The organism is Bremerella sp. P1, from assembly GCF_028748185.1.
Lineage (GTDB): Bacteria > Planctomycetota > Planctomycetia > Pirellulales > Pirellulaceae > Bremerella.
This window is the reverse complement of sequence record NZ_CP118164.1, coordinates 4611736-4669406: the sequence shown is the minus strand read 5'-3', so window position 1 is coordinate 4669406 and position 57671 is coordinate 4611736. Positions and strand designations below refer to the sequence as shown.

49 protein-coding genes and 2 tRNA genes (2 of these 51 only partly in view) are annotated in these 57671 nt (G+C 54.7%); 34 read left to right on the top strand and 17 right to left on the bottom strand.

Translation table 11 applies throughout. The features are described 5' to 3' along the window. A protein-coding gene (gene groL / locus PSR63_RS19570) for a chaperonin GroEL (protein ID WP_274327366.1) crosses the window boundary here: on the top strand, positions 1 to 127 show its end. 1487 nt of this gene lie to the left of the window's left edge; 127 of the gene's 1614 nt are visible here — the last part of the coding sequence; its start codon lies beyond the left edge, outside the window; it ends in the stop codon at positions 125 to 127. Positions 128 to 227: 100 nt separating this feature from the next. Here groL and ppk2 read toward each other — a convergent pair whose 3' ends face one another. Both ppk2 and PSR63_RS19560 read right to left on the bottom strand, forming a co-directional pair. Then, entirely contained in the window at positions 228 to 1142 is a 915-nt protein-coding gene (ppk2, locus tag PSR63_RS19565) for a polyphosphate kinase 2 (protein ID WP_274327365.1), read from the bottom strand. A gap of 95 nt (positions 1143 to 1237) precedes the next feature. Continuing rightward, on the bottom strand, positions 1238 to 2269 hold the full coding sequence (locus tag PSR63_RS19560) for a LysR family transcriptional regulator (RefSeq protein ID WP_274327364.1): 1032 nt from the start codon (positions 2267 to 2269) through the stop codon (positions 1238 to 1240). A gap of 350 nt (positions 2270 to 2619) precedes the next feature. Between PSR63_RS19560 and PSR63_RS19555 the strand changes: the two genes are divergently transcribed. After that, a complete protein-coding gene (locus PSR63_RS19555) occupies positions 2620 to 3414 on the top strand; it encodes a universal stress protein (protein WP_274327363.1) in 795 nt (264 codons plus the stop codon). Positions 3415 to 3566: 152 nt separating this feature from the next. Here PSR63_RS19555 and PSR63_RS19550 read toward each other — a convergent pair whose 3' ends face one another. Beyond that, on the bottom strand, positions 3567 to 6587 hold the full coding sequence (locus tag PSR63_RS19550; protein WP_274327362.1) for a hypothetical protein: 3021 nt from the start codon (positions 6585 to 6587) through the stop codon (positions 3567 to 3569). Positions 6588 to 6721: 134 nt separating this feature from the next. On the opposite strand from PSR63_RS19550, the gene PSR63_RS19545 reads away from it, so the two are divergent. From PSR63_RS19545 to PSR63_RS19525, 5 genes are all read left to right on the top strand, one after another. Next, a complete protein-coding gene (locus tag PSR63_RS19545; protein WP_274327361.1) occupies positions 6722 to 8473 on the top strand; it encodes an arylsulfatase in 1752 nt (583 codons plus the stop codon). A gap of 20 nt (positions 8474 to 8493) precedes the next feature. Continuing rightward, the gene (locus PSR63_RS19540; RefSeq protein ID WP_274327360.1) at positions 8494 to 8859 is read left to right on the top strand and encodes a hypothetical protein; all 366 of its coding nucleotides are present in this window, start codon (positions 8494 to 8496) and stop codon (positions 8857 to 8859) included. Positions 8860 to 8915: 56 nt separating this feature from the next. Then, complete coding sequence (locus PSR63_RS19535; RefSeq protein ID WP_274327359.1) at positions 8916 to 10586, top strand: FAD-dependent oxidoreductase; 1671 nt, start codon at positions 8916 to 8918, stop codon at positions 10584 to 10586. A 99-nt stretch (positions 10587 to 10685) separates the two neighbouring features. Next, positions 10686 to 11492 (top strand): transglutaminase-like domain-containing protein, encoded by an 807-nt coding sequence (locus PSR63_RS19530; protein ID WP_274327358.1) that lies wholly within the window; start codon positions 10686 to 10688, stop codon positions 11490 to 11492. Positions 11493 to 11592: 100 nt separating this feature from the next. After that, entirely contained in the window at positions 11593 to 12573 is a 981-nt protein-coding gene (locus tag PSR63_RS19525; RefSeq protein ID WP_274327357.1) for a sialate O-acetylesterase, read from the top strand. A 32-nt stretch (positions 12574 to 12605) separates the two neighbouring features. Here PSR63_RS19525 and PSR63_RS19520 read toward each other — a convergent pair whose 3' ends face one another. Next, positions 12606 to 13427 (bottom strand): SHOCT domain-containing protein, encoded by an 822-nt coding sequence (locus PSR63_RS19520; RefSeq protein ID WP_274327356.1) that lies wholly within the window; start codon positions 13425 to 13427, stop codon positions 12606 to 12608. Between the two features lie 158 nt (positions 13428 to 13585). On the opposite strand from PSR63_RS19520, the gene PSR63_RS19515 reads away from it, so the two are divergent. Continuing rightward, positions 13586 to 14215 carry a hypothetical protein gene (locus PSR63_RS19515; protein ID WP_274327355.1) on the top strand — a complete coding sequence of 210 codons (630 nt, stop codon included), beginning with the start codon at positions 13586 to 13588 and terminating at the stop codon, positions 14213 to 14215. Here PSR63_RS19515 and PSR63_RS19510 read toward each other — a convergent pair. After that, complete coding sequence (locus PSR63_RS19510) at positions 14187 to 15446, bottom strand: HEAT repeat domain-containing protein (RefSeq protein WP_274327354.1); 1260 nt, start codon at positions 15444 to 15446, stop codon at positions 14187 to 14189. The genes PSR63_RS19515 and PSR63_RS19510 overlap by 29 nt on opposite strands. A gap of 183 nt (positions 15447 to 15629) precedes the next feature. On the opposite strand from PSR63_RS19510, the gene PSR63_RS28250 reads away from it, so the two are divergent. From PSR63_RS28250 to PSR63_RS19490, 5 genes are all read left to right on the top strand, one after another. Then, positions 15630 to 15857 (top strand): FeoA family protein, encoded by a 228-nt coding sequence (locus tag PSR63_RS28250; protein ID WP_105359195.1) that lies wholly within the window; start codon positions 15630 to 15632, stop codon positions 15855 to 15857. Positions 15858 to 15862: 5 nt separating this feature from the next. After that, positions 15863 to 16087: a FeoA family protein gene (locus PSR63_RS19505; RefSeq protein WP_274327353.1), complete on the top strand. Its 225-nt coding sequence runs from the start codon at positions 15863 to 15865 to the stop codon at positions 16085 to 16087. Between the two features lie 92 nt (positions 16088 to 16179). After that, positions 16180 to 18396 carry a ferrous iron transport protein B gene (gene feoB / locus PSR63_RS19500; RefSeq protein WP_274327352.1) on the top strand — a complete coding sequence of 739 codons (2217 nt, stop codon included), beginning with the start codon at positions 16180 to 16182 and terminating at the stop codon, positions 18394 to 18396. 52 nt (positions 18397 to 18448) lie between these two features. Then, a complete protein-coding gene (locus PSR63_RS19495; protein WP_274327351.1) occupies positions 18449 to 18682 on the top strand; it encodes a FeoB-associated Cys-rich membrane protein in 234 nt (77 codons plus the stop codon). Positions 18683 to 18727: 45 nt separating this feature from the next. Continuing rightward, a complete protein-coding gene (locus PSR63_RS19490; RefSeq protein WP_274327350.1) occupies positions 18728 to 19639 on the top strand; it encodes an aminotransferase class IV in 912 nt (303 codons plus the stop codon). Between the two features lie 6 nt (positions 19640 to 19645). On the opposite strand, the gene PSR63_RS19485 is transcribed toward PSR63_RS19490, so the two are convergent. From PSR63_RS19485 to PSR63_RS19475, 3 genes are all read right to left on the bottom strand, one after another. Next, a complete protein-coding gene (locus tag PSR63_RS19485) occupies positions 19646 to 20875 on the bottom strand; it encodes a HEAT repeat domain-containing protein (protein WP_274327349.1) in 1230 nt (409 codons plus the stop codon). 139 nt (positions 20876 to 21014) lie between these two features. Continuing rightward, positions 21015 to 21443 (bottom strand): acyl-CoA thioesterase, encoded by a 429-nt coding sequence (locus PSR63_RS19480; RefSeq protein ID WP_274327348.1) that lies wholly within the window; start codon positions 21441 to 21443, stop codon positions 21015 to 21017. A gap of 15 nt (positions 21444 to 21458) precedes the next feature. Further along, complete coding sequence (locus PSR63_RS19475; RefSeq protein WP_274327347.1) at positions 21459 to 22049, bottom strand: HAD family hydrolase; 591 nt, start codon at positions 22047 to 22049, stop codon at positions 21459 to 21461. A 179-nt stretch (positions 22050 to 22228) separates the two neighbouring features. Here PSR63_RS19475 and PSR63_RS19470 point away from each other — a divergent pair, with 179 nt between their 5' ends. After that, positions 22229 to 23485 (top strand): outer membrane protein assembly factor BamB family protein, encoded by a 1257-nt coding sequence (locus PSR63_RS19470; protein ID WP_274327346.1) that lies wholly within the window; start codon positions 22229 to 22231, stop codon positions 23483 to 23485. A 53-nt stretch (positions 23486 to 23538) separates the two neighbouring features. Then, positions 23539 to 24885: a Trx7/PDZ domain-containing (seleno)protein gene (locus tag PSR63_RS19465; RefSeq protein WP_274327345.1), complete on the top strand. Its 1347-nt coding sequence runs from the start codon at positions 23539 to 23541 to the stop codon at positions 24883 to 24885. An 83-nt stretch (positions 24886 to 24968) separates the two neighbouring features. Here PSR63_RS19465 and PSR63_RS19460 read toward each other — a convergent pair whose 3' ends face one another. The 4 genes from PSR63_RS19460 to PSR63_RS19445 all read right to left on the bottom strand — a co-directional run bounded on the left by PSR63_RS19460 (position 24969) and on the right by PSR63_RS19445 (position 29468). Further along, on the bottom strand, positions 24969 to 26162 hold the full coding sequence (locus PSR63_RS19460; RefSeq protein WP_274327344.1) for a hypothetical protein: 1194 nt from the start codon (positions 26160 to 26162) through the stop codon (positions 24969 to 24971). A 376-nt stretch (positions 26163 to 26538) separates the two neighbouring features. After that, positions 26539 to 27189 carry a 3-keto-disaccharide hydrolase gene (locus PSR63_RS19455; RefSeq protein WP_274327343.1) on the bottom strand — a complete coding sequence of 217 codons (651 nt, stop codon included), beginning with the start codon at positions 27187 to 27189 and terminating at the stop codon, positions 26539 to 26541. A 230-nt stretch (positions 27190 to 27419) separates the two neighbouring features. Further along, entirely contained in the window at positions 27420 to 28502 is a 1083-nt protein-coding gene (locus PSR63_RS19450) for a PA0069 family radical SAM protein (RefSeq protein WP_274327342.1), read from the bottom strand. A gap of 78 nt (positions 28503 to 28580) precedes the next feature. Beyond that, positions 28581 to 29468, bottom strand: a complete 888-nt coding sequence (locus PSR63_RS19445) for an SMP-30/gluconolactonase/LRE family protein (RefSeq protein ID WP_274327341.1) — start codon at positions 29466 to 29468, stop codon at positions 28581 to 28583. Positions 29469 to 29619: 151 nt separating this feature from the next. Between PSR63_RS19445 and PSR63_RS19440 the strand changes: the two genes are divergently transcribed. Beyond that, complete coding sequence (locus tag PSR63_RS19440) at positions 29620 to 30606, top strand: 3'(2'),5'-bisphosphate nucleotidase (RefSeq protein WP_274327340.1); 987 nt, start codon at positions 29620 to 29622, stop codon at positions 30604 to 30606. A 21-nt stretch (positions 30607 to 30627) separates the two neighbouring features. Here PSR63_RS19440 and PSR63_RS19435 read toward each other — a convergent pair whose 3' ends face one another. The 3 genes from PSR63_RS19435 to PSR63_RS19425 form a co-directional block, all read right to left on the bottom strand. Further along, on the bottom strand, positions 30628 to 30969 hold the full coding sequence (locus PSR63_RS19435) for a Rieske (2Fe-2S) protein (protein ID WP_274327339.1): 342 nt from the start codon (positions 30967 to 30969) through the stop codon (positions 30628 to 30630). 14 nt (positions 30970 to 30983) lie between these two features. Then, positions 30984 to 32042, bottom strand: coding sequence for a 3-deoxy-7-phosphoheptulonate synthase (locus PSR63_RS19430; RefSeq protein ID WP_274327338.1), 1059 nt, complete (start codon positions 32040 to 32042; stop codon positions 30984 to 30986). A gap of 148 nt (positions 32043 to 32190) precedes the next feature. Beyond that, positions 32191 to 32682, bottom strand: coding sequence for a hypothetical protein (locus PSR63_RS19425; RefSeq protein ID WP_274327337.1), 492 nt, complete (start codon positions 32680 to 32682; stop codon positions 32191 to 32193). A gap of 80 nt (positions 32683 to 32762) precedes the next feature. On the opposite strand from PSR63_RS19425, the gene PSR63_RS19420 reads away from it, so the two are divergent. From PSR63_RS19420 to PSR63_RS19355, 14 genes are all read left to right on the top strand, one after another. Then, positions 32763 to 34148 (top strand): ATP-binding protein, encoded by a 1386-nt coding sequence (locus PSR63_RS19420; RefSeq protein WP_274327336.1) that lies wholly within the window; start codon positions 32763 to 32765, stop codon positions 34146 to 34148. A gap of 97 nt (positions 34149 to 34245) precedes the next feature. After that, positions 34246 to 34779: a response regulator transcription factor gene (locus PSR63_RS19415; protein WP_274327335.1), complete on the top strand. Its 534-nt coding sequence runs from the start codon at positions 34246 to 34248 to the stop codon at positions 34777 to 34779. 307 nt (positions 34780 to 35086) lie between these two features. Further along, positions 35087 to 35746, top strand: a complete 660-nt coding sequence (locus tag PSR63_RS19410) for a cytochrome c3 family protein (RefSeq protein WP_274334212.1) — start codon at positions 35087 to 35089, stop codon at positions 35744 to 35746. After that, the gene (locus PSR63_RS19405) at positions 35734 to 38919 is read left to right on the top strand and encodes a TAT-variant-translocated molybdopterin oxidoreductase (protein ID WP_274327334.1); all 3186 of its coding nucleotides are present in this window, start codon (positions 35734 to 35736) and stop codon (positions 38917 to 38919) included. The genes PSR63_RS19410 and PSR63_RS19405 overlap by 13 nt, the downstream gene beginning before the upstream one ends. A 66-nt stretch (positions 38920 to 38985) precedes the next feature. Continuing rightward, positions 38986 to 40422: an NrfD/PsrC family molybdoenzyme membrane anchor subunit gene (nrfD, locus tag PSR63_RS19400; protein WP_274327333.1), complete on the top strand. Its 1437-nt coding sequence runs from the start codon at positions 38986 to 38988 to the stop codon at positions 40420 to 40422. A 47-nt stretch (positions 40423 to 40469) separates the two neighbouring features. Beyond that, positions 40470 to 41957 (top strand): quinol:electron acceptor oxidoreductase subunit ActD, encoded by a 1488-nt coding sequence (locus PSR63_RS19395; RefSeq protein ID WP_274327332.1) that lies wholly within the window; start codon positions 40470 to 40472, stop codon positions 41955 to 41957. A 3-nt stretch (positions 41958 to 41960) separates the two neighbouring features. Continuing rightward, positions 41961 to 43214: a quinol:cytochrome C oxidoreductase gene (locus PSR63_RS19390; RefSeq protein WP_274327331.1), complete on the top strand. Its 1254-nt coding sequence runs from the start codon at positions 41961 to 41963 to the stop codon at positions 43212 to 43214. Between the two features lie 12 nt (positions 43215 to 43226). Continuing rightward, the gene (locus tag PSR63_RS19385) at positions 43227 to 43610 is read left to right on the top strand and encodes a hypothetical protein (protein WP_274327330.1); all 384 of its coding nucleotides are present in this window, start codon (positions 43227 to 43229) and stop codon (positions 43608 to 43610) included. A 27-nt stretch (positions 43611 to 43637) separates the two neighbouring features. Beyond that, complete coding sequence (locus PSR63_RS19380) at positions 43638 to 44510, top strand: SCO family protein (RefSeq protein WP_274327329.1); 873 nt, start codon at positions 43638 to 43640, stop codon at positions 44508 to 44510. Positions 44511 to 44557: 47 nt separating this feature from the next. Next, a complete protein-coding gene (gene coxB / locus PSR63_RS19375) occupies positions 44558 to 45559 on the top strand; it encodes a cytochrome c oxidase subunit II (RefSeq protein WP_274327328.1) in 1002 nt (333 codons plus the stop codon). A 24-nt stretch (positions 45560 to 45583) separates the two neighbouring features. Next, positions 45584 to 47287: a cytochrome c oxidase subunit I gene (locus tag PSR63_RS19370; protein ID WP_274327327.1), complete on the top strand. Its 1704-nt coding sequence runs from the start codon at positions 45584 to 45586 to the stop codon at positions 47285 to 47287. A gap of 60 nt (positions 47288 to 47347) precedes the next feature. After that, entirely contained in the window at positions 47348 to 48256 is a 909-nt protein-coding gene (locus PSR63_RS19365; protein WP_274327326.1) for a cytochrome c oxidase subunit 3 family protein, read from the top strand. Between the two features lie 21 nt (positions 48257 to 48277). After that, on the top strand, positions 48278 to 48673 hold the full coding sequence (locus PSR63_RS19360) for a cytochrome C oxidase subunit IV family protein (RefSeq protein WP_274327325.1): 396 nt from the start codon (positions 48278 to 48280) through the stop codon (positions 48671 to 48673). Positions 48674 to 48735: 62 nt separating this feature from the next. Further along, positions 48736 to 49305 carry a cytochrome c oxidase subunit 3 gene (locus PSR63_RS19355; RefSeq protein ID WP_274327324.1) on the top strand — a complete coding sequence of 190 codons (570 nt, stop codon included), beginning with the start codon at positions 48736 to 48738 and terminating at the stop codon, positions 49303 to 49305. On the opposite strand, the gene PSR63_RS19350 is transcribed toward PSR63_RS19355, so the two are convergent. After that, on the bottom strand, positions 49302 to 51284 hold the full coding sequence (locus PSR63_RS19350; RefSeq protein WP_274327323.1) for an ATP-binding cassette domain-containing protein: 1983 nt from the start codon (positions 51282 to 51284) through the stop codon (positions 49302 to 49304). The genes PSR63_RS19355 and PSR63_RS19350 overlap by 4 nt on opposite strands. 120 nt (positions 51285 to 51404) lie before the next feature. Here PSR63_RS19350 and PSR63_RS19345 point away from each other — a divergent pair. The 4 genes from PSR63_RS19345 (at position 51405) to PSR63_RS19330 (ending at position 54681) form a co-directional block, all read left to right on the top strand. Then, positions 51405 to 51476 (top strand) — tRNA-Cys (locus PSR63_RS19345). Positions 51477 to 51583: 107 nt separating this feature from the next. Beyond that, positions 51584 to 51654 (top strand) — tRNA-His (locus PSR63_RS19340). Positions 51655 to 52122: 468 nt separating this feature from the next. Then, the gene (locus PSR63_RS19335) at positions 52123 to 53226 is read left to right on the top strand and encodes a slipin family protein (protein WP_274327322.1); all 1104 of its coding nucleotides are present in this window, start codon (positions 52123 to 52125) and stop codon (positions 53224 to 53226) included. A gap of 606 nt (positions 53227 to 53832) precedes the next feature. Further along, positions 53833 to 54681: a TIGR01457 family HAD-type hydrolase gene (locus tag PSR63_RS19330; protein ID WP_274327321.1), complete on the top strand. Its 849-nt coding sequence runs from the start codon at positions 53833 to 53835 to the stop codon at positions 54679 to 54681. 211 nt (positions 54682 to 54892) lie between these two features. Here PSR63_RS19330 and PSR63_RS19325 read toward each other — a convergent pair whose 3' ends face one another. Next, positions 54893 to 57671: the 3' portion of a CheR family methyltransferase gene (locus PSR63_RS19325; protein ID WP_274327320.1), read on the bottom strand. It continues 1664 nt past the right edge of the window; 2779 of the gene's 4443 nt are visible here — the last part of the coding sequence; its start codon lies beyond the right edge, outside the window — the gene reads right to left on this strand; its stop codon occupies positions 54893 to 54895.

The following is a 57671-nucleotide window of genomic DNA, read 5'->3' as shown; positions in this document are numbered from 1 at the left end:
GGTCACCAAGACCGCCCTGGCAAACGCCGCTTCGGTCGCTACCTTGCTGCTGACCAGCGACGCTCTGATCGCTGAAAAGCCAAAGGCTGACAAGAAGGGTGGCCACAGCCACGACGACATGTACTAAACCGAGTTTAGTACTTAAAAAATAGAGAAGCCCGCCGAGTGACCGCTCGGTGGGCTTTTTTCGTTTCTTGAAATTGCGAGAGCTAAGCAAACGGTGTCGTTCAATAAACTGAAGGCACAATCACATCTTCCGGCAGTGGTTGCCGCTTGTACCCTTCCTCGTGTTCACGGGGCGGAAGCGAGACTGGTTCCTGCGGTACCTCGGTGTAGGGAAGTTGCTGTAGGAAGTGGTGGATGCAGTTAAGTCGGGCGCGCTTCTTGTCGTCGGCTTCGACGACCCACCAGGGGGCTTCTGAGAAGTTCGTGCGGGCAAACATCTCTTCTTTCGCAACGGTGTATTGTTCCCAGCGGCGACGTGATTCGAGATCCATCGGGCTGAGCTTCCACTGCTTCAGTGGATCGTCGATGCGGCATTGAAAACGGAATTGCTGCTCCTGGTCACTGATCGAGAACCAGTACTTGATCAGATACATGCCTGATTGGACCAGCATGCGTTCAAACTCCGGCACGGTGCGGAAGAACTCTTCCAGCTGCTGCTCGTTGCAGAAGCCCATCACACGTTCGACACCGGCGCGGTTGTACCAGCTACGATCGAACAGCACGATCTCTCCGCCAGCAGGCAGATGCTGTACATAGCGTTGAAAGTACCACTGCGTCTGCTCGCGCTGGCTTGGGGCCGATAAGGCCACCACGCGGCAAACACGAGGATTCAACCGCTGCGTGATGCGTTTGATGGCTCCCCCCTTGCCTGCTGCATCGCGACCCTCAAACACGACCGCGACTTTCGCCTTGTGCTCGACCACCCAACTTTGCAGCTTGATCAGCTCGCGTTGCAGGCGCAACAGCTCGCGAAAGTAGACTCTCCGCGGCAATCGTCCCGGCTCGCTTGTTTCATCACGCTCGCCGACGCGATCCATCATCGCGTCTTCCAGTTCGGCCTCGAATTCTTCGTCCAACGAATCGAGGATTTCTTCGTGCAAACGCTCTTGGTCTCGGGTGGGATCGATTTCGCTCATACTACATTTCCATGGTGAACCAACGTGAGGTGAGCACGCAGCGGGTGCCTAACCCCATGGAGTCTAACAGAAACGAAGCCGCAAGAATTGTTAATTTACTGCGAGTCGGATCCCTCGGACTGCTCACTTTGAGCGTCGTGCTCGTATGAGAGATTCGTGCGATTGCGAATATCGAAGAGGACCTTCGGGGCTTCTTCCGAGATCGCCATCACGACCGGATGTAAGAGTTTCCGCTGAGCGGTGATGGCGAAGAAGTGGCTTCTTACTTCTTCCAGCGTTCCGACTAGTTCCACATCGTATTGCCGACGTACCTGATCCAGCACGGCCTCTGGCGTGGGGAATACGCCTGCCCCGCCACGGCCAAACTCTTTCAGCATTGCGCTATCATCGAACTGGGCCACGATCTTCGGACAGATGTCGTTCTCATCGAACCACCGATCGAGGCTCCTCCGCAATTCCGTGTACGGGGATGGCAGCAACAACGGGGCTCGCTGCAACGACTGGGGGAAGTCGGCCCGCAATTGTTCGGCCATCGGTTTCACGGCACAAAACGCAATCGCACAGTCACCTAGTGGGTGATTGAAACATCGCTTGTGTCCATCGGTCGAGATCGAACGGTCCGAGATGATCACGTCGTGCCGATGCCGAGAAAGGTCAGCGACCAGTTGTTCCATCGGGGCTTCGTGGTAATCAATCTGCACCGGTTCAGGATACCGGAGGACGGCTTCCAGCAGCCGGTAGGTGATCAGCTTGGGCACGTACATCGGAACACCCACGCTCAGTCGAAGTGATCGTTGCGATGGCATGCCGCGCAGGCTACCAAGCATTTCGCGTCCGGCCGAGAAGATTTCGTCAGCGTACTCGAAGACGGTTGATCCCACATCGGTCAGACGAAGCTCGCGGCCGCTTCGATCGAGGAGTTCATGATTGAGCGACTTTTCGAGCTTCTTGATCTGCGAACTTACGGTCGGCTGCGAAAGATGCAAATGATCGCAGGCGGCGGTGATGCTTCCCTGACGTACGGCAACCCAAAAGTAGAACAAGTGCAGGAAGTTCAGATCCTGGAGACGCTCGATCATCAGTTCATGTTTCCAATATTCCCGAGATTGCCGGTGGGGTAGCGACATCTTGGGGTTTCTTATGCAGCAGTAGCTCGTAGGGGGGTGCTTGCTAATTCTAGCTATCAGCATTCATTTGTACGCTGCTGCCGGGTGAATTGATCAAGAAAAGGGGACAGTTTTCATCCATTAAACTGCTTGCATAGAAATTTTAAATACCTGACCAAGATAGACGCCTTCATAGAAATTTTGAATGTAAAGCAACGAAAGAAAGTAGGGGCTTTTCACGCCCGTTTGTCCGTATAACTCTAAATGGCGGGAACATCAGTTGGATCGCCGATGCGGAAATCGGCTTTCAAGATCGCAAGTTTCTTTTGGACGTAAGAGGCTACGCCGTGCTAAAGCGAGTGCTACTTCACTTGAGCGGCTCCTTTGGAGCGGATCAGGTAATTGAACTCGGAGCGATGATCTCGCATCGCACTTCCGCGAGACTACGAGGCCTGTCCATCCTCGACACCAGCGGTCTGCAAAAAGACGGACATTTGGTTTCCGCCGCCTACACCGTTTCCGAGTCACGTCGGATCGCGCACGCCGAGCGACGGCAGATGATTTCGCATCAGCAGATGATCCAGGTCGGACAGCAATATCAGCTCGAGTTCGACACGCTGGGAATCGAGGGCGATCCTATCCAAAGCCTGGTCCGCGAAGCTCAGTACTATGACTTGTTGATCACTCGGTCTGCCGAACGTGCTCGCCGACTGCCCGGCGAATTGAATGCCTCCGAATTGATCAACCTTGTTCTAAAGAGTCGACAACCGGTTTACATCTCGCGCGGAACGAATACGAATCCTCGCCGTGTCTTACTGGTATACGACGGGAGCGAATCGTCAGCTCGGGCGATTCGCTCCTTCTTGACCCAGAAGCCGATCAAGCACGCACATTGCCGTCTTTTGGGAATTGGCGCCGCAGCTGAACCCAACGCAAAGCTCCTACGATCGATGCGTGACTATTGCGAGGCCCGGCAATCCGATCTCGAGGTCGGTTGTCTTGCCGGCTCGCTTCGAAAGGTACTCATTCCCTACGCCCAGAAGTGGGCTCCCGACGTTGTTGCCATGGGTGTGCCAAGCGCCACCGGCCTTTGGAGCAGAATCCGAGGACATGTCTCCTTAGATTTCCTCAACCGCACGCAGTTCGACTTGTACTTGATGGGGTAACCTCGGCAGCAACTCCCACCGCAACGATTCAACGGAAGAAGGAAAAGCAGGAATATGATTTGAGACAGTTTTTGAACCGAAGTATTCAGGCTTAACGGCGTACCACAAATACATCGGTGCTGCTCCCTTCGCCTACCTAATCAAAGGAGATATTACTGGGTCGCTTCGCGTGGCTGTTGATACAAGACCAACACCGGTTCCTCGGAGACCTCAATTGAAACCAATGCCCGGTTCGCGTCGATGCGTTTCCTCAACCCATCGATGCGGATCACGTCGACCTTGGCGTCCGCCGCGACGTCAAGGTCGACAACTTTTTTACGCTCGTCGTTCCACACGACCTTCAAGCACGCCCCCTGATCGTCAGTGAACAGGAACTCCTGCGTTCCGTCAGGATGCTGCTTCTCTTCCTGGAACTTCTTCACACCCAGGCTGTTGATCATGTTGTAGTACGTCACGGCATCGAGCCGCGGATTGTAGTTATTGAACTTGCAATCGAAGACGCAGTGAGCATCGCCGAACTGGCCTCGGGCATTGCCGTCCTTGTCGGGATACATGATCGTAAACCAACTGACCGTCTCGCCTCCTTCGGCAAAGAAGACCGTGCACTTTTTGATCAGTTCAATCGCGACCGCCAGGCGGGCCTGACCTTGGCTGTTGAGCCCAAGCTCCGTCGAGTGAATCGGTTTCACCGCGTCGTACTTCTGCATCAACTCGCGGTATTCGGCCATCGTGCGGCGGACCTTGGTGTAGTGCTCGTAAATATGGAAATCGTATGAGTCGAGGTAGTTCTGGTAGCCTGCTCGAAAGTACTCATCGTTCGGTTCTACCGACGTACCGATGACGTGGATTTCAGGATCGAACGCTTTGACCGCTTCGTAGACCGTCTTATACGCTTTGACATTATCCAGCACGACTTGTCCTTTGCCATGTGGTTCGTTGCCCAGGGCAATCATGGCGAGTCCCTGATCGGCGTACTCTTCCAGGAAGTTCGTCATCCCTTCCCGCAGCGACTCTTCGGTCACGTTCTTGAAGCCTTCGTCTTCGACGCGCGAGCAGGGCGTGCCGGTTACCCACTTCGCATCCAGCTTCTGAACTAATTCAAGACCGGGCAGATGCGGCTTGTAAGGAGGCTTGTTCGACCAGCCACCCCAGACGCCCATCATGCGGAGTCCCAAGCGATCGGCGAGATAGAAGTAATCCCCGATTCGGCTGTCCCAGTTGCGAATGGTGAATGGGATCTGCTCGGGGCGGTACTGCTTGCTCACCGCTTCCGGCAAGATCGCGAAGCCTGAGAACTCGGTCACGGGGTCCCCTTCCCCTTGTGGAACAGACACATGCAGTTCATAAAACTGCCCCACATTCAGAGCATCGGCACTGAGCGAAACGTTCGCCTGGTATTCACGTTGACGCTTGTCTGCGACCGGATTCAACGAAACGCTGCTGGGCCGAGCAACCACCTCACCGCGATAGTCGCAAACTTCCAAACTCAGCTGACGACCGTGCTCGTCTAATGCTTTTACGGTCGGGACGCTTACGTGAAATTCGATTGCATCGTCTGGATAGAACAGATTTCCCACCGCCTCCGAAGCAATGCGAATACTTTCCACGCTCGGTTCGGCTGGTTGCACGACAAGCCGGGCCGCTGATAGATCATCGATCGAAAACTGCCCATATGTCTTGTTTAGCCGCACGTCCCACTGGGCCGTTGTTGCCGCGGCAGGTAGTCGGACTAACTTGCTGACGCTTGTCCAGTCGTTGTCACCATAGCCAATGGCCAAGGGAAACGTCGCGAGCAGGTTTCCACCTGCATCGAACGCTCTTACGGCGACGGCACCATGAAACGAGTTATCAGGCGAATGCAACTTCGATTGCCAGCGATAAGCGAATTCCCACGTTCCTCCTTGGACAGGAAAACGTGGACTGGTCGCCAGTGTCGACTGCTGTAGTTTCTCGAGCGTACGTCGGAGTGTCAGTTGAGACTCTAACGTGACATCCCCTTCGCTCTGCCAGTCGGCGGCCTGCGTCTCGAAGTCCTCATTCCACACATGGCTTGAACGCTGGCCTTCGACAATCGCTTCCATGCGGATGTCACCCATGTCGAGGTGCATCGAAGGGGAATCGGACGAGCGACCGTTGAGCATCACTTCGATCAGCTTGACCGCGCCATGCCACTGGCCATCGTTGGCTCCACCCCAGTGTTCGCCGCCAGCGATCTTTGCCGGATCGATGGTCATCGTATGCCACTGGCCGTCGGCAACCATTTTGATCCCGTGCCGCTGATGGGTTTGATCGCTGCTGTCGACCAGACGAAGCGAGAACTCCTTCACCTCGTCGGAGAGTACCTGAAGGTGAATGGCCTTGGTCTGTTTGACATCGAGGTGGCCAAGACGATTGCGCGTGCCAACGTATCGTCCGCCCGCGCTGAAATCGGCGCTTAGCCGAAGTGCAGGCTGCTCGTCAGCCGGTCCTTCGATACGAACAAGGCTTCCTTTGGCGCCGGGAAACTCATTGCCATTGTTGTACTGCCATGTGCCGGTCCCCTCTTCGCCCAATTCATCCAAGCGAATCGACTGGGCGATCTCGACCTTCGGTGGAGTGGGCAAGAGGGTAACGTTGCGAATGGATATGCTTCCGTTTTGCAGTGCTTCGCGGCCTGCAAGAAAAACCAGCAACTTCGCTGGCTGGTGCCACCGGCCATCATTCGCGCCGCTCCATTTCTCGTAACGCGTGATGATATCCATCGGTGCACCCGCTTCCAGCGAGGCGAAGTAGCGAGCGACCGGAAACGTGAATTGCTGCCAGCCCCCCTTGTCTCCCAAGCGAATATCCAACTGATGACACTGCCCAGTACCGTCGATCAGGCGTGTCGTTAATTTCGAGACGCCACGAGGCACATTCACCTCAAACGATACCGTATCGATCGGAACGTCCGGCAAGCGTTTCGCGGCTTGCACGTACATGCCTCCGGCGGAAAAATCGCCGTGCAGCATCAGCGTCGGCTGATCTTCCTGCTTAAGTTCCAGATGCCCGACCGCTCCGGGGAATTCCTTACCGTTATCAAACGTCCAGCCTCCCAGCTTCTGCTGGGCATCGATCAGTTGCACACGCTGCTGGGCATGTGCGAAAGTTGCGAAGGTCAGGAGTAGTAGTACACAAACAAGTGGACGTATCATGGAGAATTCTGAAAAATAGGGTTACGAGCGAAGAATACCCTTGGTCCGAATTTGACCAGCGGCTTCAAGGCGAGGACAATAGCGAGCACTAGAAGCCCACCAACCTATGTCTCTCCTCGACTGAAGGTTTCATCATGCCACGTCTTTTTCCCCTGTTCCTGCTCGCTTTTGGTCTGTTTTTGCCTTCGGCTGTTCATGCTGCCGATCCGTCCAAACCGAACGTCGTGGTAATCCTCACCGACGATCAAGGCTGGGGCGATTTGAGCGTGCACGGCAACAAAAACCTTGCTACGCCGAACATTGATCAATTGGCAAAACAGGGAGCGTTGTTCGAGAACTTCTACGTCTGCCACCTTTGTGCACCCACGCGTGCCGAAATGCTTACCGGCCGGTTCTATGCACGAACTGGTGTTCGCGGTGTTTCGACCGGACAGGAACGTTTGAACATCGACGAAAAGACGATCGCTCAGTACTTCAAAGAAGCAGGCTACACGACCGGAGCATTCGGTAAGTGGCACAACGGTATGCAGTTCCCTTATCACCCCAATGCTCGTGGATTCGATGAGTACTACGGTTTCTGTTCGGGGCACTGGGGGCACTACTTCAGCCCGGAACTCGATCACAACAACCAACTGGTCCGCGGCGATGGCTACGTCACCGACGACTTCACCAACCGAGCCATGAAGTTCATCGAGGACAACCAAGACAACCCCTTCTTCTGCTATATCCCGTACTGCACGCCGCACTCGCCAATGCAGGTGCCGGACAAGTATTACGACAAGTTCGCCAAGATGGATCCGAAGATGAAGAACCGAGATCCTGAAAAGGAAGCTCTCGGCATGACGCGGGCCGCACTGGCCATGTGCGAAAACATCGACTGGAACGTTGGTCGCATCCTTAAGAAGCTGGATCAACACAACCTGGCCAATAACACGATCGTTATTTATTTTGCCGACAACGGCCCCAACAGTTTTCGCTGGAATGGTGACATGAAAGGACGCAAAGGCTCGCTCGATGAAGGAGGTACCCGCGTGCCGTGCATCGTTCGCTGGCCCGGTCATATTCCGGCCGATCGAAAGATCGAGCCCATCGCAGGTGCCGTCGACCTGCTGCCCACCCTACTCGACTTTGCCGGAATCGAATCTGAGTTCCCCAAACCAATCGATGGTGTAAGCCTCAAGCCGCTGCTCACCGAAGACGCTGTCGAGTGGGAAGATCGCCATCTCATCGCGTCGAAAAACAACCAGGTCAGTGTTCGCAATCAGACCTATCGCCTCGACAACAATGGTCAGCTGTTCGACATCACGAAGGACCGTGGCCAGCACAAGAACGTGGCGAAGCAGCATCCTGATGTCGTCGCCAAATTGAAGAAAGTCGCCGATAAGTATCGCTCGGAGATGCTTCCCACGCAGGACGACCGTCCATTCACCGTCGGTTACTCCCCCAATACGCCCCTTCCGGCTCGCGATGGCAACGGTCATGGCGGTATCGAACGAAGTGCCAGGGCTCCGAACTGTTCCTACTTCACCAACTGGAAAACGGCCGACGGCACCGTGACCTGGGATGTCGAAGTTGGCGAACCGGGCGAATACGAGGCGGTCGTTTATTACACCTGCCCACAGGAAAACGTCGGCGTCGAGATCCAAGCCGAACTGCTCGGACAGAAGACCTCGGCCACGATCAAGCGGGCACATGATCCTGAAAGTTACGGCCCCGAACGCGATCGCTACGATCGCGGATCGGAGTCACCCGTGAAAGACTTTAAACCACTTTCGCTTGGTACCCTGAAGCTTCCCAAGGGACGCGATACGTTGACCCTTTCGGCATTGAAGATCCCTGGCGAAGGTGCCATTGAAGTTCGCTACGTGTGGTTGAATAAGAAGTAACAGACGCGAGGCATCGCCATATGCTTCAAGAGGAACCGAACCCCTATGCTCCGCCGCAAGCTCCGGCGGAGCTTGCCAGTTCGCTGGCCGTGTCACGTGTGCTGGCTTGGTGCACACTTTTGCTTCCTTTCGCGGTGTTGCCGATCATGATGATGATTCCCACATGGCTACCATCGGGGCCGTGGTGGGGCCTCATCGGTTTTGTCCTCTTTCTTCCCTTCGTCGCGATGGGTTTATCCGCATCCATCGGACTCGCATGTGCTAAGATCTTTCAGCTCTTTCCTGAACGCTACCGTTTTTTGCTCTTGGGATTTTACGTAGTGACACTCATCTACGAATACGCCACACTATTTGACATGATCTATCCCAACTTCAGTTGGAAGTAACCTCTCTCTTGTTCTCCATTGTCTCCCGTACGTTTCCCTGCCTGGACCTTCCCCAAATGATACCACGAAATATCTTCGCTCCGCTTCTGCTTGCTCTTTTGGCCAGTCAGTCATCTGCTTACGCCCAGTCGTACGACCTGGTGGTCTATGGCGGAACGAGCGCTGGTGTAGCTGCCGCGGTGCAGGCCAAGCAGATGGGCAAGTCGGTTGTGATTGTCAGTCCAGACAAACACCTAGGTGGGTTATCGAGCAGCGGCTTGGGCCGAACTGATAGCGGACGCCAGAATGCGATCGGGGGCATCTCGAAGGAGTTCTACCACCGGGTCTATCAGCACTATTCCAAGCCCGATTCCTGGCCCCACCAAACGCCGGAAGCCTACCTGTCCCAGCGAGAAGCCCATGGTGCTTCGGACGCGAAGAATAAAACATGGTGGGTTTTCGAACCGCATGTCGCTGAGAATGTCTTCGAGCAGTTCATCGATGAGAACCAGATCGAAGTCCTCCGCGACGAGTGGCTCGATCGCGAGAAAGGCGTTCGCATGGAAGGGCAGCGCATCGTTTCGATCACGACGCTTTCTGGCAAAACGCTCGCAGGCAAAATGTTCATCGACGCGACTTACGAAGGAGACTTGATGGCGGCTGCCGGGGTCACGTTCATGGTCGGCCGGGAAAGTAACGCGAAGTATGGCGAGGTTGGCAATGGAGTCGAGGTCGCCAAGAACGTAAAGAACCATCGCTTTCGTGTTGCGGTCGATCCCTACGTGAAGCCAGGCGTCCCCAGCAGCGGCCTGATATGGGGCATTCATGACCAAGGCCCTGGCGAAGAAGGTGCTGGCGACCAACGCGTTCAGGCCTATTGCTACCGCATGTGCATGTCCCGCGTGCCGGAAAACAGCGTTCCTTTCCCTAAGCCGGAAGGCTACGACGAAAGCGTCTACGAACTCTTGTTCCGCAACTACGAGGCAGGCGACCCACGTGTACCACTGCACCCTGCCCCGGCTCCTAACGGCAAGACCGACACAAACAACAACGGGGCCTTCTCGACCGACAACATCGGCATGAACTACGATTACCCCGAAGCCAGTTATGCAGAGCGCCGGCAAATCCTCAAACAACACCTCACCTACCAGCAGGGTCTAATGTGGACCTTGGCCAATCACCCCCGCGTACCGCAGCAAGTGCGTGACGAGATGGCCCAGTGGGGTTTGGCGAAGGACGAGTTCGTCGACAACGAACACTGGCCGTACCAGATCTACGTACGCGAAGCACGACGGATGGTCTCTGATTATGTGCAAACCGAACACGATTGTCGGCGGCTGCGAATCTGTGAAGACAGCGTTGGCTTGGGGTCGTACAACATGGACTCCCACAACGTGCAGCGTTTTGTCACACAAGAAGGGACCGTGCAGAACGAGGGGGACGTGCAAGTCGCCACCGGCGGCAGCTACGCGATCAGCTATCGCTCGATCATACCCAAGCAGGGAGAAGCCACGAACCTTCTTGTCCCCTGCTGCCTGTCTAGTTCTCACATTGCCTTCGGCAGCATTCGCATGGAGCCAGTCTTCATGATCCTAGGCCAAAGTTCAGCGACCGCCGCGGCCCTGGCCATCGATCAGCAAGTCACATTGCAAGGCCTTCCCTACCCGCTTCTCAAAGCACAACTCGAGAAAGACGGGCAGCAACTCGTTCCCGCAGGGAAGCCTAAAACCATCACGGCTGGCGAGTGATGCAGAACGGCTCTTTCGTTTTTGAAATTGTCGAGAAATGAGTGAGAACGTCTGGTACGATCGTACTAGGCGAACTTCGACAAGCGAGAATGGAAACCTATGCATATTCGCGTTGGATACGAAATTTCCTTTGAATCGCTGCAACCTGCTCCCATGCTGTTGATGCTTTATCTGCATCCCACGCGAGAGCAGACAACTCTCCAGCCGGATCAGTTGCAAACGACTCCACCCTTACCGATTTCCGAGTACTATGACATGTACGGAAATCGTTGTGGGCGAATCGTTGCTCCGATCGGTCAGATCACTTTTCGCAATACGGCCCTTGTCCAAGACAGTGGGCTTCCCGACCTGCAGGCACCCTATGCACAACAGGCAGAAGTCCAGGACCTTCCCTACGAGACACTCACCTATTTGTTGGCCAGTCGTTATTGCGAGGTCGATAGCGAGCTGAAGGATATCGCTTGGGAACTGTTCGGCACTACGCCACCAGGCTGGGCTCGCGTGCAAGCCATCTGCGACTTTGTGCATGGGCACGTCAAGTTCGACTACATGCAGGCGCGAGCTACCCGCACGGCGATGGGCGTGTATCGCGAACGTGTCGGCGTCTGCCGCGACTTCATGCACCTGGCCATAACCTTTTGCCGAAACTGCAATATCCCGGCTCGCTACTGTACCGGGTATCTTGGTGACATTGGTGTCCCCCCCTCGGCCGATCCGATGGACTTCAGCGCCTGGTTCGAGGCATACCTGGGCGGGCAATGGTACGCTTTCGATGCACGAAACAACACACCAAGGATTGGTCGTGTTCTCATGGCACGCGGCCGTGATGCCGCCGACGTCGCCCTGACGACAACCTTCGGTGTGAACGAATTAAAGGACTTTAAAGTCTGGGCACACGAAGCCTAGACCCCGAGTCCGATCCATTAAACAGTTTGCAGTCGAAGGATTCTCCAGAGACAATAAATCTACTTCACTCCTGCGATCTCATCACACCTCGGAGCTCCCCATGCGTGTCTTTTCGTCCATTACCGTGCCAGCACTGGCCACCCTTGCTTTGATCCTCTCGGCTTCCGTATCCCAGGCGGCGCCGGTGAAAGTGTTTGTCCTTTGCGGTCAGTCCAACATGGAAGGGAAAGGAGCGATCAAGCACCTGGAACAGTTACTCGCAGATCCCGCAACGGCGAAAGCATATCAGCACCTGCGGGACGACAATGGCTGGATTGAACGCAACGACGTATTCATCAAATACAACGACGACCGCGGGCAAGGCAAGCTCGGCCTCGGCTACGGCACGCCAACCAATCGCTTCGGTCCGGAACTCGAGTTCGGCCATGTCGTCGGCAATGCGTTCGACGAGAAGGTCCTGATCATCAAGTGTGCCTGGGGCGGACGTGCCCTGGCGGTTCGTTTTCGCCCACCTAGCTCCGGCAAGGGAGACTACACGCAGCGCAATCGCCAAACGAAAGAGATTGAACCGCTGCCAGAGGAAACGTACGGCGAGGCGTATCGCGATACCATTCGCATCGTCAAGGAAACACTGGCCAACATCGAGCAAGTGGTGCCTGGCTATAACCCCAAAGACGGCTACGAACTTTCAGGCTTTGTCTTCTTCCAAGGCTTCAACGACATCATCGACCAGAAGAAGATGGGCGAGTACGGCCAGAACCTGGAAAACCTCGTTCGTGACGTTCGCAAAGATCTTGATGCCCCCAAGCTCCCCTTCGTTATCGGCGAACTGGGCCAGCAAGGGGTCGAGCCCGAGAAGCGATACGCGGAGAAACACTTCGCATTCCGCAAGCTGCAGGAAGACGTTTCCAAGGTGCCGGAATTCAAAGGCAACGTCGCCTTCGTGAAAACGAGCCCTTACATCGTGAAGGACGGCGAGTCGTTCGACGGAGGCTATCACTACTACGGGCGTGCCGACACGTTCTTCAATATCGGACACGCGTTTGGTGAAGCGATGGTGGACTTAACGAAGCAGAATTGATCGACACTTGGCATTAAGGGCAACGATTGCCATTACAGCCGTCCCAGCAGTTCTGACTTCTTCGAGTTGAACTCTTCATCGCTAAGAAATCCCTTGTCGCGAAGCTCGCCAAGCTTCGCAATCGCGTCGAAGACATTCGCTTCATTGGCCGAAGGGGCCGCTGGGGCTGGAGTCGGCTGTGCAGGAGGTGCTGTCGACGACTGCGGCTGGGCTTGAATGGTTTGACCATTGCGCGAAACAACCGGCAGCGTTGCCAAACTGACAGTACCGAATTGGCTGGAAAAGATGATCGAACTACCCATTCCCTGCTGCTGCGAGAAACCGCCGATCTGATGATTCTGGGTATCGTAAACCCACACGTCGCCGCCAGTCTTTACCGCCAAGCGAGAAATATTGGGAAAGTAAGCATATTGCACGTTGTTTTGTGATCCGGTTGAACTGGGAGAACCAAGATCTTGAGGCCACCAATTCTGATCGGGATCTGGCACGAACAGACTCGATTGTCCCATTTGGCCGCCGGTAGCTTGATTTTGCTGGCCACCGCCACTTTGGCTTTGTGACTGAAAACTGCCGGTCCGCAGCAACCCGGGTTGGTTGGCCAGAATGTTGGAGATTTCCTGACACAGTCCCCCTACCGAGTTCTTCAGTCCGTAGTTGAACATGTCCCCCAACATCATCATCCCGCCCTGCATCCACTGCCCGGAGCCGCCAAATTCAGGGTGATTGAACTGCGCCATTCCGCCATTGCCATTGAGTACGGCAAACATCATGTGGGTCACAGCATCCGTACTGAAACCATATCGCTGAGCCAAATCATTGACGATTCGGTTACCTTCTGGCGTAAGCTGTTGCATCGAATCGCCCTCCTAGGGACCGGGGTAGGAATGGAAATACCGGTATTTTACCAGAGAAACGCGAAGAACATAACCATTGCCGGTTAAGAGAACTTGATGGTACACAAAAGATGAAGTGGTATCATTAACCAACTCTTCATCTCATCCCGGATAGACCGATGCCGCGTCACTCCCTATCGATTGGCTTTGATATCTTGCTGCCCATCGTTTTTGGCACGTTGTTCATCTTACACGTGATGTTCATGATGGCCGTGTCGAGCGTTTGGTTTGCCTTACTGTACATGCGATCGAATTCGCGGCGAGACAAGAACCTTTCGCCGATGCCGCTGCTGGGAACCCTGGTCGCGATTGGCCTATTCACCACTATTGTGCTGGCAGCCCACTGGTATCAACCGGCCAAGCGGGAACGGCAATTAATGGAGCGGCGTGTAAGCTTGCCGGCAGATGACGTCACACTTGCCGATCTATCCTTTTATTTCTCCCGTTGGAATGACGAGCATCCGGTACTTTCCTCCTTCACGTTTTCGGATGCGGACAAAGATAAGGTCATCCACTTACCTTCGAAGAATCCAACGGTACGTCAAACTTTGGATGCCATCCAGCGTGATGCGGGCATTGAAGGACAGTTTCGCCACTGCGGCAACGGCTTCAGCATTCTCTACGGCCCCGATTGCTGTTTCGGCCTGAACGTTCACGCTCGGGGGATTCAAGGAGAGCCCTTCGATGTAAGCGAGTATGCCTATCAGAAACTTGCCGAACTCAACGCCCGTCAGCATTCAGTCCCTTAAGCTGGGCTTCGGATTGCGTTAGCTCTTGCTGCATCTGGGCGACTTCTTCTTTCACGGTTTGCCACCTGGCGTGGGCGGCTTGGGACATTTCTGGGGTGACGATTTCGTCACCTTGCAGCAGCAAGAGACGCTTGTATTCCTCATGCCGTACGGTTTCCACGTGCTGGGCGACTTCTAACTGTACTTTGGCATTGACAACTTTGGCCAAGAGCGTTTGTTGCTGTTGCTCCCATTTCATGCGGTGCTGAGCGTACCACTCGAGTGCCGCCTCCGCTTCGACGACCGGGTCAAACTCTTTGATGCCGGCCACACGCTGCCAATCCTGGTCGCAGGCATCCTCGAATGCCGACAGAATCCGATACATGTTTTGCATCGGCAGCTTGCCATCCAGCGTATCGCGAATCAATCCGGCCAGTACTTGCCGGCATGGCTCGTTTTCGTATCGTTCTAGCGCCGACAGAATCAACAGCGGCGGGCTTCCATGAGCATAGCGACGGTATGCCTTGTCCAAAAGTGGAACGGCCTCAGGCGGACGCGCATAGTACAGACCACATGCCGCGGCTGTCGCGATCTCGACATTCGCATCCTGCAGATGCTTCACGAGTGTCGGCACACTCTTTTCGCCACCATGCATCAGGGCAATCAGGCCGATGACTCGACTTTCAAAATTGGATTCGTTCTCCAAAATCGAGATCAACAAGTCAGCGCGGAATGGTTCGCCTGCTCGGTATAGGGCAAAGATACACGCATACCGCACGGCGGTCGGCTGCGATGAATCTTCGGCCAGCTCCGACAACTCCTTGGCCATTTTATTCTTTCGCAGTTCGCCTAAGAGCAGCACCGTCTCGTACGGAAATCGCTGGGGCGGTTTGGCATCCCCCAGACCACACAGGCTGAGTACCTGGGATGTCATCTCAGGCCGAAGTCCCTGCGTATCGAAGGGAGCCTCCACATTGGGGCGGAGCACATCGTAGAAGAGGATGTGATAGTGATAGTAGGCAGTGTCCTTCCCACCTCCGGAACCAGAAAGCTCGCCGCTCTTGCGAATTTGATCGAGCTTCTCAAGAAGTTTTTCTGGCAGCACGGGCCTCTGCTGCAACTGGGCCGCCTGCTGTTCGGCTCGTCGTCGATCGTCTTCTTCTCGACTGGTATATCGGAACGGCTGTTGTGCCGGCAATTCAATCGCCATCAGCCCTAGGAAAACCAGGGCAATCGTCGCACGTACATTCATACTGCTTTCGCTCCGAGATCATTCTTCCTAATCGAAAACTTTCGCCATAAGTCGAGACGAATAAGTGATCCTTCTGGTTTTCTTTTCCTCCATCCGAATCACGCGATAACCAGCACCTTGCCATAGAGGCCTGCCTCAGTTAAGATTCTCTAATGAGAATTACTCTCAATTAGCAGGCAATAGATGTTTCCCGATATTCCCCTAAACATGGTTCAGCCCGGGTCCGTAGTACGGATCTCCCAAGTCGTTGGCGGGCAAGACGATGTGAAGCGTATGGCCGAGATGGGCCTTCAGACGGGAACGGAAGTCGAGATGCTGCAGAGTGGCAGTCCTTGCATCGTACGAGTAGGGCAGTCAAAGCTCTGTTTTCGACAATCGGACGTCTTGAACATTCTAGTCAGCACGGACTAAGCACTATGTCAAAATTGTCGCAGCTTGCGGTGGGCCAGAAAGCCGTCATCGCCTCGATCGATGCCACCAATGTGGCAGCCGTGCGACTGATGGAAATGGGAATGACCCCTGGCTGCAGTGTTAAGATGATCGGATCGGCCCCGTTCGGCGATCCCTTGGAGGTGGAGATTCGCGGCTATCACCTGAGCCTGCGAAAGACAGAAGCCGACCTGGTGGAACTCGTGAGTTAACTTCGTAGCACATACCGTCCTCGCCGCTCTGCCTGTTGCTAATTGCGACGTATCTCAGATTCCACAAGCAGCCAACCCCTATAGCCCGCCGAATGTCTGTCGACGCACCTGCTCGAACATTAAACGTCGCTCTGGTCGGAAACCCCAACACCGGCAAATCGACCCTCTTCAACGCCCTGTCCGGGATCCGTCAAAAAACAGGCAACTACCCCGGCGTGACCGTTGAAAAAAAGCATGGCTCGTTCACGCACAAGGGTCAAAAGGTTGAACTGATCGACCTGCCGGGCACCTACAGCCTAGCGCCGCGTTCTCCCGACGAAATGGTGACGGTCGATGTCCTGCTGGGTCGGCAAGCAAACGAAGCCAAGCCGAATGCCGTACTGGTGATCGTCGATGCCAGTAATCTTGAGCGTAACTTGTACATCGTCAGTCAGGTCAAGGAACTGGGCCTGCCGACCGTTGTTGCATTGAACATGGGCGACATCGCCAAGGACAAAGGGATCTCGGTCGATGTCGACAAGCTTGCCGAGCGGTTGGACGTGCCTGTCGTCGCTACCCAGGCCAACCGTAAGGGAGGCCTCGATCAGCTGCGTGACACAATTGTTTCACTGCTGGACCGAGATAGCATTTCACCCGAAAGCCCTTTCCCAGCCGAGTTCTGCGATAAGGTCAGCCAGCTTCACGAAAAGCTACAGAAGCACGATGCGGAGTCGACTCGCTACCTGGCCGAACGCCTATTGCTGGATACAAGTGGTTATCTCGAAAAAGAACTGACCAGCGGTGGTCAGGAACTGCACAACTGGATTGTTGAGTCTCGCAATCAACTCGCAGAGCTCGGCCAGCCGGTTCCGGCCATTGAAGCCATCTCACGCTACAAGTGGGTGCAAAGCGTCCTCGACGGAATCATCACTCGAGAAGCAGCCCGCAAGGTGACGCTCTCGGATCGCATCGACCGTATCCTGACCAATCGAGTTGGCGGCACAATCTTCTTCATCCTCATTATGACCCTCATGTTCCAGGCCGTGTTCAGCGACCTGGTCGCCGGCAACCTGATGGGGTACATCGAAGGGTTCTTCGAACTCATCGCTGGCTTGGTCGATGCCAGCCTGGCCGATGGGGCCCTGAAGTCCCTACTGATCGACGGCGTGATCGCTGGCGTCGGTGGCGTGCTGGTATTCCTACCGCAGATTTGCATCCTGTTTTTCTTCATCGCGATCCTGGAAGACTGCGGCTACCTAGCCCGGGCGGCGTACTTAATGGATCGCTTATTCAGCAAGATCGGACTGAGCGGCAAGTCGTTCATTCCGCTACTGTCCAGCTTTGCCTGTGCCATTCCCGGAATCATGGCGGCGCGCGTGATCGAGAACCGTCGCGATCGCCTGATCACGATTCTGGTGGCTCCGCTGATGAGTTGTAGCGCTCGCATGCCAGTCTATGTGCTGCTGACGGCGGCCTTCATTCCCGATGAGACGATCGGCGGATTCCTTTCGCTGCATACGCTGGTCATGCTCAGCATGTATCTGCTGGGGATCCTGGCGGCCGTCGGTGTGGCCTTCGTGCTTCGCCGGACGATCCTGCCGGGCGAAACGCCCCCATTTGTGATGGAGCTTCCCAGCTACAAATTCCCGTCGATCTCCGGCGTGCTGATGGTGATGGTGGAAAAGGGCTGGGCGTTTGTCAAACGTGCCGGAACGTTGATCTTTGCGATGACCATCATCGTGTGGGCCCTTTCTTACTTCCCCCGAAACGAAGAAGCTGCGACCGCTCCGTTTGCCAACGAGATTGCTCAGCTCGAATCGCAGTTGGAAGGTGCCAACGAGGAAGAGGCCGCCCAAATCGAAGAGCGTCTAGTCGAAATCAATAACCAGATCGATGGCGAACTGCTTCGCGGTAGCTTCCTGGGCATGGCTGGGCACTGGATCGAGCCGGTCGTCAAGCCGTTAGGCTGGGACTGGAAGATCGGCAGTGCGGCGATCGCTTCGTTCCCGGCACGCGAGGTGATCATCAGCACGATGGGCGTTCTCTACAACCTCGGTGGCGAAGAAGACGAAGAGTCCGCACCGCTTCGCGAAACCATTAAGGAAGCCAAGTGGGCCGGAACCGATGAGAACGTATTTAACATTCCGGTGGCCTTGTCGATCATGGTCTTCTTTGCCCTGTGTGCCCAATGCGCAGCGACACTGGCAGTGATCAAACGAGAAACCAACAGTTGGAGATGGCCTATCTTCACCTTCGTGTACATGACCGTACTTGCCTACCTGGGTGCCCTGATCACTTACCAGGTATCGGCCGCGATCATGCTAAGTTAGTTGCATTTGACTTTCCTATGCAATTCGCAACGATTGGACCAAGGAGCTTTCCATGTGGCAGAATCTAATCGTGTTGGTCATTGTTGCCTCGGCCGCGAGTTACATCGGCTGGACCATCATTCGCGGCATTCAAGGCGCTGCGGGCTCGTGTGGTGGCGGTTGCGGTTCCGGATGCGGTGCCAAGTCTCAAGCAGGCGACCTCGTTCAACTGACTTCATCGCCACAAGAAGACGACGCGGCAGCTTCCCCCGACCAATCATCTGCGGTAAGCTCGACTCGTTCATAACAAAGATTGAACGTATCGCATTTCCTGCTTTGAAAGGACACGCCCGTGGCTCAGCCGATCGCTTATTGGGAAGGAACTTGGATTCCACGCAGTGAGCTGACCATTCCCTTGAACGACGCTGGGTTTCAACTGGGAACGACCATCGCCGAGCAGTGTCGAACCTTTAATGGCAAGGTCTTTCGCCTGGATCAGCATCTCGATCGGCTTTGGAAAAGCCTGGAGATAGTCGATGTCCAGTCGCCCGAGTCACGCGAGTCGCTGATCGACGTGATTCACCAGATCATCGAGCACAACTATCCCTTGCTCCCGGCCGGTGCGGATCTGGGGGTCACGATCTTCATCACGCCGGGATCGATGGATCAGCTCTACCGGCCTCATAAGACGGGCCGACTGGCTGTCCATACCCAGATGGTCGCGTTCGATACGTTCGCTAGTCTTTACGAAGCTGGGCAAGCGTTGATTGTTCCGAAAACGCGTCAAACGCCGGTTGATTGCTGGCCACGGGAATTAAAGGTTCGCTCGCGGGTGCACTATTACCTGGCCGACCTGGAAGCCAAGCGAGATGATCCTGCCGCCAGGGCCGTTCTGCTCGACCACGAAGGTTACGTGATGGAAGCCACCACGGCCAACATTGCCAAGTATCATCCCGATACGGGCCTCGAGCTTCCTCCGGCAGACCTGGTCCTGCCAGGCATTAGCATCGCAACGCTCGAGAAGCTGGCCGACGAGTTAGCCATTCCGGTAAGGCATCGGCAACTCACGCCGGAAGATTTCGCGACGGCGGACGAAGTCTTGCTAACCAGCACATCGCCGTGCATCGTGCCGTGCAATCAGTGGAACGGAAAGCCCATTAGCGTGGGCAAGCCTGGCCCGATCTTCAAGCGATTGATTGCGGCCTGGGAAGAAATGGTTGGTGTCGATATCCGCAAACAGGCCGAGCGATTCGCCCAGAAGTAATCGCGATTAATCTCGGCGAAGGTCGACGTTCAGCGGAATCTTTTTGTTGGCGTACCAGGTCTTCCAGGCGGCTTCGTCGAACTGATAGTCGACTTCCTCTTCGAGGACCTGACGCAAGGCGACACGCACTCCCTGGTTCTGAATATCTTGCTCGATGATCTCCGGCTTCTTCTGACCGAAAGACATCCCGCCACCACCAGTGCTATCGAACGCCGCGTTGGTCCGACCAGGCTGCGTGCCGCGGGTCACTTGAAACTTATGCGTCGTCACCAGCGCGTCCATCAAGGGCAGGATGCTCGCTGGGTGCTTTAGTCGTCCCAGGACGATTGCGGCACGATTCACGACCGTATTGTCGGAACTTTTCAGTTGCCCGATGAGATAGCTCACGGCTACCTGGTTGTTTCGCTGCTCGAGCCCAATGGTCGCTCGATCGCGGATCGAATCGTTCGGATCGTTCGCGGCCAGCTTTACCAGGGCCATCGTCGTTTGGGGAGTCTTGATGTTGGACAAGGTATCGACCAACAGTTCTCGTACGGCGGGATGGTTTTCATCTTCCAGCAACTCGATCACCGCCAGGCCGGCGTTGGGATCGGTGACCTTTCGTAGTTCCCCGGCAGCTTCCTGGGCCTTGTCCCCGCCACGTTTGAGCCACGAACGCCAGATGCGAACCTGCTTCCGCCATTCGACTTGCTGATCCTCGATACTGCGATCGTTCTCCATCATCTTGATGTCTTGTGGAAATCGCCATCGTCCGCCGTCACGTACGTAGCCTTGCTTCCGCATCCAATCGTCGCGAATGATCCACTTGTTTTGAAATCGTTCGTAGCCGAGGGCCTTACGTGCTTCCACGTTATCATGCTCGCGTTTCAGGATCTCGTTGTAGTGGTAGTCGCGTTTCTCAGGCAGGTTGTTTTGATCGCACCACTTGGCCATCTGAAACTGGCCTTCGATGGTGTCTGGCATACGAGGTAGAAACTGTTCGTACTGCTTAAGCTGAGCCGAGAAGGCAACCACTTCGCGAACCGCCGTTCGCCCCAGGACAAGCGTGCCGCTATCGGTCTGAACCTGGAACGTCGAGCGTGGCGATTCGTCCGGATTCAGCAAGGTTCCTTCGATCGTTCCCCCACTAGCCAGATGAAAGATCTCGGCCTGAGCAACCGCGCAGCTGCCCAGCACGATCATCGCAGTGATGACGAGGGAAGCGCATAGCGATTTGAGGTGACTCTGGCTCGGCACCGGCAAATTCCAGCGGGAAAGGGGTAGAGAGAACCTATCCCTAAGTATACGAACCAGTTAGTTTCGATTCCAAGATTTGGCGGCAGAAATCAGGAAATGCGGGTTGTAGGCATCATGCAGGAGCCCAGAGCGAGAAAACCTACGACGTTTGAGCCATTGGATCTGACTTGAAGGCCTCGATCACCTCTTGGGGAACACGAGCCGGCATTCGCTTTTCCAGGTCGACAAATGCCCAGTTGGTCTGGGCAATGGCGAGAATCTTGTCGTCGCTCTTGCGGAGAATCTCGTACTTGCGAACGCAGGAAGCGCGACGAAATGAATCGACCCAGGTAACCACCTCAAGCTGGTCGTTCTCGAACGCGGGGAACCGATATTCGATCTGATGGGCCCGGACGACCCAACTGCAACCTAACTTGCCATACTCGTCATGCCCCCATCCTTTTTCCAAGGAATGAGCCACCGCGGCATCTTGCATCCACTTCAAGTAAACGAGGTTGTTAACGTGCCCTTGGACGTCGATGTCACCGGTAACAACTTCGATTCTATGATGATAGATATTGGTAAGCATGGAATGTAACAGCAACTAAGCCCCGGCCGTGATCCGCCGCGGGGTGTGAAATTCTCGGACATCGATCACGTGCATTCCGGCCGCCTGACCGGCTTCGATTCCGAGTTGAGCATCTTCATAAACGCAGCACTTTTCGGGAGCAACCCCCAGCCGCGTGGCCGCTTCCAGAAAGACGTCCGGAAAGGGCTTATGACGCGTGGTATCTTCCGAGCATACAAAAGCCTGAAAGTATTCTGCAATTTCCAATTGATTCAGGATCAGTTCCATCACCCAGCGCATCGCACCGGTGGCCACCGCCATCGGCACTTTGCCGTGGTTGAGTCGAACGACTTCCAGGACTGGCTCAATCGCCTCAACTTCGGAAATCAAGTCGACGAAGGCATTCTCTTTTTCGTGGGCACATTCAGCCGCATTAATCGTTTTGCCCTGCTCTTCGGCCAGGATATTGAAAATGCGTTCGGTGGGAACACCCCCCAGCGAGTAGAAGCGATCTTCCGAAAACTCGAGCCCATGCTTCTGCGTGATCTGACGCCACGACAAGTAATGGGCTGGCATCGTGTCGGCCAGAGTGCCGTCCAAGTCAAAAATATAGCCTTCAAATTCCACAGGAATGCCTCTTAATGGTGCGCAATTGCTTCTTCTCTGTTCCCGCTATTGTAGATGCTATGTCCTTTGAATGAAGGGCATTTGAGTTGACTCGGCTAGAGTCTGCGGACGATAATGTGGCTTCCCGCCGCCTAGCGCAATGATCCTCCCCGCTCCAACCTCGTTAAGGGTATTGCTGAATGCGTCTGCCGATTTACCTTTCTTTCTGCCTGACACTGCTTTCGTTGAACACTCTGTCGGCTGACAACAACTGGCCTGAGTTTCGTGGCTCGGATGGGAACGGAGCTAACTTTTCGGCGGATGTTCCCACCGATCTGAGTGACCCCAAAAATATTGCCTGGAAAGCCGAGCCTCACGGGAAGGGCTGGTCGTCCCCCGTCGTTTGGGGAGATCAACTGTGGATCACAACCGCCACCGAAGATGGCAAGAAGCAGTACGCATTGTGCTACGACCGCAACACAGGTGAGAAGAAGTTCGATCTGCTGCTATTCGAGAACGACGAAGTCGACGAAGCCCATATGACCAACAGCTACGCGTCGTGCACGCCGGCAATCGAAGAAGGACGCATCTACGTGCACTTCGGCCGCTACGGCACGACGTGTCTTGATACGAAGACCGGCGAAAAGATTTGGGAGCGACGTGACTTGCCTTGCGATCATCATCGCGGACCAGCGTCGTCTCCGATTATTGACGACAAGAATCTGTACGTCGCCTTCGATGGATTCGACGTACAGTATGTAGTTGCCCTCGACAAACAGACCGGCAAAACCGTTTGGAAAACTGACCGTAACATCAAGTACAACACCGACAACGGCGACTGGATGAAAGCTTACGGTACCGGTCTGTTGATTACTCACAACGGACGACGACAGTTAATCTATCCCAGCGCGTTTGCGACCCAGTCATTCGATCCGGAAACCGGGGACATTCTGTGGAGCGTGCAGCATGGCGGAATGAATGCGGCCATTCGTCCGATCTATCGCAATGGACTGGTCTACGTATTCCCTGGCCATGGCAAGAACTTGTTGGTAGTGGTCGATCCATCTGGTAGCGGCGACGTTACGGCCAGCCACGTGAAGTGGACGGCCGGCAAAGGGGTTCCGCTGCGTCCCGGTCCAGTGTTCATCAAAGACAAGATTTACATGCTGGATGACGACGGCGTTGTTTCCTGCCGAGACTCCCAAACCGGCGATGTCGATTGGATCAAACGAATTGGCGGCAACTACCGTGCCTCGCTCGTATGTGCTGGCGACAACTTATACGCGCTGACCGATGACGGGCACACGACCGTGTTCAAAGCTTCGCCGGAAGAATACATCGAGATCAGCCAGGCAGACTTCCCATCGGGATTTCAGGCATCTGGCGTCCCGTTGAATGACTCGCTCTACTTAAGAAGTGTCAAAGGGCTTTACTGCTTCCGTAAGCCCCAGCCATAGCTTCAACTTTTCAACTCCATCGTGCCACTCGTCTTGTCCATGGGAGACCTTCGATGAATCTCTTCTCACGTTCCGCGTGCGCGCTGGTAATCTGCCTTGCCTGTAGCTTGCCACTCTCAGCGGAAGACGGAAAGCAGACCCGCGAACAAAAGGTTTTGGGGGACCGAGCGAAGGTCCTTTCCGACGGATACTGGATTTACAACGGTTTTGAAGAAGGGATCAAACAGGCCAAGGAAACCGGCAAACCAATGCTGGTCGTCTTGCGTTGCATTCCCTGCGAAGAGTGCGTCAAGCTTGACGAAGAGATCATGGAAAAGGATCCCGTCCTACGACCGCTACTCGACCAATACGTTCGCGTACGGATCGTTGGTACTAATGGGCTCGACCTCGATTTATTTCAGTACGACTACGATCAATCGTTTGCCGTCTTTCTGATGAACGCCGACAAGACAATCTATGGCCGTTTCGGCACGCGTTCGCATCGTACCGACTGGACTAGCGACGTATCGATTGAAGGCCTGACCAAGGCGCTCGACGCGGGACTGAAGCTGCACGCGAACTACCCAAGGAACAAGTCGTACTTCGCCGGCAAACATGGTGACAAACCGCTGTTCGCTTCGCCTGAGAAATTCCCTTCGCTGAAAGACAAGTACACCGACACACTGAACTATGAAGGAGATGTGGTCAAAAGCTGTATTCATTGCCACCAGATTGGCGACGCCCAGAAGGCAGTCTTTCGCGACCGCGGGAAAGCGATCCCCGATGAATACCTCTTCCCATATCCCCACCCCAAAGCGATTGGGATGATCATCGATCCGAGCGAGATGAATACGCTGAAAGAGGTCGCCAAAGGCTCGATCGCCGACAAGGCTGGGCTGCAGGCAGGCGATCGCGTCTTTGCTTTAAACGGACAAGTCATTCTTTCGATCGCTGATATCCAGTGGGTGCTGCATCATGCGAAAGACCAGGACACGGTCCAGGCCGACATTGTCCGCAACAATAAGCACGTCCTGATGCCAATCGAACTTCCTTCAGGCTGGCGGCAAAAAGACGACCTTTCGTGGCGTGTGGGTTCATGGCCCATGCGTGCCATGGTGCTCGGAGGCATGGGCCTGGAAGAAGCGACGCCTGAGCAGCGTGAACGTGCCGGGGTCACCGATCCCAACAAAATGGCTCTGCGTGTTCGCTTCGTCGGTCGCTACAACAAACATGCATTGGCCAAAAACACAGGCTTCCGGGTCGACGATATCGTGGTTGCCTTCGATGGACAGGATGACCTGATGCGAGAGACCGACGTGTTGGCGTACGGCGCGCAGAACTGCATGCCTGGCGAGAAGGTGAAGATTGATTTCGTCCGAGGCAACAAGCAGATGACGCTTACCCTGGGAATGCAGAAGTAACTGCCAGCACATAAAAACAAGCCCCGCAAAGATTACTCTTCGCGGGGCCTTCTCATGCAGCTATTGTTTCAGTCGACTATCGACTAGTTACCAGCGCCAATCGCGGCACCGATACCTGCGCCAATCTGGGCGCCTTCTTGACCACCGATGGCTCCACCAATTCCAGCACCGATACCGGCACCACGGCGGACGTCAGGGTCAGCGAATCGACGATCGTAGGTTCGACGACCACCGTCGAAGTAATATCGACCGTCGTTGTCGTAGTAGTACTGACGTCCATTGTCGTAGTAGAACCGCATACCGTCGTTATCGCGGTAGTAGTAACCATCGCTGTAGGTCGAACCACGGTAACCGGTCGTACGGCGTGGCTGGTAGTTATCGTACCAAGCACCACCATGACCATAGCCTGGTCCGTGATAATGGACCCATCCACCGTTACGGTAGACCATCCAACTGTTGGCAGGAGTCCAGTACCACCAGACACCATTCTGGTTCTTAAAACGCCAGCGAGCGGTTCGATCGTTGTCACGACGATCGCGATCGAAGTCGCCGCGATTTCGGTCACGCATACGCGTATCAGCATCGAGACGACCATCGACCCGACTTTCAGCGTTTAGCCTCGCATCGGCATCAAGACGCGAGTTGGCATCCAAGCGTGCATCAGCGTCTAGCTGAGTTTCCGCATCCACACGATTGTCGATGTCGGTATCGATATTCGCATCGATGTCAGCTTCGACTGGTGGCATAGGGATGTCGTCATTCAGACTCGGAGCTTTCCCGTCAACCGACGAATCGATTTGGGCCTCGGCAGTACCTTCAATCGATTCCGTTAGTTCTTTACTCGGAGCTTCAGGAGTCGAAGGAGGGGTCATTTCAGCTTTGGTGTCCACATCTACGTCGGTATCAGTCTTCACGTCAGCTTTAACGTCCGTCTTCGGAGCATCCACATTGGCTTTGACATCAGCCTGAGCTTCGGTAGAAGCATCAACGCTGGCCTTTGGATCCTCAGCTGGAGTAGCTAGATCAGCTTCCGTATTCGCTTTGACATCAACGTCCGCTTTAGGTGGATCCGTGATTTCAGGAGCGTCGACCTTGGGAGCGTTAGCCGTGTCTTGCACGTCCGCTTGAGCATCGCCGGATGCTTCGACAGCACCACTTGCGGTATCGCCAGCTGCACCCACGGCGCCTCCAACGTCCTGGGCGTTCAGCGAGCCAGCGAAGGCAAGCCCCGTCGCTGTGACCAGGCCAAGAATCCAATTTCTGGACGAAATCTTCATTTCAAATTCCTTTCTCGTGAGAAGGGGTAGTTTTCTATTCGTGAACGCATTGGTATTCACACCTTTGCGAACGCATAGGGGATGCGTCATCCGTTTCCGAATGACGATCTTTCACGAATTGATTTGGAATTTGTTAATGGCAAGAGGCATGCCAATTCACTTGGCCACTTGAGAAAAACCTTGATTAACGGGGGCTTTTGGCTCATATGCCCGCAATTTCCTGGCATATTCCGCATTTCCATGAAAACGCGATGGCTGTTCATTTTGCTTGCCGTTGGTCGTGCGGCAATCATGGTGGCATTTCCTCATTCAACGAAAAAAGGCCGTACCCAAGGGAACGGCCTTTTTATGATTTGCCTACAAACTTACGGTGAAACTAGTCGTCAAGTTTCTTCAGCTTGATGTTCTTCCAAGCCACGGTGTATGGTCCTTGGTCCTTACCAATGCCGTGCACTTGCAGACCGATGAAACCCTTCGAGTGCGTCTTGTAGATTTCTTCATCGGTCAGGTCTTCGATTGGTTCGCCGTTGATCCAAGTTTGAATACGTGGGCCCTTGGCAACGATGCGATAGTGATTCCACTCACCGTTCTTGAAGTGCGGGTGCGCCTTGAGGCGTTCTTTAGGCGTCAACCAACCACGACCGGTTGCTTCGCCATAGACATAGCCCGCTTCGGCCGGACCAGATTCGATTTCGACCTGCGGTCCATTCACGCGACCTTCGTTCGTATTGCCCTTGGTCTGAGAGCGAATCTGCACACCGGAGTTCAAGCGATCGTGAACCTTCACGTCGAACTCGAGTTCAAAGTTGCCGTATTCTTCGTCGGTGCAAAGGAACGAGTTAGGGCTGCCGGTCTTGGTCGTACCGAGAACCGTACCGTCCTTCACTTCGTAGGTTGCGGTGCCGTTTTTCTGCGTCCAACCAGTGAGGTCTTTGCCGTTAAACAGTTCGGTCCAACCTTCTTCGGCCTGAACGGTTGCCGTGAAACAGAACAGCAACAGACCGAGCATGAGCCACGATTTTCGCATGGGTAGGAAACTCCTAAGTTGAGTGAATGGATGGGGTTTGGAGAGGGATGGTTATTATCCTTGGCCCACCATCGCGCTTCAACCGAGCGTCACCCAAATGCACAGAAAAAGCCCCTTTTCAGGGTCGAAACCCCAAAATTAGGTTCATGATTATCCAGGCTTACGTCCTACAGCAGGCTTATCCGCTGCCACGGGGCGCCACGGCATCTCAGCCAGTTCCCAAAGTCCGCTCAAAACATCCGCATTTGGGACTTTCCCTTTTCGCCAGGGCCGCGAAACTGAGACGTATCTAACGCGATCCTGCGTCTTTCCAGACCGAAGTGACGCTGAAAGAGAGTGAATGCTTTCATGATCGTCGTCGCGATCACGCCTTCACCCCGCATTCGCGAACCCCACCGCGCATCGGTCAGTTGTCCACCGCGACAAGATTCAATCCGGGAACGAACCCTCTCGGCGTGCTCCGGCAAATGCTCCTCGAGCCAGTCCATGAAAATCTCTTTCACTCCGTGCGGCAATCGCAAGAGAGTATAGCCGGCGCTCACGGCACCTCTCCTCGAGGACTCTTCGAGAATTGCCGGGATCTCGGTGTCGTTCAATCCTGGCACAACGGGGGCGACCATCACATTCACGGGGATACCTTCTGTGGTGAGTTGCTCCATCGCCGAGAACCGTGCCGCGGGGCTCGACGTGCGTGGCTCCATCAGCCGTGTCAGCTTTTGATCGAGCGATGTGATACTCAGATTCACGCAAACCAAATTATGTCGGGCCATCTCGGCAAGCAGGTCAATATCGCGCAGGACCAAAGCGTTCTTGGTAATGATGCCAATCGGTTGCCGTGCTTCGAGCGCTACTTCCAGACAACCACGCGTGACTTCAAACTCGCGTTCCGCCGGCTGGTAGCAATCGGTCACGCCTGACATGGCGATCACTTCGCATTTCCAGATTGGCTTGCGGAGGAAATTACGGAACAGATGCGGGGCATCCTTCTTGACCATGATCTTGGTCTCGAAATCGAGCCCGCTGCTAAAGCCGAGAAACTCGTGATAGGGCCGGGCATAGCAGTAACTGCATCCATGCGCACAGCCGCGGTATGGGTTTAGGCTGTACGTGAAGGGAATGTCGGGACTGTCATTCTTCGTAATGAGAGACTGAGTCAAATCCGCAAAATACTGGGTCGGTACCTTCCGAGCGGTGAACTCCTCGGAATCGGATGGATCAAGATGCTCAAGATCGCGCGCAACACTCAGCCGCTCGAATCGATTGGTAGGATTCTCGCTGGTCCCACGTCCCACAGCTTTTCGGGCAGATTCCATTGCCAGGTACCATCAGCTTCAAAGATTGATAACGGCACCCGAGAGTATACATACGTATACAGATCTTGCCAAATCAATTTAACCAGCAAATGGGAATGTCGCCGCTCCGCTCACCCCCGGCTCGCAAAGGAAGAGACCGCCGGCCTTCGGAAACTGCTTGAGCTGGTCGTCGTTGAGACCTTTGCGAGGCGTTGTGATATAGAGCTGATCGAGGTTTTCGCCCGCGAAGCAGCAGGAAGTGACGTTCGGGCAGGGAAGCTCGATTTTCCCGATCAGCTGCCCGGTCTGTGGATTCCAACGGCAAACCGAGGCGCCTCCCCACATTCCAGTCCACAGCAGACCTTCGCTGTCGATCGTCATTCCGTCAGGCTTGCCGATTCCCAGCGACTCGGGAATATCGACTACGGTGCGGCGGTTGGAAATCTCGCCGGTCTCGATTTCGTAGTCGAATGCGTCAATCTTTCGCGTAGCCGTATCGATGTAATAGAACACCTTGTGATCAGGCGACCAGCACAGGCCGTTGCTGTTTACGACTCCGGGGACAACTGTTTCGTAGTTAAACTGGCTGTCGAAGCGGTAGCAGTTAGCGTCGCCAGGTGTACGCGTATCAGAAATCGTGCCGGCGAACAGTCTTCCCTTGGGATCACATTTACCATCGTTAAAGCGGTTGGTATCCGAATTCGTGTCTGGATTGGCGACTTGGGTAATCTGCCCCGACTCAGGATCCAGACGCACGATGCCATCTCGCGTGCCGACGATGATATCCCCCTTCGAGGACGCAATCGCGAAACTGCACTCTTTCTCGACCGTCCAGGTCTCATTTTCTCCGCTCACTGGATCAAAGCGATTCACCAGGCTGTTTTCGATATCAACCCACAGCAGCTTCCCGGTCGCGGCATCCCAGGAAGGTCCTTCTCCGAGCGTAGCCTGAATATCGAGAACGCACTGAGCTTCGTATGTCTGCATCGGGTTATCCGCCGGTCAGCTGTGGGGTGTTGTGAAACGTCGGTAAGACTTTTTAAAATATGGAGTTGCTTGGTAAACAAGTAGAACCGCCGATCGTAGGCTGACCAGCCAAGATCTGCAAGGACGTCCTTTAGCCCCTGAATTGCAGCCCATGGCCGATAGCCAATACACCGAGGAACTTCACGTCGCCGTTCATGCCGTCGTTGAAGCCAGTAAGATCTGCCGCCACATCCAGTCGACTGAAGACTTTGCGGAGTTGTCCAAAAACGACCGCAGCCCGGTCACGGTCGCTGACTTTGGTAGTCAGGCCGTCGTCTGCAAAGCGATTTCGGAAGCATTCCCCGACGACCCGATGATCGCCGAAGAAGACTCGGCGGCACTACGTCTCCCTGATCAGGTTTCGGTGCTTAATCGAGTGGTGAAGGAAGTTGCCAAGGTCGTCCCCGACGCAACCGAGCAGCAAGTACTCGGATGGATCGATCAGGGTATCTCTCGCGATCCAGCTCCACGAACCTGGACCCTGGACCCGATTGACGGAACCAAGGGCTTCCTGCGTAACGAACAGTATGCGATTGCCTTGGCCTTGCTGATCGACGGGCAAGTGAAGGTCGCGGCCTTGGCCTGTCCGAACCTCGGCACGATTGAAAGTGACGAAATTGGCTACCTCTTTACGGCCGTTCGCGGCGAAGGTGCCTATGTTTCGCCACTCTCCGATCCCACCGACCGCACTCGCATTTCCACGTCGGGCTGCATCATCGGCCGCGACGCACGCTTCTGCGAATCGGTTGAATCAGGTCACAGTGATCACAGTTGGGCGCTGGACATCGCCAGTGAACTAGGAATCACGCGTGAACCGGTTCGTCTCGATAGCCAAGCTAAGTATGCCGTAGTTGGACGAGGCGAGGCAGAAATCTACCTTCGTCTCCCGACAAAGCCTGGCTACGTCGAGAAAATTTGGGATCACGCGGCAGGCTCACTTGTCATCGAAGAAGCAGGCGGAACGGTGACCGATATCCACGGCCATCCGCTCGACTTCTCGCGCGGCGCACTGCTCTCGGAAAACCAGGGCATCATCGCAACCAACGGTGCGCTTCACCTGGCAGTGACTGATGCCGTGAAGAAAGCAAATTCTGAGTAGCAACTGGCCGGTCTCAGAATGCTAAATGAGCCGTATCGAAGTGGGTAGGGCTGGCAGTTCCACCAAGATCTGCCCGTTCTCGCTGCGCACGTTGTACGTCTTAACGTTGAAGCGATCGGCATCCGCATCCAGGTACTTTCCATCGGAAAGTCGAAATCGCCACAGATGAACGGGGCAGGATACGATGCCCTCGCAAACGCTTCCCTTCGCGAGATTGGCCCCGGCATGAGGGCACATCGCATCGATGGCAAAGATACCATCGTCGGTATTAAAGAGCCCGATCCACTGATCGTCCACCACGACTAACCTTCCTCCTTGATCGGGAAGGTCAGTTATCGCAGCGAGTGGGACGAACTGAGACACAATCGAGCGTCGCCTTAGGCAGAGACCAGCGACTTAAGACGTTCGTTTGCTTCTAGAAGCAGTTCTTCCGTCTCGTCCCAACCAATACATGCATCGGTGATCGAAACACCATATTCGAGCTTGCTTGGATCGTCCGTCAGCTTTTGATTGCCCGGCATGAGATTGCTTTCCAGCATCACGCCTGCGATCGCCCGACTGCCGGACATTCGCTGATCGAGTACATCACGGAAGACACCCGCTTGACGCGTGTGATCCTTCAGCGAGTTACCATGGCTGCAGTCAACCAAAAGGCGAGCCGGCAGGTTTCTCTTTTCCAGAGCGGCAATCGCTTCGGCTACTGATTCCCGCGAATAGTTTGGGCCGGAACGTCCGCCACGCAGAATCAAATGACCCCAAGGATTCCCCTTCGAGTGAACCACACAGGTGGCTCCTTCAGGATCGATACCCAGAAAACTGTGAGGAGCGTTGGAAGACGTCATCGCGTCGAGGGCGATCTGTAAGTCTCCGTCGGTACCGTTCTTGAATCCGATTGGCATCGACAATCCACTGGCCATCTGACGATGCGTGGGGGACTCGGTCGTCCGAGCACCAATCGAAGCCAACGAGATCAAGTCGGCGATGTACTGCGGCGTGATCGGCTCCAGAGCTTCGCTGGCGGCCGGGATTCCCATCTCGGCAAGGGTCATCAGGAGCTTCCGAGCCAAGCGGTAACCTTCGACCATGTCGAACGTATCGTTCAGGTGTGGGTCGTTGATCAGCCCCTTCCAGCCAACCGTCGTACGTGGCTTCTCGAAATAAACTCGCATGACGACGAGCATCGTGTCGGCAACCTGGTCGGAAAGCTTCTTCAAGCGTTTGCCGTATTCGATGGCCATATCGACGTTGTGAATCGAGCACGGACCAACCACGGCGATCAGGCGATCTTCGTCCCCGGCCAAAATCTTTTGGATATGCTGGCGCGAATCAAAAACAAAGTCCTGGGCTGCCTCAGAGATCGGAAATTCGCGTTTGATCTCCGTGGGTGGAGCCAGCTTTTCAATTCGGTGAACGTTGATGTTGTCGGTTTGGTGCATGATCCTGCCTACAAGGGCCGCCTAATCGAACGAGGGGTAAACCTCTATCATGTCTCAACGTCCACGATTCTCCTAGGCGGCTAGTCGCCGGGGTGGACAAAATTGCGTGCGGATGGAGGGATTTTGCCGATTTCCGCCGGAAAAATCATCAATTCCCGACGGGTTCGCTCTCGCTGGGTTCCTCAGGAGACGCCTGAAGTTCCTGTAAAAGCTCGTCCGAATGTCGATCCCAAACGCCACGAGAATTGTCTTCGAGTTTGGCGTACACACCGATTTCCGTCAGTTGATGGCTTGCGGGGTCGAATGGAATGCCATTCTTGCGCGTAAAAGCACCTAGCGCGATCGTCATTTCCTGTCCGCCGGGAAGCTCATCCTTGCTATAGAAGTGAAACGCGTCATTGAGCGTAATCCCGATATTCGCGAGCGGCCCATCCGATTCATTCCTCAAAATAACAGCTAATTGGGAGTCGACTTCCGCGACGCGAATGGTGATCGGAAGCGGGTTGTCAGACTTCTTGGGAAGGGAAACCCACAGGAAAATCAGCATCGAAAGCGGCATCAGGACCACAACTGCTAGAAAGCAGCTAAGCCCAAATCTCGAAAGTCGCAATTCATTGGGATCTTGAGCGATTTCGTTCATCAATTAATCTGTCCTCAGGCAGGGATCGCCATATTTACTTCTATTTTTCGCTTCTAACCCACAAGCCGGCTACCCGCCTCATGCCGCAAACCTCCCATTTTGATAACGGGCCGCACCTTCTGGAAGGGCGCAAGGCACGACTGACGATCAACACGGCTTGGCTAATCAAACTGCGATGGGTGGCGGCGTTCGGTCAATGGATCACGATCGCCACGGCCATGTTTCTGCTGGGCATCGAGATTCGCTGGCAGCCACTGGCAAGCATCATCTTCCTAACCGCGAGCAGCAATCTGTTGCTCACCTATTTATTTGAGTCGCTCCGATCGCGCGATCTGAAAAGCCTGACCGCTTGGGAAACGCTTCTCTTCGCGGTCATGCTGATGGACCTGGGATTTCTCACCGCGATGCTGTACTTCACAGGCGGTATTACCAACCCGTTTGCTGTGTTTTACCTGGTAAACCTCGCCCTGGCCGCCATTGTGCTTACCCCCAAGAACACCGGTATCCTGGCCCTCGTAACCGTCGGATGCATCGGTCTACTACTGTTGGCGAGTTATCCCTTTGAAGTTTTGGGCAGCTGGCAGATCGAAAACCTGGCAGCGAGCACAATCCCTGTTCATGTCTTACTGGCAGGAACCTCCGTGGCATTAGTTACTTGTGCCATGGTTGTTGTGTACTTCACAACGCGCCTGAACGTCGAACTACAACGAAAAGAAGCAAGCCTCCGCTTGAACGAGATGAAACAAGCTCGCAGCGAGAAATTAGAGGCCTTGGGTACTCTAGCGGCAGGCGCAGCCCATGAGTTATCGACGCCCCTGGCCACCATCGCTGTTGTTGCCAAGGAAGTGCAGCGAGAACTGGCACAAGTTGAAGTAGCGACGGAGATTAAGGAAGACATTTCGCTGATTCGTAGCGAGCTTGATCGTTGCCGGGCCATCCTGGATCAGATGTCAACCGACGCCGGCCAAGCGACGGGAGAACCGATTGTTCGCTTTACGGCGGGAAAGCTACTGGAAGAAGTGACCGAAAGGATCGATATCCAGCTTAGAAGTCGTATCAAAGTCGATCGGAATATCCCCGAGGTCGAGATCAACGCCCCGCTGCACCTCCTTTCGCAGGCAATTCGCGGGCTGGTCAAGAATGCCCTCGACGCGACGCCAGCCAAGGAGTCGATTCATTTGAATCTCGGTTCAACAAAAGACAGTTTGATCGTATCGATCCGCGACCGGGGTGCCGGCATGCCACCTCATATCCTGGCACGTATCGGCGAACCTTTCTTCACCACGAAAGAACCCGGTTCTGGAACGGGCCTGGGTGTGTTCCTCGCGAAAAACGTCGTGGAAAAGCTTGGTGGAGACGTCAACATCGACTCGATCCCTGAACAGGGAACGACGGTGATCGTGCGAATTCCTCGTATCGCACCAACAAATAATGAAAAAACCCCGCCGAACTCTCGCGGTGACTGATAGGAATTTCCCTCGGTATTTCCTATAGTCAGTGTTCTGACGCCGCCATGATTAGTCAGGTGAGTACCTAGCTACGCATTCCGGAATCGGCGAGACCATGTCGCGACCTACAATCCTCCTCGTCGATGACGACGATATCTTGCGGAACCGATTGACCCGGGCGTTCTCGTCACGTGGTTTCGACGTTTATTCCGCCAAGACAAAAGAGGATGCGGTTTCACAGGCTCATGAGGCTCAACCTGACCGAGCCGTCTTGGATCTGAAGATGCCAGAGACTTCGGGCATTGAAGTTCTCAAAGATCTTCTTAAAGTATCTCCATTAACGCAGGCAGTCATCCTGACAGGCTACGGCAGCATCACCAATGCCGTTGAAGCCGTACGTTTGGGTGCGGTTAACTACCTAACCAAGCCTGCGGACGTGGATGAGATATTGGCTGCTTTCGATAACCAAGAGGCAGCCGCGCCGGAATCAACCGGCCAATCCTACAATCCGCAATCCCTGGCCGAAGCCGAGTGGGAGCATATTCATCGGGTCCTCAACGACTGCGGTGGCAATCTCTCGGAAGCGGCGAGACTGTTAGATATCCCCCGGAGAACGCTTCAAAGAAAACTGAAGAAGCTTGCTCCTTAAGGTGAATTTAATTCACACCCCCCATTCTAGTGCGACCTATTGTCACGTCGTGCGAAAGTGGTGGTTATTTTACGATTTACACGCTGATAGCTATGAGTTGAAGCTCCTCTTGGACCGCTACTTATCGCTTACAACGTTGCAATTAACAACAATCTGCTTTGCTTGAGTTCTGGCCGGATGCCTAGCTCCTGTCGGCCCTTGGGTTAAGCAATTTTCTGTCGCCGTGTCTCTTTGCGAGACCACTAACGACTGAGAAAACATGGACCGCTTTCTATTTCCCAGATGGGTAAATAAGTTCGTACCACTCATGTTTGGCGTTGTCCTCGTTGGGGCCGCCTACGGTGGATCCGTGCTTTTTGTCACCAGTTCGCCCGAGATTCTAAATCGGGGTTATCGCCCGGAGCAGCCAGTTCCATTCAGCCATAAGCTTCATGCTGGGCGATTAAAAATGGACTGTCGCTACTGTCACAACACGGTCGAAAAGGCCGGTCATGCGGCAGTACCTCCAACCGAAACGTGCGGCAACTGCCACAGCGGTGCGGACTCGAGCGGTGCAACGAAGTATGCCGCAGTTCACTCGACGAGCGTTGCCCTGGAGCCAGTTCGAGAAAGCCTGGCCACCGGCGAGTCGATCGACTGGACGCGGGTGCACAATCTACCTGACTTCGTCTACTTCAATCACAGTGCTCACGTGACTCAAGGCGTTTCGTGCGTCGAGTGCCACGGCCGCGTCGACAAGATGGACGTTGTTCAGGTTGTCGAGCCCATCTCCATGGCATGGTGTTTGGAATGCCATCGCGATCCAGACTCGCACATTCGCCCAGCTGACGAAGTCACGAATCTTGCTTGGGGTACCGAGGCAGGCGGCAACGCTATGTCGGAAGAAGAGAAGCGACTCCTCGGCAAGCAGCTACGTGAAGAGTTGAACATTAACCCATCGACCAACTGCTCGACATGTCATCGATAATGCCTGAGAACAATAAACCGAAATACTGGCGTAGCCTCGGCGAACTCGAGGGAACTCCTGAATTCGAGCAGTTTCTGAAACAAGAATTTCCGGAAGCTGCCGAAGTGGCCCCCACGGGAATGCCGCGTCGTCGCTGGATGCAGTTGATGGGTGCCTCGATGGCTTTGGCCACAGGTGCCGCCGGCTGCCGTTACCCAGAAGAAGAAGTGGTTGGCTTCCGTTATCCGGAAGAAGAGATCGCTCCCTTCTCGCGTCGTCCTGAAGGTCGCATCCCGGGTAAGCCTGAAAAATTCGCCACGACTCTCTCGGTCGCCGGCAAGGCCTGTCCAGTTGTGGCCACTAGCTACGACGGTCGCCCGATCAAGGTCGATGGCAACCAGATGCATCCAATGGTTGCTGGTGCGGACACCTACGCCCAGTCCACGATCCTGCAATTGTACGATCCGGATCGCAGCCAATATCCTGTCATTCGAGAAGGTAACACCTCGAATCAGCGATCTTGGGACGAATTCGCCGTTTGGTGGAAAGAGCAGTCCAAGAAGTTGGAAGGCGGCAACTCGTCGAAGCTGGCCATCCTGCACCAGACGAACACTTCGCCAACCGTTCTCAGCCAAATGAACGAAGTGGCCAAGAAGTTCCCACAAGCGAAGTGGTTCCAGTACGAATCGATCGCTGGCAACAGCACGCTGGGAACCGAACTGGCTTTCGGCAAGAAGCTGCGTCCTCTGCTGAATCTTGAATCGGCCGACATCATTGTTGACCTGAGTGCCGATGTCCTGGGTGACCATGCGACCCACGGTGTAAACAATCAGGGCTTCGCCAAGCGTCGTGCTCCTGAAGATGGCCCCATGAGCCGTCTCTATGTTGTTGAAAGTCGCTTCACGGTTACCGGCATTGCTGCCGATCACCGTCTGGCTGTTGCCGCTTCGCAGATGCCGAGCTTTGTCGCCGATCTGGAACAGAAGCTCGACGCAGCTCTCGAAAGTGGTGAAACCAAAGAGAAGCCAGCCGAGAAGATCGACATCGTCGTCACGGCCATGGTGAACGACTTGATCAGCCACAAGGGCAAGAGCCTGGTCGTCGGTGGTGAGTCGCTCGATGCAGAAACTCAGGCACGCATCTGGCGAATTAACAGCAAGCTGGAAAACCTCGGCAAGACGGTCACCTTTATCGAAGAGCCCAAACTGGCTCGCGATAACGTTGGCACGATCGAAGATCTAGCTTCCGCCATGAACGCTGGTGAAGTCGACACGATCATCTTCCTGGGTGGTAACCCGATTTATGACGCCCCTGCTGACGTCGACTTCGTTGCCGCCATGGACAAGACCAACACCCAGGTTTACTACGGCGACTACGAGACCGAAACCTCGAAGCTATCCACGTGGCATCTGCCCGCTTCGCATGGTCTGGAACAATGGGGTGACGCACTCGCCTACGATGGCAGCTTCTGCATCGCCCAGCCGCTGATCACGCCGATCTTCAAGACGAAAGATCCGGTCGAGTTCCTCAGCCTGATTGCGGGTTCGCCGATCAGCGAAACACTGGAAGCCGTCAAGCAAACCGTCGCCACCTCGTTCTCCAGCTCGGTCACCGATGCTGCCTGGACCAAGGTTCTACACGACGGATTCATCGCCGACTCGGCTGCGAAGGCCGCCAGCGTCACGCTCAACGAATCGCTGGAACTGGGCAACGTTTCGGTTTCCACCTGGCGAGCCGGCCTCGGTGACGCCTACGAACTGATCTTCCATCCTGGTGCCGGCACCTATGACGGCCGCTTTGCCAACAACGGTTGGCTGCAGGAACTGCCGGAACCGATCACCAAGGTGACCTGGGACAACGTCGTCACCATCAGCCCCAAGACGGCCGAAAGCATCGGCGTCAATCAGGCTGAGTTGATGGAAGTCTCGGCTAATGGCAACACGGTCACCCTGCCTGTGTTCATTCAACCAGGTCAAGCACACGGCACGCTGGCTGTGGGGCTTGGCTACGGTCGCACGCACGCAGGTGCCGTCGGCGGTGATGTCGAGGCCGATGTCGCTCCGGTCGGCGTGGACGTCGGTCCGCTTCGCACCAAAGCGACGATGAACCTGGCCACTGACGTGACCGTCAAGCCGACGGGCAAAGAGTTCAGACTGGCTACGACCCAAGATCACTTCGCAATCGACCTGTTAGGCATGCGAGAGATCGGCCGCCGCGTCGCCGAACTGGTTCGCGAAGGCACCGTCGAAGAATACGAACATCATCCTGACTTCGCCAAGCACGTCGTTCACCATCCACCACTGAAATCCCTGTGGGAAGAACAAGAGTGGATGAAGGAATCGTACGACGGCCACGCTTGGGGTATGTCGATCGACCTGACCAAGTGCACTGGCTGTAATGCCTGTACGATTGCTTGCCAGTCGGAAAACAATATTCCGATCGTCGGTAAGGAAGCGGTCTCGGTTGGTCGCGAAATGCACTGGATTCGCGTCGACCGCTACTTCAGCGGCGACATGGAAGACCCGAAGGCAGTTTCGCAGCCGGTTACCTGCCAGCAGTGCGAAACAGCTCCGTGCGAAAGCGTTTGCCCGGTTGCTGCGACCGTCCATAGCGACGAAGGCCTTAATGACATGGTTTACAACCGCTGTATCGGTACGCGTTACTGCGGTAACAACTGCCCGTACAAGGTTCGCCGCTTTAACTACCTGGACTGGCGTGCCAGCGATCACCGCTTTGAAGCCGGTAACCAGGAACTGGCCAAGCTGATCTTCAACCCCGAGGTTACCGTGCGTAACCGCGGTGTGATGGAAAAGTGCACCTACTGCGTGCAGCGTATCCAAAACACGAAGATCGAAGCCAAGGCCGATCGTCGAGCCATTGGGCCCAACGAGATTCAAGTCGCTTGCCAGGAAGCTTGTGCGTCGAACGCGATCGAGTTCGGCGACCTCAACAATCCAGAAAGCGATGTCGCCAAGGCTCACGCGAATCCGCGTTCGTATTCGATGCTCGCCGAGCTGAATACCAAGCCTCGCACACGTTACTTGGCTCGGATCACCAACCCACATCCGTGGCTGGCTCCGGAAGTCGACGACCATCATGGACACGGCCATGCCGAGTCAGACCATGACCACGAGCATGCCGACGGTGATCACAAAGATGATCACGACCATGAGAAAGAAGAAGAGAAGCACTAATTGCTTTTCGTGCGTTCCCCATATTCCTTAAGCAGTCAGCCAAAGTTCACATAACCAAGAGTACGAATGGCCACCGTAAACGAAGTCATTGACACCACGATCGACGATCCGGGCAGACGGACGCCGCTTGTGATTGGCGGGCACGACTACGGCTCGATTACCCGGTTGGTGTGCGGCATCAACGAGAGCAAGACTCCCATCGCCTGGTATATCGGCATGCTTGTGTCGTTAAGCCTGCTGGGCATGTTGGGCGCCTTGGTCGGCTACCTGGTTTTCACCGGTGTCGGTGTCTGGGGTAACAACAACCCCGTCTACTGGGGCTTCCCGATCGTGAATTTCGTGTTCTGGGTCGGTATCGGTCACGCTGGAACGCTGATTTCCGCCATTCTGTTCATCTTCCGTCAGAACTGGCGTACGAGTATCAACCGCTTCGCGGAAGCCATGACGATCTTCGCAGTCGTGTGTGCTGGCCTCTTCCCGGCCATTCACATTGGTCGAGTCTGGGTCTTCTATTGGTTGTTCCCACTGCCGAGTTTGCAGCTTGCCATGTGGCCACAGTTCCGCAGCCCGCTGCTGTGGGACGTGTTCGCCGTTTCGACGTACGCGACCGTTTCGTTAATCTTCTGGTACACCGGCATGATTCCGGATCTGGCAACCCTGCGAGATCGTACCAACAACAAGATCCTTCGTATCGTTTACTCGATTCTGTCGCTCGGCTGGACGGGTTCGGCTCGTGCCTGGTCGCGATATGAAAAAGCATATACGCTGTTCGCTGCCCTGGCGGCCCCACTCGTTCTTTCGGTGCATACCATCGTTAGTTTCGACTTTGCCGTCTCGCAACTTCCCGGTTGGCACACCACGATCTTCCCACCTTACTTCGTCGCTGGTGCGGTGTTCTCTGGGTTCGGGATGGTGCTGACCCTGATGGTTCCTGCCCGCCAATGGTTCGGCCTGAAAGACGTCGTGACGCTGCGTCACTTGGAAAACGTCTGCAAGATTCTGCTGGCGACTGGCTCGATGGTGGGTTACGCCTACGCGATGGAATTCTTCATCGCCTGGTACGGTGGCAACCTGTACGAAGGCTTCGCGTTCGTCAACCGTGCATTCGGTCCCTACTGGTGGGCCTACTGGATCATGGTTTCCTGCAACGTGATCAGCCCGCAGCTGTTCTGGTTTAAAGTTTGTCGCACCACGCCGTGGTTGATGTTCGTGATCAGCATCTTCGTGAACATCGGTATGTGGTTCGAGCGTTTCGTGATTACCGTCACTTCGCTGGCCCGTGACTTCCTGCCTTCCTCGTGGGGCATGTTCGAGCCAACACCGGTCGACTATGGAATGCTGATCGGCAGCTTTGGGTTGTTCTTCACCCTGTTTCTGCTGTTCGTCCGCTTCGGTCCGATTGTTGCCATGGCGGAAGTGAAATCGGTCATGCCATTCCCGCATCACACGCCGGAAGAACCGATCAACCCTCACGGCGATTTTCACGACGACCCAGATCAATAACTCCTAAGTGATTCCATTCCCTGGATATCCAGCAGGGCCTTAAATAGATGTCAGAAGATACGAACAACACGGAACCCAAGCTGATCGGGCTGATGGCGCAGTTCGACGACCCCGACTCCTTGTTGGCGGCGTGCGAGAAAGTGCGAAAGGCTGGTTACACCAAGACCGACGCCTACACGCCTTTCCCTCTGCATGGCATCGACGAAGCTCTCGGGATTAAGCCGACCATCCTGCCATGGATCGTCCTAACGCTTGGCATCATGGGTGGATTCGCCGGTCTCGGTCTGCAGTTCATCACGAATGCCGAATGGTATCCGTTTATCATTTCGGCCAAACCAGTTTGGAGCTTGCCGGCCAACATTCCGGTTATCTTCGAGTTGGTCATTTTGCATGCGGCCTTCGCCGTGTTCATCGGGATGCTGTTCCTGAACAAGTTGCCAACCTTCTCGAATCCATTGTTCCGCGTTCCTGAGTTCGCTCGGGCAACCGACGACAAGTTCTTCCTGACGATTGACGTCAACGACGAAAAATATAAGCCCAACAAGACTCGCGATCTGCTTGATGGCTGCACTGGACAAACCGGCGTCATCGAAGTCTTCGAAGATCCAAGCCCAGCCGACCTGCCGAAGATCATCAAGTTTGTTGGTATCGGTGCGACGGTCGTCGCCCTGATTCCGCCGATCTTGCTGTGGCGAGCCTACTACCAGACTTCGACCGTGCCGCGTATCAATCCGATTCGTGACATGGACATCCAGCTTCGTGGCGACACGCAAACGGTTAGCCCTGTCTTTGCCGACGGTCGCACCATGCGTCCTCGCATTCCAGGCACCGTCGCTCGAGGCGAATGGGTTGACCCGATCATGTTGACCGGTATCGTTCCTGAAATCGGCGAGCAAAACGTCATCTTCCTGCAAGATGAAGAGACGCCGAAAGAAGGCGGCGACAAGCCCGCTGAAGAAGAGAAACCAGCGGACGAAAAGCCGGCCGAAGATAAACCTGCTGCCGACGAGCCAGATGCTGATAAGCCAATGGCCGAAGAAAAGCCAGCAGAGGACAAACCGGCTGAAGATAAGCCAGCGGAAGAAGCACCCGCTGAGGAGAAGCCCGCCGAGGGCGAAGCTCCGGCTCAGCCTGAGGAACCAGAACCAAACTGGGTTAAGATCGCACCGATCACCGTTACCGCATCGACCCTGGAACGCGGACGCAACCGCTACAACATCTACTGCTCCGTGTGCCACGGCCTGGCAGGCGATGGCGACGGGTTGGTTTCACAGCGTGCGATTCAGTTGGAGCAGCCTACCTGGATTCCTCCAACCAACTTGCACACCGATTACTTGCTTACCCAGCCTGATGGCAAGCTCTATAACACCATCACGCACGGTATCCGCAAGATGAAAGGCTACGGCGACCAGATTCCCGCTGAGGATCGCTGGGCAATCGTGACGTACGTTCGAGCCTTGCAGAAGACGCGAACAGGTACGCCGGAAGAGATTCCAGCCGTTGAGTTGAAAGAATTGGAAATTAAAGGTCAGTAAGCAATGGGCGGTCACCACAAACCAACGATCACAGTGACGGACGACGAATCGATCCGCCTCAATCCGGCCTGGCAGTCGGTGCGACTGGTCGCGATGGCGGTTGGCGTCTTGGCGCTGCTGCTGGCCATGGCTCTTGGAATGACGCAGGAAAGCTCTTCCTACTTCTTCCATTCCTACCTGACCAGTTTCGTTTACTTCCTGAGCATCTCGCTCGGCGCGTTGTTTTTCGTGCCGATCCACCACCTGAGTCGGGCTGGCTGGAGTGTCGTTGTTCGACGCGTGGCGGAACTGCTGAGCCAGAACCTGATCCCCATGGCGATCTTGTTTCTGGTGATCTTGTTTCCCGTATTGTTCGGCAGCCACACGTTATTCGAGTGGAATGACCCGGCAAAGTGGGACGTAGCCTCGGCTGAGTATGATCAGCTGATCGCTCACAAGTCACCTTACTTGAATCCGATCTTCTTCACGATCCGGGCGATTGTTTACTTCGCCACCTGGATCTGCATTGCCCGCTACTTCTTCCTGAACTCCCTGGCTCAGGACGGTAACGGTGATAAGCAAATCACCTTGAAGCTTCAGAAGTGGAGCTCGCTGGCCGTTGTGCTGTTTGCACTGACGGTCACCTTTGCTTCGTTCGACTGGCTGATGTCACTCGACCCGCATTGGTTCAGTACGATCTTTGGTGTTTACTTCTTTGCCGGAAGTGCGCTCAGCTTCTTCGCATTCATGACGGTTGTCATCTTCCTCCTCCAGCAGGATGGCAAGATGGCTGAAATCGTAACCAAAGAGCATTACCACGATCTGGGTAAGTACACCTTTGGCTTTACCCTCTTCTGGGGATACATCGCTTTCAGCCAGTTCCTTTTGATCTGGTACGCGAACATTCCAGAAGAAACCGGCTGGTACCTGCGTCGCCAGGAAAATGGTTGGGCCATTGTGGCGATCATGTTGATCTTCGGCCACTTCTTCATCCCATTCTTCGGTGTTATGTCGCGACACATTCGTCGCAACAAGTACATCCTGACCGGGTGGGCCGTATTCATTCTGGTCATGCACTATGTAGACCTTTACTACATTGTGATGCCCCAGGTTGCCCACGGCACGGCCGCTCCGAGTTTTGGCCTGATTGACCTGTGCTGTATCGTCGGAATTGGCGGTTTATACATTAGTTCGCTGATCTGGTTCGCCACCGATAAGCCGTTGGTTCCTGTTAAGGATCCACGCCTGAGCGAATCGCTGGCACTTCAGAATCATTAATAAGGTGATTTGATGACGGAAATCACTGAAGACACTCCCGAACAAGAAGTAAATGAAGCTGTCGTCGAGACGACAGAGCATCATGATCTCGCCGCGTCGGACCTTCCGATGTATGACGACATGAACACTCCAGTGATTGCTCTGGTTGGCTTCGTCAGCGCGGCGGTCACATTCATCTGCATCATTGGACTGCAAGCGGCTTACCTGCAGTTCGAGAAACAGCAGTACGAAGAGAAGGTCGTCAACGTCAAGCTTGAGGTTGAAGACAGCATCGTGAGTGCTCAAAAAGCCAAGCTGAACGACGGATACAGCTGGGTTAATAAAGAAACAAAGACCATCGGCATGCCTATCGAGCAGGCCATGAAGGTTGTTGCAGACAAGTACGAATCGAATTAACCCCTCACGGGATTAAACACGGATCGAATGCGAGGTTTAGGGACATTTCGTTGGACGTGGGCAGTAATTTTCTGCCTGGCACTGGCCACTTCGGTGAAGGCTCAGCTGAATGAGACTCCCGACGCCGTCGATGGACTCGGAGTGACCGAGCACTTAAACGAATTGCTTCCCCTCGAAACACCATTCACGGATGATCGCGGTGCGTTGATTCGCCTGGGCGACTACTTTGACGGCGAGAAGCCTGTCATTTTGTCGCTCAACTACTCGAACTGCCCGATGCTGTGCCAGCAGCAGCTTAACGGACTCGTAAGAACGTTAAGCGAAATGGACGCCAGCGTCGGGGAAGATTTTCACGTGGTGTCGATCAGCATCGACCCACGCGAGTCGTACCAGCGAGCAAGTAAGACACGGATGCGGTACTACCAGGAATATGACCGCCCAGGCACGGCCGAAGGGTGGCACTTTTTGGTAGGCGACGTCACGTCGATCATGGCCGTTGCCAAGGCGACCGGATTTCAATACCGCTTTGTCCCCGAGCGAAAAGAGTATGCCCATAACGCCGTGCTGATGTTGTGCACGCCGGACGGGCGAATCTCTCGCTACATTTACGGCGTTCAATTCGACGAGCCAACCTTGCGGTTGTCGTTGGTCGAAGCGAGCGAAGGCAAGATTGGAACGACCGTCGATCAGATCATCCTGACGTGCTTTATGTACGACGAAACGGCCGGTCGTTACGGTCCCCAGGCGGTCCGATTGATGCAGCTAGGTGCATTCACTACGGTGGCTTGCCTGGCGATTGGGTTGATTCCGTTCTGGGTCCTACGCCGCAGAACAGCCAACGAAAACGCGAATTTCCATTCCAGTTCAATGGACGGACACCTTCCGTCCAATGCGACTTAAATACGAAATAAGACAGAGACGAGATGGTCCCAGAAATAGGTTCAACCATGCTTTCCATCCTGGCGGATACGATGTTTTTCCCGCCCGAGCGGTCGACGGTCGCTGGAAGTGTCGACGGGTTGTTTGACTTCATCTACTACCTGTCGTTGTTCTTCTTTGTGTTGATCATCGGCTTCATGGTTTACTTCGTCCTGAAGTATTATCAGCGCCCGGGTCACACCGAAATGCCCTCTCCATCGCATAACGAAACGCTGGAGATTACCTGGAGTGTGATTCCGTCGATCCTGGTCGGCGTGATCTTCTTCTTCGGTTTCACGGGGTATCTCAACGTTCGAGAAGCACCGGAGAATGCGTACGAAATTCAAGTCGTTGCGAGCAAGTGGAACTGGGTATTCAAGTATCCCAATGGAGCTGAATCGAGCGACTTGCATATTCCCGTCGATCGTGACGTCAAGTTCCTGTTGCAGTCTCAGGATGTGCTCCACAGTTTCTACATCCCTGCATTCCGCATCAAAATGGACTGCGTTCCAGGCCGTTACACGTCGACCTGGGCACGAGCAACACAGACAACGGGCAGCGGCCTGGATGAAAGTGCTCACGAACCACTCCGCCTTTTCTGTGCGGAATATTGTGGCCAACAGCACTCGGTGATGCACCGCAAAGTCTTTGTTCACGAGACGGCCGAATTCGACCAATGGGCCGAGAAGGCTGCCAACATTCTGGAAAACAATCCACCCGAAGTCGCTGGCGAGATTCTGTTCAAGCGCAAGGGTTGTGCCCAGTGCCACTCGGTGACTGGTGACAACTCCGCCAAATACCCAGGCCCGCCGCTTAATGAACAATGGGGCAAGGAGCGTCAAGTTCTTCCCCGCGGTTCCAGTTCTCCCATCACCGTTACGATGGACGAAAACTACGTACGTCAGTCGATACGTCAACCGAATTCCGAGATCGTCGTCGGACGCAAGCCTGGCATGACCGTGTTCACGCCGCAGTTGCTCAAGGACGAAGAAATCACGGCGATCATCGCCTACTTGAAGTCAATTAAGTAGAAATTTGCATAGGGCAGCCAAGCCATGTCCACGATTACACCAGAAACACATATTGATAGCGGTCATAACGACGACCCTAGCTCGAACTATTTGACTAGTTCGTCGGGCTTCATGTCGTGGGCCTTTACCCTCGATCACAAGCGGATCGGGGTGATGTACCTCGTTGGTATTTTCGCATCGTTCTTCCTAGGCGGTGTGTTGGCCCTCTTGCTGCGACTGCACCTGATGGTTCCCAACGGATTGTTTGGCGACTGGATTTCGCTGGACAATTACAACCAGTTGTTCACGCTCCACGGTGCGGTGATGACCTTCTTGTTCATCATCCCTAGCGTTCCAGCAGCTTTGGGCAACTTTGTCCTTCCGCTGATGGTTGGTGCGAAGGACGTCGCATTTCCACGGATGAACCTGGCCAGCTTCCACCTGTGGGTCTTTGGAGCGATCTTCTTCTTGATTGCCCTGGTTACCACCGGGTTGGATACCGGTTGGACGTTCTACACTCCGTACAGTATCGAAACGCAGACCAACGTGATCGCGGCGACCATCGGTGCGTTCATTCTCGGTTTCAGTTCGATCTTCACCGGTTTGAACTTCATCGTCACCGTGAACACCATGCGTCCTCCAGGTATGACCTGGTTCAAGATGCCGCTGTTCATGTGGGCCATTTACGCTACGGCGATCATTCAGATTCTGGCCACGCCAGTTCTCGGTATCACGCTGCTCTTGCTGATGGGTGAACGCATCCTGGGCATCGGCATCTTCGATCCGAGCATGGGTGGTGACCCGGTTTTGTTCCAGCACTTCTTCTGGTTCTACTCGCACCCGGCTGTGTACATCATGATTCTTCCAGCGATGGGGATCATCAGCGAACTGATGTCGGTTTACAGCCGCAAGCCGATCTTCGGTTACACCTTTATCGCTTACAGCTCGATCGCGATCGCTCTGTTGGGTTTCCTCGTCTGGGGTCACCACATGTTCGTCAGTGGTCAAAGCCCGATGGCGGCGGTGATCTTCAGCGGTTTGACCTTTAGCGTGTCGATTCCATCGGCGATCAAGGTCTTTAACTGGACCGCGACGATGTACAAAGGGAATATCAACCTGGCAACGCCAATGTGCTATGCCTTGTCGTTCATCTTCCTGTTCACCATCGGTGGTCTGACTGGCTTGTTCCTGGGTGCTTTGGCAACCGACGTTCACCTACACGATACGTATTTCGTTGTCGCTCACTTCCACTACGTGATGATGGGTGGAACCGTGATCGCCTTCGTTGGTGGCCTCTATCACTGGTGGCCTAAGATGTTCGGCGTGATGTACAACGAATTCTTCGGACGCCTGTTCTGTGCGGTGGTCTTCTTTGGATTCAACCTGACCTTCCTGCCGCAGTTCGTGATGGGCTCACGCGGGATGCCACGTCGTTACGCAACCTATGTCGAAGAGTACCAGATTTACCATGTTCTCTCGACGATCGGTGCATTGATGCTCGGTGTTGGCATGGTTGGTGCCGTTGTTGTACTGGTTGTCTCGCTCTTCAAGGGACGTAAAGCACCGGCCAATCCTTGGGGTGCTGCCACCTTGGAATGGACCTGCACCAGCCCACCTCCATACTACAACTTTGAACACGCACCGCACGTAGATTCCCCCTACGACTACAGCGGTCTGAAATACGATGCCCAGATTGGCGGCTACGTGAAAGATCCCAACGCACCTAAGCCTGCGGCGGATCACCACTAAGCAAGCCCCTGTATCCCATTCATTACGTAACGTGACGACGATTAGAAACGAAATTGCCCTATGAGCGCCGCCGTCGAAACCCAAGATCAGGCCCACCATGAGGATGGTGACCACCACGGTCACAGTCCTTTCCAGGCTCACCACTTCGAAACGATGCAGCAGCAGTTCGATGCGGGTAAGCTTGGCATCTGGCTCTTTCTGTTCACGGAAATTCTGATGTTCAGCGGGCTCTTTTGTGCCTACCTGATCTATCGGTATAACCACCCTGAAGTCTTCTTGTACGCTCACAAGCAGCTCGACACGACGATGGGTGCCATCAATACGGTCGTGCTGATCGTGAGCAGCTTAACAATGGCTTGGGCCGTTCGTGCCGCTCAGCTTAGCCAGAAGAAACTGCTGGTCTTTATGCTCAGCGCTACCCTGGCACTCGCTGGTGTGTTCCTCGTCGTTAAGTACTTTGAATACACGCACAAGTTCGATATTGGTCTGTATACCGGCCGATCGAACGTCATGTATCAGCTGCAGCATCCCGACGAGAGCGATCACAACAAAGAGTTGTACGACAAGGCGATTGCGGCTGAAAAACATGAAGAAGCCGAGCATAAGGCGGAAGAGGCACATGCAGTTGCCGAAGCCGAACACGAGGACGAGCATCCAGGCGAACACGCCGACACGCATGCATCAGATCACGGTGATTCCCATGGACACGGCCATGGCGGTCCCGAGCAGTTCCTCGATGCTCCACGCAATACACAGATCTTCTTCGGCATCTATTACATGATGACCGGGTTGCATGGTTTCCATATTGTGTTTGGCATGGTCGCGATCGGATGGTTGCTCGTCCGCTCGATCCGTGGCGATTTCAGCGGCGAGTACTTTGGTCCTGTCGATTACGTCGGTCTTTACTGGCACTTGGTCGACTTGATCTGGATCTACCTGTTCCCGCTGCTCTATCTCATTCGTTCCTAAACCCAATTTTGGGATACTGATATGTCTGACCACTCGAACAATCATTCCGACGATCCTACCCATGGCTTGGCCCACGTCATGCCGTTGTCGATCTTGTTCGGCACGTTCATCGCCTTGCTCTTTTTCACCGGGCTGACCGTATTCCTGGCGGATCAGCACCTGGGTGAAATCGATATTTGGATCGCGTTGGCCATCGCCACGATTAAGGCTGGTCTTGTCGCGACCTACTTCATGCACCTTCGGTACGACAAGCCAATTAACGTTTTGCTGTTCCTGTTTACGCTCGGATTTGTTGCGTTGTTCTTTGGGATCACTCTGATTGACTCCGAACAATACCAGCCACAGATTCAAGATTACTACGAAGCGACCACGACCGTCACGGTCAGCGAGGCTCCAGCGGCACCAGCCGCGGAATAGTCTGTCGCTGATGGTCATCGGTGGAGCCCTGACACCCCATGCTCAGGAATTCTTTCACTGCGATGTCGATGCGCCGCGATGAATATCAAGCCAAGTTCGGCTTTGCCCTTTTCATCGCATCGCTGACGATGTTTTTTCTCGCCAGTCTCGCGGCTTACGGAATCATTCGCAGCAGCTCAGGGGCACCAGCCATTTCGCTCGGCTCGTTCCCACTCAGCCTGATCGCCAGCACGATCAGCATGTTTGGTGTCAGCTTTGCGATGCATAAGGCTGTGGTCAACGTGCGTCGCGAGCGTCAGATACCATTCCGGCGGTGGCTGATCACGGCTGCGGTCATTTCGCTTGTCTTCCTGATCTTCCAGTCGCTGGGGCTGCATGCACTGCTGGGGATGCATAGTGAGGCTCTATTAGATGGCGTGACCAAGCAGTTTGGCTTGATGTTCTTCCTCGTGCTGGTCCACGCCCTGCACGTCGTCGGCGGGATCGCCTTTTTGAGCGGCGTCCTGGTTCGAGCCCGGCACGATGTCTACGACCATGAAAAGCACTGGAGCGTAGACATCTGTGCGTTGTACTGGCACTTCTTAGATGTTGTCTGGATCGTGATGCTTGGCACGTTTCTGCTGGGCCGTTAGCTCGCTTCCTGAATCGTGGCGAGTTCCTCCCACCGTTCCAAGCAAGCCATCAGTTCTTCGCCCACCGCTTCCAGACGCTGCGAAACCTGTTTGATTTCGTCTTGTGACTTTTGATAGAAGCTCGGATCGGCCATCTTGGCTTGGAGCTCTTCCTGCTCCGCTTCCAGATTCTCGATCTTCTCGGGCAGGCCGTCCAGTTCTCGCTGTTCTTTGTAGCTGAGCTTTCGCCCTCGTGGCTTGTTGGCTTCCTTCTTCTCGACCGCAGGCTTTGAGGCCTCGACTGGCTTAGCTTCCACCTTGGCAGCCTCGAACGGAGGCGTGGTGTCCTTCTTGTGTTGAATCAGGTAGTCGTCGTAACCGCCTGCGTATTCCAAGACCACGCCATCCCCTTCAAACGAGATGGTACTGGTCACGACGTTGTTGAGGAACTCTCGATCGTGGCTGACCACCAAGACGGTGCCGGGGTAGTTTACGACCAGGTCTTCCAATAGTTCCATAGTATCGGAGTCGAGGTCGTTCGTCGGTTCGTCCAGCACCAGCACATTCGACGGCTTGGCAAACAACTGGGCCAATAGCAACCGATTCCGTTCGCCGCCACTCAAATATTTGATGGCTCGATTGGCTTGCTCAGGTGTAAAGAGAAACTCCTGCAGGTAGCCCACCACGTGCTTCGACTTACCATTGATTTTGACGAACTCGTTTCCTTCGCCGATATTCTCGCGAAGCGTCTGTTCCGGATCGAGTCGAGCCTGAAGCTGGTCGAAGTAGGCAATCTGCACATTCGTGCCGACTTTAACCTCGCCTTGGTCAGGTTTCATTTGCCCCAGCAGGATACGCAGCAAAGTCGACTTGCCGATACCGTTCCGCCCGATGATGCCGACCTTATCCCCCCGCATGATGACGGTCGAAAAGTTGTTCACAATCCGCAGATCACCGAAACGATGCGCGAGTTGATCGGCCTTAAAAACCAGTTGCCCAGAACGATCACCGACGTGGGCTTCCATCTTCACGCTGCCGACGTGCTTGCGACGGTCGCGGTATTCGTCCCGCATCTTCTTCAAAGCACGTACACGACCTTCATTCCGCGTACGGCGTGCCTTAATCCCTTGGCGGATCCAAACCTCTTCTTGGGCTAGTTTCTTATCAAAGAGGGCTTGTTCCTTTTCCTCAGCCTCGAGTGCGGCGGCCTTGCGTTTCAGGAACTCATCATAGCCGCACGACCAGCTAGTTACCCGACCGCGATCCACGTCGATTACGCGAGTCGCCAGTTTCCGGGCAAACGCCCGGTCGTGCGTCACGAAAACGATGGAACACGGAATGTTTGTCAAAAGCTTTTCCAGCCACAGGATCGAATCGATGTCCAAGTGGTTCGTCGGTTCATCCAAAAGCAAGAGGTCCGGCTCGTTAACAAGCGCCCGGGCGAGCAGCACGCGACGTTTCATACCGGCCGATAGCTTCTGAAAGATCAACTCGCCGTCGAGGCCCGTTTTCGTCAGCGTTTGTTCGATTTGATTCTGTAAATTCCAGCCGTCCTGGGTGTCGATTTCGTGTTGAAGCTCATCCAGGCGCTTGGCTGTTTCATCACTTGCGTTCTCGGCCAGCTGATGGGTCAGCGTGTGATACTCTCGCAGGATTTCCGCCAGCTCACCCACGCCGTCGGCAACCACGTCGTAGATCGTGCCCCGATCGTCGGTAGGCACTGTCTGAGCCATCTGGGCACGCGTCAGGCCCGTTGAAAGAGCGATTTCGCCGTCGTCCGGTATGACTTCTCCAGCGAGGATCTTCAACAGGGTCGACTTACCAGCCCCGTTGCGCCCCATCAGGCATACCCGTTGCCCAGGCTCCAAAACGAACGAAACGTCCGTAAACAGAGGCCGGTCGTGGTAAGAATGGCGAACGTTTTTCAGCGTGATCAGCGGCATAAAACTCAGGTGCCCCAGGGGCAGGCGAAAGCAGCGAATTCGACGGATTCCAAGCATATATCGTCGCGGAAAAGGTCTGTTTGCAAAAGACCGGACTACCGTTTCTAAGCGAACAATTCATGCATCATCGCGCAAGCCGCGAACACTTTGCCCGGTTGCGTGTCTCCTTTTTCATAGAATGCCGAAGCCAAACGGTCCGGCGGCTGTCTGCAAAACAGCTCGAAGTGGGTTCGACTCCCACCGGCATTTCCTTTTAAGCAAGGACTGAGGTCGCTTTACTGGCGGCAATCATGCTCAAGCGGTAAGCGGGTTAGCACTGGTTGTGCCGTGAACAGGTTCTAAGCGGTGGCCTCATTTCGGATAGCTCAAAGGTAGAGCACCAGTCTGTGAAACTGGCTGTTACAGGTTCGATTCCTGTTCCGATCCAAGGTTTTTCCAACCTTGACCACCAGGGGGCGAAAGCCCTCCACCATTAGAGCCGGCGGTGAGCGGGCGATCGTGAGGTCGGCCTTTCGTTGCAGAGGAGCGGACACCAATCAGTTCATCTTACTTCGGTAGGATGTCTGTGCGGTCGAAGCAAGTCGCAGTCTAAGGCACCAGTCGAACATGCCTTGCAGTTTGATGATTCGTATTCATCCGCGAGTGATGAAAAGGATCGGATCTCCATTTGCCGGAAAGCGTGCTTCGGCCGTTGTCTCGCGTTTGGGAAGAAGGTCCTGGCAACCGCTTGCCGTGACTACGAGCGCACAACTCCGCATGTTTTCCTGGGACTATCGCGAACGTTCGCTTGCCAAAGGTGTCATTTTTCTAACCAAGTCACAAACCATTTCATAATCATTCTGGTCTGAGAGCAGACCTTCCTGTTACGTCGCGTTGTACCGCAAGGAGGTGCAACATGTTGTTTAAGAAGATTAAGATTCGCAACTACGAAATCGGCTTACTATTTCGCGAAGGCAACTTCGTGGAACTCCTCGAGCCAGGTACGCACCGGTTCTTCAACCCATGGGGCAAGGTCCGTGTGACGGTTACCTCGCAGCGTGATCCATGGTTGGAACACGATCAGCTTGACGTGATCGCGAAGTCGGGCGTACTCAAGGACCGCGCAGTCGTTGTCGACTTGAAGCAGCATCAGCGGGCGACGGTATGGATCGACGGTCGTTTCAATCGCGTGCTAGGCCCAGGCCTGTACGCACTTTGGACGACGTTCCGTGATATTCAGATCGAAACGTATGACGCGCGGGAAGTTCGTTTCACCCATAAGGACCTCAAGGCGATCACCCGTGATCCGACTGCTCGTTTTCAGCTCGATATCTGTGATGTCGATCGCGAATGTGCAGGAGTTCTGTTCTTCGATGGACGTTATGTTGAAACGCTGGCACCAGGTACGTACGCGTTCTGGCGCGGCCCGGCTGATGCACGGATTGTGCAGGTCGACCTGCGTGAAGTGATGATCGACGTCTCGGGGCAGGACATCATGACCTCCGACAAGGTCACGCTACGGATGAACGCCGTGGCAACCTACAAGATTGTTGATGCGAAGCAGGCGGTTACGGTCGCTGGCGACGCACAACAGGCTTTGTATCGGGAAGTCCAGTTCGCCCTGCGGTGTGTCGTGGGAGCTCGCGAACTCGACGAGTTCCTGACCGATAAGGACACGGTTGCGGAAGAACTCGAGAAGACTGTATGGCCTCGTGCAAGTGAACTCGGTTTGAATTTGATCCGGGTAGGTATTCGCGATGTGATCCTGCCAGGAGATATGAAGGACCTGATGAACAAGGTCACGGAAGCCAAGAAGGCGGCTGAAGCCAACCTGATCTCGCGTCGTGAAGAAACGGCTGCTATGCGTAGCCAGGCCAACACGGCCAAGATGTTGGCAGATAGCCCAACGCTTATGCGTCTGCGGGAACTGGAAGTTCTCGAGAAGATTGCTGCCAGCGGAAAGCTGAACATCGTCCTAGGCGAAAAGGGTTTAGCCGACCGCGTGGTGAACTTGTTGTAAGCGAAAAAGGCAGTATGTCCTCTGCGGCGTACTGCCTTTTCTTATTTGGATCTGCCAACACCATCTCGCAGTTAAGTGGTCTTTCCAAGGGTTCATGCGGTGACCTGGAAGTGATCTTTTCTGAGAAATTAGACTTACGGAACGGCTTCCGCAACTAACCGATCCTGCGCATTTTGCACAACAACTGATCACTCAGTGCGCAGTACTCTGTTATGACTTCTTCACGACTATTGTCGTTATCAGGTCCCGGTTTTTGAGGAAATTCTCGCTAGCACCTCGCACTGGGGCTATGTGGATTCGTTGAGTTCACCACTTGCTGCCTCCTTCAGCATGTCGTTCGCACATTGTACTGGCACTCCCATCAACAAGCTTATTTCACAAAACGTACTTTTTTGCGTAAGTGAGATAATCAACCACTAATGAAAACTGCCACGCCGTTTCTCCGCGTTCTGTTGAAGTGGTCACAAAAGACGCTGCCCTTACCAAATTCTTGGCACGCACGTTGCCAATCGGTCCAGTGGAATTGAAAAGAGGTTTTGGGTTCGCTTGGGACTAACCCGGAGGTAAGTACGGTGAACCACAACTTTTACCCGCAAGAGGTAACTGATGAGTAAGGGATTTTTGATCGACATGGATGGCGTCATGTATCGCGGGGGACAAATGATCTCTGGCGCAGATGCATTCATTCGACAGCTTCGAGATGACGGTACTCCGTTTCTGTTCCTAACCAATAACAGTCAACGCACGCGACGCGACGTCGTGACGAAGTTGGCTCGTATGGGAATCGAAGTGGAAGAACAGCAGGTCTTTACCTGTGCTATGGCAACAGCACGCTTTCTTGCCAGCCAAAAGCCTAACGGTACTGCCTACGTGCTTGGCGAAGGAGGGCTGCTCAACGCGCTTCACCAGAATGGTTACTCGGTCGTTGACCACGATCCAGACTTTGTCGTTGTCGGTGAGGGCCGTACCTTGAACTGGGACATGGTCGAAACGGCAACCCAGATGATCTTGGACGGGGCCAAATTGATTGCGACTAATGATGATCCGAATTGCCCGACCTCGCGTGGTACACGCCCAGGTGCCGGGGCGACGATTGCTTTTCTCGAGAAGGCAACTGGTCGCAAAGCGCTGAGCATTGGCAAGCCAAGCCCGCTGATGATGCGCATGGCTCGCAAAGAAATCGGTCTGGAGACCTCCGAGACCGTAATGATCGGCGACACGATGGAAACCGATATCCTCGGCGGCGTCCAAATGGGATACCAGACCATCCTGGTACTTTCAGGCGGAACCCAACTAGAGGATATCCCCAAGCATCCTTATCAGCCTGACTTGATCATCGACTCGGTCGCCGAGTTGGTGCGCAAACAGGATGATCGAGTCGTCTTGCGAACCCCGGTTCCGGTTACGGTACCCGACGATTCAGCCAACGAATTTGTAGCTTCACTGCGACGATAAGAGTTCAGTCAAGCTACCTACCTTGCGCGACGGCCACGACATCAGAGCGTTGGCCTTGTTTCCCCCCGCGTGTCTGGCCGAGACGGCCTAACCAGGCACAACAATGGCCCACTGCATCTCCCGCCGGTGCCGTTCCTTCTACCTGACTTATCTGCCGAAACTGAAAACTCAAGAGCGGACGTCACGTTATCCTTACATAACGTGGCGTCCGTTACTCTTCTTTCTGTAGCTTGGCATGCATCATCAGCGTTCGTAGATCGTCGATACCGACCGGCTTTACCAGATGCACATCGAAGCCAGCAGCTTCTGATTGAATCCGATCTTCGCTTTGACCATAACCAGTGACGGCGACCAACAAGATTCGATTCTCAGGATCAATACCACGAATGCGCCGTGCCACTTCGTAGCCGTCCATTTCAGGTAAGCCGATGTCCAGCATAACCACACTCGGGTTGAGTTCGCCGATCTTATCGAGCGCCTCTCGGCCACTGGCTGCGGATTCAATTTCATGATTGGCTAGTGCGGCAAGCAATCGAGACAGCAAGTGCCGAGCACTCTTGTTGTCATCGACGATAAGAATCTTCTGTGTGCCTGAGTCTTGAAAAATCTTTGCCTCGGTCACTTCTTCGGGTGCCTTCTTTAGGATGGGCAATTGAACGACAAACTCGCTCCCCTGCCCTAGTCCCTCGCTTTTGACTTCAACGGTTCCTCGGTGGAGTTCCACCAGGCTCTTTACGATCGTCAGGCCGATACCAAGACCACCCGGCTCCCGGTCAAAGGAACGCGACGACTGAGTGAACAGCTCAAACACGCGCGGCACCAGCTCCGGATCGATACCAATCCCATTGTCTCGAAAGATAACATGAACTTTGTTGCCATGTCGCTGGACACCTACAGTAATGTGTCCACCACTTTCGGTGTACTTCACTCCATTGATTAACAGGTTCTCGAATATTTGGGCCAGCCGAATGGGGTCTGCTTTTAGCCACATGGGCTCGTCCGGAATATCCGTCGAGAAGGTAATCCCTTTCTGTTCGCCATAGGGTTCGATCGCAATGAGGGCCTTCTGAATCACTTTTTGGAGTTGGACATTCTCCTTTCGCAGTTCCACCTTTCCCCGGGTAATCCGAGAAACATCAAGCAAGTCATCCACTAAGCGAACCAGGTGACGAACTTGCTCTTCCATGACCTCCAACGGCTCTTGAGGGCTGCGGGGGTCCATCATCAACAGATCGATACCGCTACGGATCGGGGCCAGCGGATTGCGTAGCTCGTGCGCGAGCATGGCCAGGAATTCATCTTTGCGACGATCAGCTTCTTTCAGCGCTTGCTCCAACTCCATTTGTTCGGTGATATCGGTGTTCGTCCCGAACCAGCGAATGACGCGGCCCTCCTTATCGCGAATCGGAACCGCACGAGAAAGGAACCAGCGATAGACACCGTCGTGACGACGAAGCGGGAAGGTGTCTTCCCATACAGATTCATTCTCCGCACACTCCGCAATCTTATCTTTAACTCGCTGGATATGGTCGGGATGATGTACATTGGCCCAACCGCGGATCTTAGCGTCCTCGAAAGTCTGTCCGGTAAACTCGTACCAGCGACGGTTGTACCAGGTGACGTCTCCCAGCGTGTCGCAGGTCCAGGCAAGCTGAGCAATGTTATCGGCAAGATCGCGGAACCTTGCCTCGCTCTCGTGAAGTAGCTGCTCGGCTTCGTAGCGTTTCGAGATATCCTGAATCAAGGCATAGAAACCTACGACCTCACCTTGCATATCAAAGTGCGGGATGTATTCCACGTGAACATGACGGGAGGGCCCGTGCCGATAGGAAAGTTCGCCATCCCAGGCCACCCGCTCTCCCTCGAATACCTTCTCAATCTTATCGCGCGCGACTTCGTATGCCTTTTCGCCGACGACCTCCCATATGGGTTTTCCGATGACCTTGTCGACCGAAATCCCGAACCACTTCTCGTAACTCGCATTGGCGAACTGATACTTTCGATCCTTGTCGACATATGCCAGTAGCACAGGCATGGCGTCTGCGACCAAGGAAAGCTGTGTTCGTTGGAGGTCGAGTTGTTCCTGCGTCTCTTTCAGCTGAGTGATGTCCTGGAATGTCGCCACGACACCTTCAATCCGATTGTCGAACGTACGGTAAGGCAACAGCCGGCGAACGAAAATCTTCCCTGCTTCCGCTTCGACCTCGCGTTCGACCATCGTCAATGTCTTCAGTACTTCCCGCGCGTCGTCCAAAAACGAACCGTCGGTAAACTTGTGCGCCAGATCGCTGATGGGTCGTCCAATATCAGTCCGGATCAAACTGAAAAGATCAATCGCCTCGGGCGTAAAGTTACGTACGCGAAATTCGGTATCTAAAAAGACCACGGCGATTCGCGTGCTGGAAATCAAGTTATCCAGGTCATTGTTCGTCGATTCGAGCTCCGCCAGCTTATCTTCCAGCTGGACGTTGAGCGTCGTCAGTTCCTCATTGAGCGACTGCAGTTCTTCACGCGAGGCCTCGAGCTCTTCCGTACCCGATTGCAATTCTTCATTGACGCTCATCGCCTCTTCGTGCGACGCGCGCAGCTCTTCATTGGCTTGCTCAAGCTGCTCGATGGTGTGGCTCAACTCTTCGCGCGTCTCCATGAGTTCGCGTTCAAGCGTCTTGACTAATTCCTCCTGAGAATCCGAGTTGGAGAGCGATGCAAGATCACTGGACAACATCGACGTACTGGCAGGCCCCGGCGACTTTGCCGCTTCGTCTTCTTCGAGCCGGATGAAGATAAGCCTCTGCTGGCTTTCGGGATCGATCATCTTGCGGACGAATCCGCGAACATCAATCGTCGATCCGTCCGACTGATTTAACTTAGCTCGATCGAATGAGGTCTCCGATGCGGACTCAAGCCGACCGATCGCGGCACGCAGTTTTAAATGCAAACCGGGACGAACGAGTTCGTACACCGTGTAGCGTTGTTCTCCTTCGGGGATT

What these genes read in the sequence shown, in the direction of transcription:
- ppk2 (WP_274327365.1), bottom strand. Translation starts at nt 1,142, where the DNA reads ATGAGCGAAATCGATCCCACCCGAGACCAAGAGCGTTTGCACGAAGAA.
- PSR63_RS19560 (WP_274327364.1), bottom strand. Translation starts at nt 2,269, where the DNA reads ATGTCGCTACCCCACCGGCAATCTCGGGAATATTGGAAACATGAACTG.
- PSR63_RS19550 (WP_274327362.1), bottom strand. Translation starts at nt 6,587, where the DNA reads ATGATACGTCCACTTGTTTGTGTACTACTACTCCTGACCTTCGCAACT.
- PSR63_RS19545 (WP_274327361.1), top strand. Translation starts at nt 6,722, where the DNA reads ATGCCACGTCTTTTTCCCCTGTTCCTGCTCGCTTTTGGTCTGTTTTTG.
- PSR63_RS19540 (WP_274327360.1), top strand. Translation starts at nt 8,494, where the DNA reads ATGCTTCAAGAGGAACCGAACCCCTATGCTCCGCCGCAAGCTCCGGCG.
- PSR63_RS19535 (WP_274327359.1), top strand. Translation starts at nt 8,916, where the DNA reads ATGATACCACGAAATATCTTCGCTCCGCTTCTGCTTGCTCTTTTGGCC.
- PSR63_RS19530 (WP_274327358.1), top strand. Translation starts at nt 10,686, where the DNA reads ATGCATATTCGCGTTGGATACGAAATTTCCTTTGAATCGCTGCAACCT.
- PSR63_RS19525 (WP_274327357.1), top strand. Translation starts at nt 11,593, where the DNA reads ATGCGTGTCTTTTCGTCCATTACCGTGCCAGCACTGGCCACCCTTGCT.
- PSR63_RS19520 (WP_274327356.1), bottom strand. Translation starts at nt 13,427, where the DNA reads ATGCAACAGCTTACGCCAGAAGGTAACCGAATCGTCAATGATTTGGCT.
- PSR63_RS19515 (WP_274327355.1), top strand. Translation starts at nt 13,586, where the DNA reads ATGCCGCGTCACTCCCTATCGATTGGCTTTGATATCTTGCTGCCCATC.
- PSR63_RS19510 (WP_274327354.1), bottom strand. Translation starts at nt 15,446, where the DNA reads ATGAATGTACGTGCGACGATTGCCCTGGTTTTCCTAGGGCTGATGGCG.
- PSR63_RS28250 (WP_105359195.1), top strand. Translation starts at nt 15,630, where the DNA reads ATGTTTCCCGATATTCCCCTAAACATGGTTCAGCCCGGGTCCGTAGTA.
- PSR63_RS19505 (WP_274327353.1), top strand. Translation starts at nt 15,863, where the DNA reads ATGTCAAAATTGTCGCAGCTTGCGGTGGGCCAGAAAGCCGTCATCGCC.
- feoB (WP_274327352.1), top strand. Translation starts at nt 16,180, where the DNA reads ATGTCTGTCGACGCACCTGCTCGAACATTAAACGTCGCTCTGGTCGGA.
- PSR63_RS19495 (WP_274327351.1), top strand. Translation starts at nt 18,449, where the DNA reads ATGTGGCAGAATCTAATCGTGTTGGTCATTGTTGCCTCGGCCGCGAGT.
- PSR63_RS19480 (WP_274327348.1), bottom strand. Translation starts at nt 21,443, where the DNA reads ATGCTTACCAATATCTATCATCATAGAATCGAAGTTGTTACCGGTGAC.
- PSR63_RS19470 (WP_274327346.1), top strand. Translation starts at nt 22,229, where the DNA reads ATGCGTCTGCCGATTTACCTTTCTTTCTGCCTGACACTGCTTTCGTTG.
- PSR63_RS19465 (WP_274327345.1), top strand. Translation starts at nt 23,539, where the DNA reads ATGAATCTCTTCTCACGTTCCGCGTGCGCGCTGGTAATCTGCCTTGCC.
- PSR63_RS19460 (WP_274327344.1), bottom strand. Translation starts at nt 26,162, where the DNA reads ATGAAGATTTCGTCCAGAAATTGGATTCTTGGCCTGGTCACAGCGACG.
- PSR63_RS19455 (WP_274327343.1), bottom strand. Translation starts at nt 27,189, where the DNA reads ATGCGAAAATCGTGGCTCATGCTCGGTCTGTTGCTGTTCTGTTTCACG.
- PSR63_RS19450 (WP_274327342.1), bottom strand. Translation starts at nt 28,502, where the DNA reads ATGGAATCTGCCCGAAAAGCTGTGGGACGTGGGACCAGCGAGAATCCT.
- PSR63_RS19445 (WP_274327341.1), bottom strand. Translation starts at nt 29,468, where the DNA reads ATGCAGACATACGAAGCTCAGTGCGTTCTCGATATTCAGGCTACGCTC.
- PSR63_RS19440 (WP_274327340.1), top strand. Translation starts at nt 29,620, where the DNA reads ATGGCCGATAGCCAATACACCGAGGAACTTCACGTCGCCGTTCATGCC.
- PSR63_RS19430 (WP_274327338.1), bottom strand. Translation starts at nt 32,042, where the DNA reads ATGCACCAAACCGACAACATCAACGTTCACCGAATTGAAAAGCTGGCT.
- PSR63_RS19425 (WP_274327337.1), bottom strand. Translation starts at nt 32,682, where the DNA reads ATGAACGAAATCGCTCAAGATCCCAATGAATTGCGACTTTCGAGATTT.
- PSR63_RS19420 (WP_274327336.1), top strand. Translation starts at nt 32,763, where the DNA reads ATGCCGCAAACCTCCCATTTTGATAACGGGCCGCACCTTCTGGAAGGG.
- PSR63_RS19415 (WP_274327335.1), top strand. Translation starts at nt 34,246, where the DNA reads ATGTCGCGACCTACAATCCTCCTCGTCGATGACGACGATATCTTGCGG.
- PSR63_RS19410 (WP_274334212.1), top strand. Translation starts at nt 35,087, where the DNA reads ATGTTTGGCGTTGTCCTCGTTGGGGCCGCCTACGGTGGATCCGTGCTT.
- PSR63_RS19405 (WP_274327334.1), top strand. Translation starts at nt 35,734, where the DNA reads ATGTCATCGATAATGCCTGAGAACAATAAACCGAAATACTGGCGTAGC.
- nrfD (WP_274327333.1), top strand. Translation starts at nt 38,986, where the DNA reads ATGGCCACCGTAAACGAAGTCATTGACACCACGATCGACGATCCGGGC.
- PSR63_RS19395 (WP_274327332.1), top strand. Translation starts at nt 40,470, where the DNA reads ATGTCAGAAGATACGAACAACACGGAACCCAAGCTGATCGGGCTGATG.
- PSR63_RS19390 (WP_274327331.1), top strand. Translation starts at nt 41,961, where the DNA reads ATGGGCGGTCACCACAAACCAACGATCACAGTGACGGACGACGAATCG.
- PSR63_RS19385 (WP_274327330.1), top strand. Translation starts at nt 43,227, where the DNA reads ATGACGGAAATCACTGAAGACACTCCCGAACAAGAAGTAAATGAAGCT.
- PSR63_RS19380 (WP_274327329.1), top strand. Translation starts at nt 43,638, where the DNA reads ATGCGAGGTTTAGGGACATTTCGTTGGACGTGGGCAGTAATTTTCTGC.
- coxB (WP_274327328.1), top strand. Translation starts at nt 44,558, where the DNA reads ATGCTTTCCATCCTGGCGGATACGATGTTTTTCCCGCCCGAGCGGTCG.
- PSR63_RS19370 (WP_274327327.1), top strand. Translation starts at nt 45,584, where the DNA reads ATGTCCACGATTACACCAGAAACACATATTGATAGCGGTCATAACGAC.
- PSR63_RS19365 (WP_274327326.1), top strand. Translation starts at nt 47,348, where the DNA reads ATGAGCGCCGCCGTCGAAACCCAAGATCAGGCCCACCATGAGGATGGT.
- PSR63_RS19360 (WP_274327325.1), top strand. Translation starts at nt 48,278, where the DNA reads ATGTCTGACCACTCGAACAATCATTCCGACGATCCTACCCATGGCTTG.
- PSR63_RS19355 (WP_274327324.1), top strand. Translation starts at nt 48,736, where the DNA reads ATGTCGATGCGCCGCGATGAATATCAAGCCAAGTTCGGCTTTGCCCTT.
- PSR63_RS19350 (WP_274327323.1), bottom strand. Translation starts at nt 51,284, where the DNA reads ATGCTTGGAATCCGTCGAATTCGCTGCTTTCGCCTGCCCCTGGGGCAC.
- PSR63_RS19335 (WP_274327322.1), top strand. Translation starts at nt 52,123, where the DNA reads ATGTTGTTTAAGAAGATTAAGATTCGCAACTACGAAATCGGCTTACTA.
- PSR63_RS19330 (WP_274327321.1), top strand. Translation starts at nt 53,833, where the DNA reads ATGAGTAAGGGATTTTTGATCGACATGGATGGCGTCATGTATCGCGGG.